General features: G+C 72.8%; 48 protein-coding genes and 1 pseudogene (1 of these 49 cut by a window edge). 24 read left to right on the top strand and 25 right to left on the bottom strand.

All coding sequences use genetic code 11. The features are described from left to right. The 4 genes in view from DV20_RS11885 to DV20_RS11870 are tightly spaced (at most 19 nt apart) and all read left to right on the top strand, a layout consistent with a single transcriptional unit that may run on beyond the window. A protein-coding gene (locus DV20_RS11885; protein ID WP_043779354.1) for an Hsp70 family protein crosses the window boundary here: on the top strand, positions 1-706 show its 3' end. It extends 815 nt beyond the left edge of the window; only the last 706 of its 1,521 coding nucleotides appear in the window; the start codon falls outside the window, past its left edge; the stop codon is at positions 704-706. A gap of 19 nt (positions 707-725) precedes the next feature. Beyond that, positions 726-1,358, top strand: a complete 633-nt coding sequence (locus DV20_RS11880) for a vWA domain-containing protein (RefSeq protein WP_043779353.1) — start codon at positions 726-728, stop codon at positions 1,356-1,358. Next, positions 1,358-1,576: a hypothetical protein gene (locus tag DV20_RS44845; RefSeq protein WP_152603678.1), complete on the top strand. Its 219-nt coding sequence runs from the start codon at positions 1,358-1,360 to the stop codon at positions 1,574-1,576. Before DV20_RS11880 ends, DV20_RS44845 begins: the two co-directional genes overlap by 1 nt. 8 nt (positions 1,577-1,584) lie before the next feature. After that, complete coding sequence (locus DV20_RS11870) at positions 1,585-2,205, top strand: hypothetical protein (RefSeq protein ID WP_043779347.1); 621 nt, start codon at positions 1,585-1,587, stop codon at positions 2,203-2,205. 178 nt (positions 2,206-2,383) lie between these two features. Here the strand turns inward: DV20_RS11870 and DV20_RS11865 are convergent, their stop codons facing one another. The 3 genes from DV20_RS11865 to DV20_RS11855 are packed head-to-tail and all read right to left on the bottom strand — an operon-like array spanning position 2,384 to position 8,418. After that, positions 2,384-3,994 carry an Hsp70 family protein gene (locus tag DV20_RS11865; RefSeq protein WP_043779344.1) on the bottom strand — a complete coding sequence of 537 codons (1,611 nt, stop codon included), beginning with the start codon at positions 3,992-3,994 and terminating at the stop codon, positions 2,384-2,386. 16 nt (positions 3,995-4,010) lie between these two features. Beyond that, complete coding sequence (locus DV20_RS11860) at positions 4,011-7,847, bottom strand: CHAT domain-containing protein (RefSeq protein WP_043779342.1); 3,837 nt, start codon at positions 7,845-7,847, stop codon at positions 4,011-4,013. A 34-nt stretch (positions 7,848-7,881) separates the two neighbouring features. Then, complete coding sequence (locus DV20_RS11855) at positions 7,882-8,418, bottom strand: TetR/AcrR family transcriptional regulator (RefSeq protein ID WP_043779339.1); 537 nt, start codon at positions 8,416-8,418, stop codon at positions 7,882-7,884. A gap of 72 nt (positions 8,419-8,490) precedes the next feature. Between DV20_RS11855 and DV20_RS11850 the strand changes: the two genes are divergently transcribed. The 3 genes from DV20_RS11850 (at position 8,491) to DV20_RS11840 (ending at position 12,103) form a co-directional block, all read left to right on the top strand. Further along, positions 8,491-9,537, top strand: a complete 1,047-nt coding sequence (locus DV20_RS11850; protein ID WP_043779338.1) for an aldo/keto reductase — start codon at positions 8,491-8,493, stop codon at positions 9,535-9,537. A 307-nt stretch (positions 9,538-9,844) separates the two neighbouring features. Next, the gene (locus tag DV20_RS11845; RefSeq protein WP_043779336.1) at positions 9,845-10,354 is read left to right on the top strand and encodes a hypothetical protein; all 510 of its coding nucleotides are present in this window, start codon (positions 9,845-9,847) and stop codon (positions 10,352-10,354) included. A gap of 180 nt (positions 10,355-10,534) precedes the next feature. Next, complete coding sequence (locus DV20_RS11840; RefSeq protein ID WP_043779335.1) at positions 10,535-12,103, top strand: alkaline phosphatase D family protein; 1,569 nt, start codon at positions 10,535-10,537, stop codon at positions 12,101-12,103. 60 nt (positions 12,104-12,163) lie between these two features. Here the strand turns inward: DV20_RS11840 and DV20_RS11835 are convergent, their stop codons facing one another. Then, positions 12,164-13,825 (bottom strand): alpha/beta fold hydrolase, encoded by a 1,662-nt coding sequence (locus DV20_RS11835; RefSeq protein WP_235190794.1) that lies wholly within the window; start codon positions 13,823-13,825, stop codon positions 12,164-12,166. Between the two features lie 215 nt (positions 13,826-14,040). On the opposite strand from DV20_RS11835, the gene DV20_RS43830 reads away from it, so the two are divergent. Continuing rightward, a complete protein-coding gene (locus DV20_RS43830) occupies positions 14,041-14,607 on the top strand; it encodes an RDD family protein (RefSeq protein WP_084093428.1) in 567 nt (188 codons plus the stop codon). On the opposite strand, the gene DV20_RS11825 is transcribed toward DV20_RS43830, so the two are convergent. Together DV20_RS11825 and DV20_RS11820 are read right to left on the bottom strand one after the other, a co-directional pair. Continuing rightward, complete coding sequence (locus tag DV20_RS11825; protein ID WP_167344374.1) at positions 14,488-15,138, bottom strand: response regulator; 651 nt, start codon at positions 15,136-15,138, stop codon at positions 14,488-14,490. The two genes, DV20_RS43830 and DV20_RS11825, sit on opposite strands and share 120 nt — an antisense overlap. Positions 15,139-15,155: 17 nt before the next feature. Continuing rightward, positions 15,156-16,337: a sensor histidine kinase gene (locus DV20_RS11820; protein ID WP_043779492.1), complete on the bottom strand. Its 1,182-nt coding sequence runs from the start codon at positions 16,335-16,337 to the stop codon at positions 15,156-15,158. A 152-nt stretch (positions 16,338-16,489) separates the two neighbouring features. Here DV20_RS11820 and DV20_RS11815 point away from each other — a divergent pair, with 152 nt between their 5' ends. Further along, the gene (locus DV20_RS11815) at positions 16,490-16,936 is read left to right on the top strand and encodes a hypothetical protein (protein WP_043779329.1); all 447 of its coding nucleotides are present in this window, start codon (positions 16,490-16,492) and stop codon (positions 16,934-16,936) included. Between the two features lie 39 nt (positions 16,937-16,975). On the opposite strand, the gene DV20_RS11810 is transcribed toward DV20_RS11815, so the two are convergent. The 8 genes from DV20_RS11810 to DV20_RS11775 all read right to left on the bottom strand — a co-directional run bounded on the left by DV20_RS11810 (position 16,976) and on the right by DV20_RS11775 (position 23,579). Next, on the bottom strand, positions 16,976-17,578 hold the full coding sequence (locus DV20_RS11810; RefSeq protein WP_152603677.1) for a DUF3558 domain-containing protein: 603 nt from the start codon (positions 17,576-17,578) through the stop codon (positions 16,976-16,978). After that, complete coding sequence (locus DV20_RS11805; RefSeq protein ID WP_043779325.1) at positions 17,575-18,303, bottom strand: WXG100 family type VII secretion target; 729 nt, start codon at positions 18,301-18,303, stop codon at positions 17,575-17,577. Before DV20_RS11805 ends, DV20_RS11810 begins: the two co-directional genes overlap by 4 nt. Positions 18,304-18,305: 2 nt before the next feature. Beyond that, positions 18,306-18,671, bottom strand: a complete 366-nt coding sequence (locus tag DV20_RS11800) for a hypothetical protein (protein ID WP_043779324.1) — start codon at positions 18,669-18,671, stop codon at positions 18,306-18,308. Beyond that, positions 18,668-18,973 carry a hypothetical protein gene (locus DV20_RS11795; RefSeq protein WP_043779323.1) on the bottom strand — a complete coding sequence of 102 codons (306 nt, stop codon included), beginning with the start codon at positions 18,971-18,973 and terminating at the stop codon, positions 18,668-18,670. Before DV20_RS11795 ends, DV20_RS11800 begins: the two co-directional genes overlap by 4 nt. Beyond that, the gene (locus DV20_RS11790) at positions 18,970-19,404 is read right to left on the bottom strand and encodes a YbaB/EbfC family nucleoid-associated protein (RefSeq protein ID WP_051735907.1); all 435 of its coding nucleotides are present in this window, start codon (positions 19,402-19,404) and stop codon (positions 18,970-18,972) included. The genes DV20_RS11795 and DV20_RS11790 overlap by 4 nt, the downstream gene beginning before the upstream one ends. A gap of 375 nt (positions 19,405-19,779) precedes the next feature. Beyond that, positions 19,780-20,787 (bottom strand): SMP-30/gluconolactonase/LRE family protein, encoded by a 1,008-nt coding sequence (locus tag DV20_RS11785; RefSeq protein ID WP_043779321.1) that lies wholly within the window; start codon positions 20,785-20,787, stop codon positions 19,780-19,782. Positions 20,788-20,829: 42 nt separating this feature from the next. Then, positions 20,830-22,464: a PQQ-dependent sugar dehydrogenase gene (locus DV20_RS11780; protein WP_043779488.1), complete on the bottom strand. Its 1,635-nt coding sequence runs from the start codon at positions 22,462-22,464 to the stop codon at positions 20,830-20,832. A 146-nt stretch (positions 22,465-22,610) separates the two neighbouring features. Then, a complete protein-coding gene (locus tag DV20_RS11775; RefSeq protein WP_043779319.1) occupies positions 22,611-23,579 on the bottom strand; it encodes a helix-turn-helix transcriptional regulator in 969 nt (322 codons plus the stop codon). A gap of 176 nt (positions 23,580-23,755) precedes the next feature. Here DV20_RS11775 and DV20_RS43040 point away from each other — a divergent pair, with 176 nt between their 5' ends. After that, positions 23,756-27,163 carry a S8 family serine peptidase gene (locus tag DV20_RS43040; RefSeq protein WP_051735906.1) on the top strand — a complete coding sequence of 1,136 codons (3,408 nt, stop codon included), beginning with the start codon at positions 23,756-23,758 and terminating at the stop codon, positions 27,161-27,163. A gap of 443 nt (positions 27,164-27,606) precedes the next feature. Here the strand turns inward: DV20_RS43040 and DV20_RS11760 are convergent, their stop codons facing one another. Together DV20_RS11760 and DV20_RS11755 are read right to left on the bottom strand one after the other, a co-directional pair. Next, positions 27,607-28,533, bottom strand: a complete 927-nt coding sequence (locus tag DV20_RS11760) for an NADP-dependent oxidoreductase (RefSeq protein WP_043779482.1) — start codon at positions 28,531-28,533, stop codon at positions 27,607-27,609. Between the two features lie 20 nt (positions 28,534-28,553). Then, positions 28,554-29,024, bottom strand: a complete 471-nt coding sequence (locus DV20_RS11755) for a hypothetical protein (protein ID WP_043779316.1) — start codon at positions 29,022-29,024, stop codon at positions 28,554-28,556. Positions 29,025-29,113: 89 nt separating this feature from the next. Between DV20_RS11755 and DV20_RS11750 the strand changes: the two genes are divergently transcribed. Continuing rightward, on the top strand, positions 29,114-30,070 hold the full coding sequence (locus DV20_RS11750) for a GlxA family transcriptional regulator (RefSeq protein ID WP_043779315.1): 957 nt from the start codon (positions 29,114-29,116) through the stop codon (positions 30,068-30,070). 297 nt (positions 30,071-30,367) lie between these two features. Here the strand turns inward: DV20_RS11750 and DV20_RS11745 are convergent, their stop codons facing one another. Next, positions 30,368-32,095, bottom strand: coding sequence for a hydrogenase maturation protein (locus tag DV20_RS11745; RefSeq protein ID WP_043779312.1), 1,728 nt, complete (start codon positions 32,093-32,095; stop codon positions 30,368-30,370). Positions 32,096-32,526: 431 nt separating this feature from the next. Between DV20_RS11745 and DV20_RS11740 the strand changes: the two genes are divergently transcribed. Next, complete coding sequence (locus tag DV20_RS11740) at positions 32,527-37,500, top strand: RHS repeat-associated core domain-containing protein (RefSeq protein WP_235190793.1); 4,974 nt, start codon at positions 32,527-32,529, stop codon at positions 37,498-37,500. Between the two features lie 49 nt (positions 37,501-37,549). On the opposite strand, the gene DV20_RS11735 is transcribed toward DV20_RS11740, so the two are convergent. From DV20_RS11735 to DV20_RS46490, 3 genes and pseudogenes are all read right to left on the bottom strand, one after another. Beyond that, positions 37,550-38,308 carry an SDR family oxidoreductase gene (locus tag DV20_RS11735; RefSeq protein WP_043779311.1) on the bottom strand — a complete coding sequence of 253 codons (759 nt, stop codon included), beginning with the start codon at positions 38,306-38,308 and terminating at the stop codon, positions 37,550-37,552. Between the two features lie 30 nt (positions 38,309-38,338). Continuing rightward, positions 38,339-39,385 carry a sigma-70 family RNA polymerase sigma factor gene (locus DV20_RS11730; RefSeq protein WP_043779310.1) on the bottom strand — a complete coding sequence of 349 codons (1,047 nt, stop codon included), beginning with the start codon at positions 39,383-39,385 and terminating at the stop codon, positions 38,339-38,341. 754 nt (positions 39,386-40,139) lie between these two features. Further along, positions 40,140-40,463 (bottom strand): annotated as a pseudogene (locus DV20_RS46490) (LLM class flavin-dependent oxidoreductase); the annotation flags it as partial. Positions 40,464-40,626: 163 nt separating this feature from the next. Here DV20_RS46490 and DV20_RS11720 point away from each other — a divergent pair. After that, complete coding sequence (locus tag DV20_RS11720) at positions 40,627-41,763, top strand: LLM class flavin-dependent oxidoreductase (RefSeq protein WP_043779307.1); 1,137 nt, start codon at positions 40,627-40,629, stop codon at positions 41,761-41,763. 16 nt (positions 41,764-41,779) lie between these two features. Here DV20_RS11720 and DV20_RS11715 read toward each other — a convergent pair whose 3' ends face one another. Together DV20_RS11715 and DV20_RS11710 are read right to left on the bottom strand one after the other, a co-directional pair. After that, complete coding sequence (locus DV20_RS11715) at positions 41,780-43,123, bottom strand: NtaA/DmoA family FMN-dependent monooxygenase (protein WP_043779302.1); 1,344 nt, start codon at positions 43,121-43,123, stop codon at positions 41,780-41,782. 13 nt (positions 43,124-43,136) lie between these two features. Further along, on the bottom strand, positions 43,137-44,342 hold the full coding sequence (locus tag DV20_RS11710; RefSeq protein ID WP_043779298.1) for an LLM class flavin-dependent oxidoreductase: 1,206 nt from the start codon (positions 44,340-44,342) through the stop codon (positions 43,137-43,139). A 410-nt stretch (positions 44,343-44,752) separates the two neighbouring features. On the opposite strand from DV20_RS11710, the gene DV20_RS11705 reads away from it, so the two are divergent. From DV20_RS11705 to DV20_RS11660, 10 genes are all read left to right on the top strand, one after another. Continuing rightward, positions 44,753-45,238 (top strand): GNAT family N-acetyltransferase, encoded by a 486-nt coding sequence (locus DV20_RS11705; RefSeq protein ID WP_043779295.1) that lies wholly within the window; start codon positions 44,753-44,755, stop codon positions 45,236-45,238. Beyond that, complete coding sequence (locus DV20_RS11700; protein ID WP_043779292.1) at positions 45,235-46,101, top strand: amino acid ABC transporter permease; 867 nt, start codon at positions 45,235-45,237, stop codon at positions 46,099-46,101. The genes DV20_RS11705 and DV20_RS11700 overlap by 4 nt, the downstream gene beginning before the upstream one ends. Further along, complete coding sequence (locus DV20_RS11695) at positions 46,098-46,865, top strand: amino acid ABC transporter ATP-binding protein (protein WP_043779289.1); 768 nt, start codon at positions 46,098-46,100, stop codon at positions 46,863-46,865. Before DV20_RS11700 ends, DV20_RS11695 begins: the two co-directional genes overlap by 4 nt. Positions 46,866-46,873: 8 nt before the next feature. Beyond that, positions 46,874-47,809 carry an ABC transporter substrate-binding protein gene (locus DV20_RS11690; RefSeq protein ID WP_043779285.1) on the top strand — a complete coding sequence of 312 codons (936 nt, stop codon included), beginning with the start codon at positions 46,874-46,876 and terminating at the stop codon, positions 47,807-47,809. A 240-nt stretch (positions 47,810-48,049) separates the two neighbouring features. Next, positions 48,050-49,414, top strand: coding sequence for an extracellular catalytic domain type 1 short-chain-length polyhydroxyalkanoate depolymerase (locus DV20_RS11685; RefSeq protein ID WP_043779284.1), 1,365 nt, complete (start codon positions 48,050-48,052; stop codon positions 49,412-49,414). Continuing rightward, positions 49,378-50,742, top strand: a complete 1,365-nt coding sequence (locus DV20_RS11680) for an RICIN domain-containing protein (RefSeq protein WP_235190792.1) — start codon at positions 49,378-49,380, stop codon at positions 50,740-50,742. Before DV20_RS11685 ends, DV20_RS11680 begins: the two co-directional genes overlap by 37 nt. A 126-nt stretch (positions 50,743-50,868) precedes the next feature. Next, positions 50,869-51,582 (top strand): transglycosylase SLT domain-containing protein, encoded by a 714-nt coding sequence (locus DV20_RS11675; RefSeq protein WP_043779282.1) that lies wholly within the window; start codon positions 50,869-50,871, stop codon positions 51,580-51,582. Position 51,583: 1 nt separating this feature from the next. Continuing rightward, a complete protein-coding gene (locus DV20_RS11670) occupies positions 51,584-52,582 on the top strand; it encodes a CHAP domain-containing protein (protein ID WP_043779281.1) in 999 nt (332 codons plus the stop codon). After that, positions 52,579-52,842: a hypothetical protein gene (locus DV20_RS11665; RefSeq protein WP_043779280.1), complete on the top strand. Its 264-nt coding sequence runs from the start codon at positions 52,579-52,581 to the stop codon at positions 52,840-52,842. The genes DV20_RS11670 and DV20_RS11665 overlap by 4 nt, the downstream gene beginning before the upstream one ends. Then, complete coding sequence (locus DV20_RS11660) at positions 52,839-53,384, top strand: hypothetical protein (RefSeq protein WP_043779278.1); 546 nt, start codon at positions 52,839-52,841, stop codon at positions 53,382-53,384. The genes DV20_RS11665 and DV20_RS11660 overlap by 4 nt, the downstream gene beginning before the upstream one ends. A gap of 17 nt (positions 53,385-53,401) precedes the next feature. Here the strand turns inward: DV20_RS11660 and DV20_RS11655 are convergent, their stop codons facing one another. After that, a complete protein-coding gene (locus DV20_RS11655; RefSeq protein ID WP_043779277.1) occupies positions 53,402-54,175 on the bottom strand; it encodes an ESX secretion-associated protein EspG in 774 nt (257 codons plus the stop codon). 48 nt (positions 54,176-54,223) lie between these two features. Between DV20_RS11655 and DV20_RS11650 the strand changes: the two genes are divergently transcribed. Then, positions 54,224-55,009: a helix-turn-helix transcriptional regulator gene (locus DV20_RS11650; protein WP_043779275.1), complete on the top strand. Its 786-nt coding sequence runs from the start codon at positions 54,224-54,226 to the stop codon at positions 55,007-55,009. On the opposite strand, the gene DV20_RS11645 is transcribed toward DV20_RS11650, so the two are convergent. Together DV20_RS11645 and DV20_RS45480 are read right to left on the bottom strand one after the other, a co-directional pair. After that, a complete protein-coding gene (locus tag DV20_RS11645) occupies positions 54,921-55,514 on the bottom strand; it encodes a hypothetical protein (RefSeq protein WP_043779273.1) in 594 nt (197 codons plus the stop codon). The genes DV20_RS11650 and DV20_RS11645 overlap by 89 nt on opposite strands. After that, positions 55,511-56,203, bottom strand: a complete 693-nt coding sequence (locus DV20_RS45480; RefSeq protein WP_043779272.1) for a hypothetical protein — start codon at positions 56,201-56,203, stop codon at positions 55,511-55,513. Before DV20_RS45480 ends, DV20_RS11645 begins: the two co-directional genes overlap by 4 nt. Positions 56,204-56,477 lie beyond the last annotated feature (274 nt).

The following is a 56,477-nucleotide window of genomic DNA, read 5'->3' as shown; positions in this document are numbered from 1 at the left end:
GCTGGAACGGCTCGGCGCCGACCTGGTCGAGCGCACGCTCGCGATCGTCGAGCGGGTGCTGTCCGCCGCCGCGGGCAAGGGGGTCCTCCGCGTCCACGAGGTGGTGCTCGTCGGCGGCTCGAGCCGGATGCCCGCTGTAGCGGCGGCGATCGAGGCCCGGCTGGGCCGGCGGCCCCGGCTCGTGGACCCCGACCACGCCGTCGTCCGCGGGGCGGCGATCCGGGCCGCCGAGCTGGCCGGCCGCGCCCGGGCCCGCCGCGCGACGCGGTCGGTGGTGCCGCGCAGCTTCGGGATCCTGGTCGAGGACAGCCACGACCCGAGCGGCACGCGGCAGGCGGTGGTCCACGTGGTGCACCGCAACGCGCCGCTGCCGGCGACCGCGACGGCCGCGTTCTGCACGGTGGCCGACCACCAGGACGCCGTCCGCGTGCAGGTCTACGAGCAGGCGGGCGAGCTGCCGTCGGCCGAGGTGGCCGACAACCGCCGCGTGCTCGACGGCGAGCTCACCGGCCTGCCGCCGCTGGCGGCCGGTTCCCGCGTCGAAGTCACCCTGCGGGTCGACGAGGACGGGCTGCTCGGCGTCACCGCGAAGGACCCGGAGAGCGGCCGGGTGCTCGAACTCGAGGCGTACATCGACGGTGTGGTCGACGCCGAGTCGACCCGGCGGCTGGCCGGCTCGCTCGGCGCCCTCACCGTCCGGCAGTGACGGTCGGTCAGGAGACGCGATGAGCGAATGGGTCCGCAAGCGGTTCGAGGGCGCCGGCCTGACGCAGTCGCCGCCGGGACCGCACTTCGCGGCCCTGCGGGCGAAGTACCGCTCGACGGTGCTGCTGTGCCTCGACGTCAGCGGCTCGATGGCAGGTCCCCGGCTGACGGAGGCGATCGCGGGCGGCGAGCAGTTCCTGGCCGAGGCCTTCGCGGCCCGCTACGACTGCGGGCTGGTCCTGTGGAACCACGAGATCGCCGAGTACGTACCGCCGGGCGCGTCCCAGGCGGCCCTGACCGACCGCCTCGGCGAGGCGTTCTCGCACGGCGGCACGAACCTGGTGCCGACGCTCGAAGTGGCCGGCCGCGACCTGGCCCCCCTGCCGGGCGACCGGGTGCTGTGCGTCTTCGGCGACGGAGACGTGGGCGACCCCGCGCGGGCGAAGGAGCTGGCCCGCGGCCTGTGCGCGTCGGGCGTCCGGATCATCGTGCGCGGGCTGGGACCGGGAGCGACGTCGGCGTTGTCGGCACTGGCGTGCCCGGGACAGCGGGACGAGCGCCGCCTGATCGCGGACGAGAAGTCGATCCGCACGGGCATCGCGTCGATGGCCACGGGATTGAGCCGAGCCGCGCGGCGGGGAACGGGGGAGTGATGTTGCCGATTCCGCTGCCGCCGCAGTTTCCGTTGCCCACGACGGTCTGGATGTGCCCGCACGAGCACTGCGAGCACCAGGAGCTGGGCTACCCGGACGCGCCGCTCGCCGACGGGGTATGCCCGGAGAAGACGACAGCGGCGCATCCCCGGCGGCGGCTGGTTCTCCGGCCCGGCCGCGAGGCGGGTCCGGCCGGTCGTGGCCTGCGCCGGCCGTAGGAGGGTCGATGACCAAGTTCCTCACGGAATTGCTCAGCCCGTTCGCCGGCCGGCTGCTGGCGGCCGTCTCCCTGGCCTCGACGGTGTTCTGGCTCGTGGGACTGGTGATTCTCTGGCGGTTTCACCCGCAGCCGATGCCGGCCTGCCCGAGCGGTGGCCGCGACCTGTGTGGTGTCCTTTCCGGACACTGGCCTTCGGCGCTGCTGCCCGGCTTGCTGTTCTTCGGTGGCGTGCTCCTCGTCTCGGCGGTCATCCTCTCCTTCCCGCGCTGGACGCTCGGGCTGCTGTGCGGCCGGGGTTGGTGGTGGCGAAGACCGGGCGGAGAATTCCAGCGGATCGCGCGGACCCACCACGCCGGCCGGGCCAAGCGTGGACGGCCGAACCGCGGCCGGTGGTACCCGCAAGGGGTTCCCCACGGCAAGGCCTTCGCCGCACTCGCCCAGCGCGACGACGTTCCCCTCGAATCGACGCGGCTGGCCAATGTCTTCGCTGCCGTGCAGCACCGCATCCGGCTGCGGCACGGACTGCGGGTGGACAGCTGCCAATGGCTGCTGCTGTGCTGGCCGCGCACTGAGCCTACCGGGAGATCTGCCGGGCTTCCGCCGACTATTGCGAGGTGGCCGTGCTGACCAACCGGCCGGCCCTCTACCGCGCCGTGGGTTTCCCGGTGCCGAAGTCCACACTGGACGAGCGGACCGAGGTGACGAGCAGTCCCGTCACCTCGATCGGCGGGAGAAGGTCGACATGGTCCTGCGCTGGCCGGAACCCGGCGGGGACGGCAAGCTCGAATCCTTCTGGTGACCGCCGTCAGCCCTGGACTTCGTGCCGCGCGATGTCCGTGCGGGCCTTCTGGACCGCCGCCGCGTCCATGCCGCCGATCTGGAGGTCGAAGCGGACCTCGGCGCCCGACGCCGGCTCGATCGCGTGGACCGTCAGCGTTCCCGTCTCCGACATGAAGAACGTGACCTCGAACGGGGAGCCCGCCGGGCGGGGTGGGAGGTTGCGCAGGCGGCCGCGGCCGATGCGGACGTTCTCCGACAGCTCCTCCGACTCGAACTCGCCCGCCTGCTCCCAGACCTCGATCTCCACCATCCGCTGCTTGTCGACCGCCACCGCGAACGGGAACGGGCCGGAGTCCGCGGGCAGCGGGGTGTTGGCCGGCAACAGGTGCGCGATCATCTTGCGCGCCCGCAGCGGGTCGGTGAGGGCGAGCGGGTCGCTCGCGTCGACCGCCATCACGCCGAACGCCTTCGGCACCACGCCCGTGACCTTCTTCGTGGCCAGGCTCTCCACCTGGTCGGTGCTCAGCCCGAGCTGGTCGGCGACGCGGTGCGCGGTCGCGCCGTCCTGGACGCGGCGCAGCACGGCGTAGAGGGCCGCGCCCTTCGCGACCGCGACCTCGGGCTCGTGCAGCCGGCCGCGCAGGCCCAGTTTCCGCTCGAGCCGGTCCGCCACGGCCGGCATCTTCGCCATGCCGCCCACCAGGATGACGTCGTCGAACGACGGCACCCCCTGGGCCTTCGCCGTGGCGACGGTCTGCTCGGTGACGTCCACGACGCGGTCCAGCAGGTCCGCGGTGAGCTCCTCCAGCTTCGCCCTGGTCAGTTCGACGCGGGTGACCGCGCCCCCGAACCGCAGCGCCGCCCGGCGGGCTTCGGCGCTGCTCAGGTCCTTCTTCAGCTTTTCGGCGATGGTCGCGAGGTCCTGCAGGAACGCCTCGTCCCGGGTCGGGTCCAGGTCCGGGTGCTCCTCGGTGAAGCAGGACAACAGGTGCGCGCGGACGCGCTGGTCCCAGTCCGCCCCGCCGAGCCGGCCGTCGCCGCCGGTGCACACCGTCCGCACGTCGTCGCCGTCGAGGCGGATGACCGAAGTGTCGAAGGTGCCGCCGCCGAGGTCGCACACGAGCAGGTGGCGGACGCCGGTGCCGGTGTGCAGCGTCTGGTAGTGCAGCGCGGCGGCGACCGGCTCGGGCAGGACGTCGAGCACCCGCAGCCCGGCGATCTTGCCGGCCTGCCGGGTCGCTTCCTTCTGCGCCACCCCGAAGTACGCGGGAACGGTGATCACGACGTCCTCGACCCGCTGCCCGGTGTTCTCCCGCACGGACCGGACCAGCTCCCGCAGGATCAGCGCGCCGACCTCCTCCGGCGAGTAGGTCTGACCGTGGTAGGTCCCGGCGACGTCGCTGACGCCGATCAGCCGTTTCGTCAGCTGGGCGACCAGGTGCGGGGTGAGCACGGCGGCGTGCTTCGCGGAAGTCCCCACGGTGACGCGCTTTCCGGGTTCGAAGTACACCACCGACGGCGTGGTCTCCTCGCCGAGGGAGTTCCGGATGACGACGGCCTTCCCCGCTTCGTCCACCGACGCGATGCACGAATGCGTCGTGCCGAGGTCGATCCCGAACGTCGTCTCCACCGGCATTCCTCCACCTTTCCGGTCACAGGCCCTGGTAGGTGAACGCGGCCCAGGCCCCGATCGTTTCATGGCCGGGCCGCCGCTCCTCCCCGGCCGGCAGCCCGGTGATCCGGCGGGGCAGCCGGCGGCCGGGATCGAGCATCCACAGCTGCGCGGCGCGCAGCGCCGTGGCCGGCTCGGGGTAGCCGGCGTTGAGGTAGTGGTGGAACACCAGCATGAACAACGCGGTCCGGCGGTCTTCGACCGGCCACCGGGTGCCGACCACGCCCGCCGCGCCGCCGGCGAGGAACGCGGTCGCCAGGGTCAGCGCCTCGTCCGGGGAGCTGCCCGTCAGGTCGCTCGCGCAGGCGGCGAGGACGACGAGGGCCCCGGGCCGGCCGGCCGGGCGGGCGGCCGCCTGGCGCAGGATCCGGCGCACGGACAGCGGCGCCCCGCCGGCGAGCTGGAGGTAGGAGTCGATCGGCGGCTCGGTCCGGCGGGCGTGGCAGCTCAGGTGCAGCAGCGACGCACCGGCGGAGTTCGCGCGCGGCAGCCGGTCGAGCACCTGGGCGGGGGTGGGCGGCTCGCCGTCGCCGAAGTCGGCGTCCGGGTAGAAGTTCCGCAGCTCACGGACTTCCTGCCGGCTCCACTCCAGGTCTTCGGCCGCGGCGACGAGCGCGGGCGCCTCGGCCCAGCGGCGCGGTCCCCGCCGGCACGCGTCGACGAACTGCCGGGCGGACGCGGCGTAGGTGATGATCGCGTCCTGGCAGGCGTAGCGGACACCGTCGCCGTCCGCACGCCGCGCGGCGTGCCAGGGCACCCCGCCGAGCCGTCCGACCGGCGCGAGGACCACGCGCGGCACGCCCCGGCGCCCGGACGGGGGGACGGCGCCGAGGATCGGCCCGATCGCGGCCCGCCACGCCCAGCCGGCGAGCGCGGCCGCGGCGTCGTCCCACCGGCGGCGGGCGCGCTCCCCGGTGACGTCGGTGCGGTCGAACCGCTGCAGCGCCCGTTGCGCGCGTTCGAACTGCTCGACCGGCCCGTTGCGGGTGACGGCGAGGTACGGCAGCGGGAGCTCGCGGGCCGGTCCGCGGTCCGGGACGATCAGGGCGTAGCCGGCACCTTCGTCCCTCGGGACGAGGTAGACCAGCGCAGCGGCCCCGGCGCCGCGGAGCGCGGCGGAAATGTCCGCGACGGTGGGTGGGGACAGCAGGCGGCGTTCGGTTTCGGTGCCTTCGACGGCCTGCAGGACTTCGCGGCGCAAGGTGTCGGGGACGCTCATGGCCGCCACCGGGCCGGCGAACGCGGCGGTGGTGGAGTCCTCGCCCGGCTGGGCCGCCCAGCGCTCGGCCAGCTCCGGGTGACCGGCCTCCCGCAGCAGCGCGGCCGTGTCGGCCTCCACGGTCGCCGAGTGCAGCACCATGGCCCGCCCCAGTTCGAGCGCGTGGGCCGCGGCCGGGACGTCGTCCGCGTCGAGGCACCAGCGGGCGACCGTGACGGCTTCGCCCTCGGCGCGCTGCGCGGTGCTGAGCGCGTGCGCCGCGGTGGTCTGAACCAATACGTCCCGCATCCGCGCGCGCAGCCCCTCGAGGCCGGCTTCGACGGCGCGGACGTGGTCGCGGCGCGCGCGGTCCCCGCGGGCGTGGTAGCTCTCGCCGAGCGTGTTGTACAGCGCGGCGGTGTCGCTCAGGCCCGGTTCGCCGAGGGCCAGCAGCCGGGCTTCTTCGAGCCAGACGATCGAGGCGTCGATGTCCTGCGGCCGCCGCCAGTGGGCGTACCGGACCCGCAGCGCGAAACCGAGCGACCCGAGGTGGGCGAGCTGTTGCCCGAGGAACTCCGAGGGCTGCAGGCATTCTTCGGTGAGTAACGCGATCGCGGCGCTGATCCGCGCTTCGTTCCGTTCGGCGATACCGACGCCGAGGTGGGCCATGGCCGCCTCGGACCGCGACCCGAACAGGCTTTCGTCACCGGGCGCCCCGACGGCGTCGGCCGCGGCCCGGAAGGCGTCCAGGGCGGGGCCGCCGGTGGGAAAGCCGGGTTCCTTGCCCGTCAGGGCGCTCCGCAGCATGGTCAGGGCCGGTCGCAGCCGGCTCCAGTCGTAGACCCGCCACTGGTCCGCCGGAATCGAGTCCACGACCTCGTCGAGCTCGTCCAGCAGCTCGTCCAGCTTCCCAGCGGTCAGGCCGGCAGGGGCGGCGAGCGCGCCGATGATGCTCATGATGCGCGCCATCCAGTCCGTCGCCGGGGGTTCGCCGTCCGCCGGGGAGCGGCCCGGTGCCGGTTCACCCATGAAGAGCTGCAGGGCCTCCAGGTCGCCGAGATCGCGCGTGATGAGGTACCGCTGGGCGAGCAGGGCGCCGATCTGCGGGGCCAGCAGGGGGTGCAGTTCGTGCTCCGGTGGCAGCTGGGCCGAGGCCTGCTGGATGCGGGCGATGGCGCTGTTCATCAGCCCCGTGTCGTGGGTGGAGATGGCCAGGACCGCTTCCACCCAGGCCGAGATGAGGGAAAGGATGCCCGCGTCGGACGGCGAGGCCGTCGGCCGGTCCCTGGCCCGCACCAGCACGTCCCGGACGCGGCGCACGCCGGTCATGGACTTTTCCCGGACGGCGTGGTGGACCCCCGCCACCGCGAGGGAGCAGAGGTTGCGGGTCCGGGCCGGGTGGTCGGGCAGTTCGGCCAGCACCCGTTCCAGCTGCGCGATGGTCGACTCCAGGTCCTCTCTGGAGGGCAGCGACAGCAGCGACTGCCGCGACTGCTCCGGTGCGATTTCGCCGATCAGGTTCTGGAGCATCGGTGTCACCGGGTGCCCGGTGAGTCGGCCGAGAGCGTCGAGCATCTCGTCGACGGGGGCCAACGACGCCGGGGCCGTGCCGGTCAGCCGATTGCGCACGACGTCGAGGGCGGCGCCGGTCATCGACAGCACAGCCGAGCTCGCCGAGCCGGGCGCTTCGTCCTGCCGCGCTTCGGCCAGGAACTCGGCCGCCGCCCCGAGCTCGTCGGCGGTCGCGGTGCCGGAAGCCGCGCTCAGTTTCGCCATCGCGCGCATTCCGCCGATGAGCGAGGCCATCGGCCCGGCCGTCGCCTCGGGCGACACCGCGTCCAGGTGCTCCAGTGCCACGCCGAGCCGTTCGCCGACCGCGGCGTGCAGGCCGTCGGACCGGGCGGCCTCGACGGCTTCGGGGCTGAGGGCCGCCGGTCCGGTGCGCAGTTCCCGCGGTAGCGCGGCGCCCAGCGCGAGCTGGGCGAGGAACAGCCGGGCGGCGTCCTTCGCGTTCGTCTCGGCCGCCGGGTCCTCCGTGATCGCCGTAAGCTCGCGCACCGCTTCGGCGTGGTCCTCGGCGTCACCGCCGTCGCCCAGGTACCGGGTCGCCCGCAGCAGGCCGAGCCGGAAGGACGTCAGCCGCTCGAGGTCCGGTCCCGACGCGGCGGCGGCGGGCCTGCCGGTGCTCAGCGCCTCGAGCGCGTCGTCCAGTTCGGCCGCCGACCACGTCCCGTTCCGCAGGATGCGGTGGGACGCGAGCAGGCCGAGGCGCAGGGCGGCGTCCAGGCCGACGGCCTCGTCGACGGGCAGCGTCCGGACCTCCCGGAACGCGGCGATGGCCTGCTCGCGGTGGTGGTCGTCGACCGGTCCGTCCGCGGCCGCCACCGCGTGGTCGAAGAGGTCGAGGTGCGCGAGGCCCTGGAGGTAGCGCACGTGCGCGAACGCGGTCGAGTCGCCTTCTCCGGCGAACACCGCCGCCAGCGTCTCGCCGAGTTCGACGACCTCGTCGAGGGCTTCGCGCGAACCTTCGGTGCTCCGGTCCACGGCGTCGTCGAAGGCCGCGACCCACGCGCCGAACTCCGGATCGGCCTCGCCGTGGCCGTCGTCACCCGTGGTCATCGCCGGGAACTCTACCGACAAGCCGGTGACGACGTCACGACTCGATGATCGCCGTCAGTGCCGCGGTGAAGGGAGCCGGGTCGAGGTCGCCGCGCACGGCGAGTTGCTGGGTGTAGCCGTTGCAGACCGCCACGAACGCTTCGGCGATCCGTTCCGCTTCGGCCGGCTCGTGGCCGGGCAGGAGCGCGGCGACCGCGGCGCGCAGGTCGCCGAGTTGCCGGCGGACGAGGGCGGCGAGCTGCGGGGAGACCGCGGCCTCGGCGTAGATCTGGGCGACCAGCCGGGCGTGGTCCTCTTCGCGGGCCATGGTCCGGACGTGCTCGAGGAACTCGTGCACGGACCCGGCCGTCAGCTCGGCGGGCAGCGCCTGGGTCGCCTGCTCGCAGATGGCGGCGACGATCTGGTCCTTCCCCTTGAAGTACCGGTAGATCGCCCCCACGGAGAGGCCGGAAGCTTCGACGAGGTCGGTCATGGACGTCCGCGCGAACCCGTGGCCGGCGAAGCGGGCGCGGGCCGCGTCGATGATCTGCTGACGTCGCGCGTCGAGGTGGGCTTGGGTGACTCTGGGCATAAAGAACGACCATTCGTTTTATGTGGTACTGTCCACACTGTACCCCACCGCTCGTGCCTCAAGGAGACTCCTGTGCGCTACCAGACCTTCGGACGGCAAAGCGGGTTGCGGGTCTCGGAATACGTCCTGGGCACGGCCAACTTCGGCTCGGCGCCGTCCGCCGCGGGCCTGGTGGGCGCCAAGGCGATCTTCGAAGCGTTCGTCGCGGCCGGTGGCACGACCTTCGACGTGTCGAACATCTACCAGAACGGCGAGGCCGAGACCGTGCTGGGCGATCTCCTCGGCCGGGAGCGCGACGACTTCGTGGTGATCGCGAAGTACACCGGGAGCAGGCAGTCCCGGGTCCGGCCGGGGACCACCGGCAACAGCCGCAAGGTGATGATCCGCTCCCTGGAGGAGAGCCTGCGGCGGTTGAAGACCGGCTACGTGGACGTCTTCATGCCGCACTTCCCCGACGGCGTGACCCCGGTGGCGGAGATCGTGGCCGGCCTCGAGGACCTGATCCGAGCGGGCAAGGTCCGCTACGGCGGGCTGTCGAACTTCCCGGCTTGGCGGGTCGCCGGCGCGGCCGTCAGGTCGGAACTGAGCGGGCGCGCGCCGCTGGTCGGCATCCAGACCGAGTACAGCCTGGCCGAACGCTCCGCGGAGCGGGAACTCATCCCGATGGCTCAGGCCCACGGGCTGGGTGTCGTCGGGTACGGCCCCTTGGCCGGTGGTCTGCTCACCGGGAAGTACCGGCGCGGTGAGCAGGGGCGGCTCAGCGCCCAGGCCGCGGCGGGCGAGGGTGCCGGGCGACGCGCCGCCGTGCTCGACGCGGTCCTCGCCGTCGCCGACGAGGCCGGTACCGGGCCGGTCCAGGTCGCGCTGTCCTGGCTCCGCCATCGCGCCGCACAGGTCCGGACCTCGCTGATCCCCATCGTGGGACCCCGCACGCCCGCCCAGCTGACGGGTTACCTCGACGCACTGAGCGTCGAGCTCGGCCGAGCGCACCACCGGCGGTTGGACGAGGTCAGCGCCGTCCGGCTGGGCACGCCGCACGAGGACGCGGCGGCCGCCCTGGCCCACGGCACCGACGGCGACCGGAGCCTCCTCGACGTTCCCCTCGTTCCCGTGCCGTGACCTTCGAGCCGACCGGCTCGCTCGTCTTTCGATTTCTTCCGGAGCCGGCCCCCGCATATCGTCCCGGAAAGTTTTTCATCGACGCCAACGGGTGGTACTTCGTCAAAAGATCGCTGAGGAAAAGCGTAAAAGAGAAGTACGGGAAAGGGCGCCCTCCTTCGTTGGCCTGGCGTCGGTTCCCGAAATGTGGGTAATTTTGCCGAATCGGTACGGCGTGCGCGGGCGGAGCCTGGTCCGGACGTACCAATTTCCGGGACGTCCGCGGAATTTCGCGGCGGATCACGGAAAGCGCGGTAATGCTTCAGGCATGAGTTCATCGCTTAAACGAGTTTTCGTCGCGGTCGCCGTCGCCGCGTTGTCGGTGGGGGTCGTCGCCCCCGCTCAGGCCGACCCCTACCAGTTGCCGACCATCGACGATCCGGCCCCGGAGGAGCCCGGCACCGGCGGCGGCTCCGGAGGCGGCACGACCGCCGCCTACGTCCTGCAGGGCGTGATTCAGACCGAGGGCACCGAAAGCGACGGGACCGCCCGCCGGATGAAGCTCCGCGGCTACTCGCGCTTCGCCACCCCCGGCAACGACCGGCGCGACGCCGACTACATCAACGTCCAATGCACCGCCACCGCCCAGACCGGCGCTGTCACAGGCGAGTACGACTCCGAAAACGGCGGCGCGCTGGTCGACGTCCACTTCGGGTCGCCCTGGATCCCCAACGGCGCCTTCTTGCGCTCGGTCCACGTCGCCTGCACCCACTACGCCACCAAGAGCGGTGTGGTCTACGAGACCACCAGTGCCGCCGACATCACCATTCCGTACTGACGGCTCCCGGCGACCGGACCCGGCCTGCCCGGGCCCGGCCACCGTCACTCCTTGATCCGAGATGAAGTTCGCCTACCTCATCCGGGTGTACACCGCCGGGCCATCGGGATGTCCCTCTGTAGTCATCCGCCGAACTTAGCGTGTGCGGGCCGTAATCGGTCTTTTCGGAAGAGGTGACACATGGCTGGTTCCTTCGACGCCGCCGCGGGTCCGGCGCCGTCCCGGCGGCAGGTGCTGCTCGCCGGGACCGCCGCGCTCGGCGCCGCCGCGCTGTCCGGCATCCCGGCCGCGGCCGCCGAGGGCGCGGGGCACGCGCCGGTCCGGGCGCCGTTCACGCTGGGGGTCGCGTCGGGCGATCCGCTGCCCGGCGGGGTGGTGCTGTGGACGCGGCTGGCGCCCCGGCCCCTGTCGCCCGACGGGGGTATGCCGTCCCGTCCGGTGCCGGTGAGCTGGCAGGTCGCCGAGGACGAGCGGTTCCACCGGGTGGTGGCGGCCGGTGCCGAGCTGGCTCGCCCCGAGCAGGCGCACGCGGTGCACGTCGAGGTGTCCGGGCTGCGGCCGGGAGCCGAGTACTTCTACCGCTTCCGGACCGGGACCGAGCTGAGCCCGGTGGGCCGGACGAAAACCGCGCCGCGGCCGGGCGCGCGGACCGACCGGTTCGCCTTCGCCTTCGCCAGCTGCCAGAACTACCCGGAAGGATTCTACACGGCCTACCGGCACCTGGCCGAGGAGGACCTCGACCTCGTCGCGTTCCTCGGCGACTACATCTACGAAGGGGGCGCGCAGGGCACGATCGGCCGGGCGCACGCGCCGGCGGCCGAGATCTGGACGCTCGCCGACTACCGCACCCGGCTCGCCCAGTACAAGAGCGACCCGGACCTGCAGGCGGCCCACGCGGCCTTCCCGTGGGCGGTCGTGTTCGACGACCACGAGGTCGAAAACAACTGGGCGGGCGACATCTCCCAGCCCGACACCGAACCCGACCAGGACCCGGCGGTGTTCCGGCAGCGCCGCGCGGCCGCCTTCCAGGCGTACTACGAGCACATGCCGCTGCGACGCGCCCAGCGTCCGTCCGGCCCCGGCATCCGCATCAACCGGCGGCTGACCTTCGGCGACCTGGCCGACGTGCACCTGCTCGACACCCGCCAGTTCCGCGACGACCAGGAGGTGACGCCGGAGGAGCGGCTCGACCCGGCCCGCACGATCCTCGGTTCCGCGCAGCGGGACTGGCTGCTGCGGAACCTGGCCGGCCGCACCGCGCGCTGGAACATCCTGGCCCAGCAGGTGTTCTTCTCGGCCCGCGACTTCACCGCGGGCCCGGAGACGAGCTTCAGCGACGACGCGTGGGACAGCTACCCGGTCGAGCGCGACCTCGTCCGCGACCACCTGGCGAGGGCGAGCAACCCGGTGGTGATCACCGGTGACGTGCACGCGAGCTACGTCGCCGACATCAAGGCCGACTTCACGGACCCGGGCTCGGCGACGGTGGGCACGGAGCTGGTGGGCACCTCGATCACCTCGGGCGGCGACGGCGTCGAGCAGAACGCCGGCGATGCCGTGCAGCTGCGGGAGAACCCGCACATCAAGTTCGTCAACCGCAAGCGCGGCTACGTCCGCAACGTCGTGACCCGGACCGAGTGGACGGCCGACTACCGCGTCGTCGACTACGTTTCGCGGCCCGGTGCGCCGGTCACGACCCGGGCGAGCTTCGTCATCGCCGACGGGGAAGGCGGCGCCACCCCGAGGTAGGACCCGAGGTCGCCGGCCCGCCGCACCGCTCCGACGCGGTGAGGCGGGCCGGAGCCGCGGTCAGCGCTTCCGGTTGAGCGTGCTGATCTCGTCCTGCACCCGCGCCGGCAACGCCGTCACGCCGCGGAAGGACTGCGCCCGGACAGACTGGGCCGCGCTCCGCACCGGCCCGGCCACCGGGTACACCTGCTCCTCGCCGGGCAACGGGACACCGGGGCAGGTCGTCGAGCGGGGGCGGGAGTTCTTGACCAGGAAGACGTTCACCAGGCCGTCGACGCACGGGTTGCCGCCCAGCGCGTACTGGCCGTGGAACGGCGAATCGTCCACCGACACCAGTGGCACGCCCGCCGAACGCGCCCCGGACGTCGCCTGCTCGTAGCCGGTCTGGGGGTCGAACTCGCCTTGCACCACAAGGATGTTCGCCGCCGCCTCGGCCGGGATCCGCGGCGGGAGCTCGTGCTGGGGCTTGTCCGACCAGAAGGCGCACGGCTCAGTCAGGCCGTAGGCCCAGCCGAAGAGCGGGTAGGACGGGCCCTGCCGGTCGCTGAGGCGCTTGTACCAGGCCGCCGAACGCGTGGGCTGGTCGCCGCACGCCACCGCGTAGCGGGTTCCGGACGTCTGCCGGTAGTCCGGGGCGAGGCTCGACGCGGCCACCCGATCGGTCGTCAGCTCGGCCGCCGGGACGCCGAACGCCGTCCGGGACACCGCGTCGAGGTCGCCGGCCAGCGCCGCCGGGGCCGGGGCCGTCGTGCCGTCGAGGGCCTGGGCGCCGAGGAGGAAGATCAGCGCGCCGAGGGCCCACCGGAACGCGCTGCCGTTGCCGACGAAAATGCTGTCGTAGGTGTCCGGCGCGAGGCCGTGCGTGCCGTAGTAGGCGCGGACCCGCTCCCACTTCGCCTTGACCTCGGCGGGCGTCCCGCCCAGCTGGGCCGGGGCGTTCCGGGCCAGCCACGGCAGGTAGACGTCGTCGAACTGGCGCTGGTCGATGACGGGGAACGCCTCGAAGTCGGCCTGCAGCCTGCCTTCGAAGTCGACGCTGGAGTCGAGCACGGTCTTGCCGGTGTGGCCGGGGAACAGCGACGCGTACTTGGCGCCGAGCCAGGTGCCGTAGGAGTAGCCGAGGTAGTTCAGCTTCTCGTCGCCGAGCAGGACGCGGATCAGATCCATGTCGTGGGCGGTCTGCCAGGTGGTGACGTAGGGCGCGAGCGCGTCGCTTTGGCACGCCTCGGCGACGGCACGGGGTGTCTGCTGGTGGGCCGCGATGCTCGCCGCGGAGCGGTCCCGGGCGTCGAGCGGGCCCTGCGGCAGCCGTCCGACCGGCACCTGGCACTGGAAGCCGCGGTCGTCGGTGCCCGCGTGCCCGGTGCCGCGCGGGTCCATGCCGACGAAGTCGTAGAGCTGGTTCACCGACGGCTGCAGCGCGGCGAGCTGCCCCGCGAGCGGCGTGCCCTGGCCGCCGGGCCCGCCGGGGTTGAGCAGGATCGCGCCGCGCCGCTCGCCGGTCGCGGCGACGCGGCTGATCGACACCTCGAGCTCCGGCCCCGCGGCCGGGTCGGCCCAGTCCCGCGGAACCGTGACCCGCGCGCACTGCGCGGGTTTCTCGTCCGCCGCCGGCTCGAACGGGCAGCCGCCCCAGGTCAGCTGCTGCGTCGTGTACGGGGTGAGCGGATCGGCGGCCGCGGCGGGCACCGCCGCCGCGAAAAGGGCGGCCGTCGCGGCCACCACTCCTGCCCTTGCCGTCCTTGCTGTCCGTCCTGTCCGTGCTGTCCGGGAGAGGCGCACCGGGGGTCCTTCCGTCGGCGGGTGGGTGCGCCCGAGCCTGGCCCGCCGGCGCCCGCCGGTGATCAGCCCGCGGGACGATCTCGCGGCGTCCGCCTCGGCCCCGGGTATGAGACACCCGGCGCGCGCCCGGCCGCGGCGGCCGCGATCATGGGTCCATGACCGGTTCCCGGCCGGGGCTCGGCGTCGTCGGCCGCCGCCTCGCACAGTTCCTGCTCGACGAAATGCTCGTCTTCGTGCCGATGCTGCTGCTCGCGATCGCGGTGGTCTGGCTGTTCCACCCGGACGGCGTGGGGTTGCTGACGTTCCTCAAGGTCGTCTTCTACGCCATGCTGGCCTTGGACCTCGTGGGCCAGTGGTTCGTCAACGCGTGGTGGCCGTACCGGCACGGCGGGCAGACCCCCGCCATGCGCCGGCTCCGCCTGCGGGTCGTGACGCTCGACGGCGGCCACCCGTCACTGGGGGCGTTCCTCCTGCGGGAGCTGCTGATGGTGGTCGACGGGTTCGCGTGGGGCCTGGCCGGGCTCACCGTGATGCTGTGCAACCGGCGGCGGCAGCGGTTCGGCGACATCGTGGCGGGCACGGTCGTCGTGCGGGTCCCGCGGTCAGCGGACCAGGCCGCTCTCCCACGCCCAGATGGCGATTTCGGTGCGGTTGCGGGCCCCCAGCTTGCGCTTGGCCGCGCCGATGTGGGTTTTGACGGTGGGCAGCGAAACCACCAGTGAGCGGCAGATCTCCTCGTTCGTCTCCCCGCGCGCCACGGCCTTCACGACGTCGAGTTCGCGCGGGGTGAGCGGGTGTTCCGGTGCGGTGGCGCGCCGGGGCGCGCGGCGCGCGTAGTGCGCCAGCAGCCGGGTGGTGATCGCGGGGGAGACCAGCCCCTCGCCGTGGGCGGCCGCGTGCACCGCCTCGACGAGCAGGTTCGGCCCGGCGTCCTTGAGCAGGAATCCGCACGCCCCGGCCCGCAGCGCCGCGTGCACGTTTTCGTCCAGCCCGAACGTCGTCACCATGACCACGTGCAGCGGCTCCGGGACGTCCGGGCCCGCCAGCAGTTCGGTCGCCCGCAGCCCATCCACGCCCGGCATCCGGATGTCCATCAGCGTGACGTCCGGGCGCAGCCGCCGGGCCAGCCGCACCGCCTCGTCGCCGTCGGCGGCCTCGCCGACGACCTCGATGTCCGGCTCGCCTTCGAGGATCAGCCGGAACCCCGCGCGGACCATCGCCTGGTCGTCGGCGATCAGCACTCGCGTCGGCACCCGGTCTCCCCTCGCCTTCAGCCCGGTTCGAGCGGCAGCCGCGCGGCGACGCGCCAGCGCCGGCCTTCCGCCGGACCCGTCTGCACCGTACCGCCCACCGCCGCCACCCGCTCCGCCATGCCCAGCAGGCCGTAGCCGTCCCGGCGGGCCGGCCGCGCGGCGCCGTCGTTCACCACCTCGACCCGCAGCTGGCCCGGCGGTTCGTGCCGGACGAGCACCCGGACGTCGGTGGCGTCGGGCGCGTGCCGCCGGACGTTGGTGAGGGACTCGGTGAGCAGCCGGTGCGCAGTGGTGACGATCTCCGGCGCGACGGCCAGCTCGGCGAGGCCGGGCCCGACGTCGAGGTGGATCCGGTCGTCGTCGGGAACCGCGCGGTCGACGGCGGTGACGAGGTCGGCCGGCGGGACGAAGAGGTCTTCCTCACCGGTCCGCAGGGCGCCGACCAGCCGGCGCATCGCGGACAGCGCCGTCGCGCCCGCGGTTTCAAGCTCGGCGAACGTCGCGGTGTCGCCGCCGGTGCGCTCGGCGACCCGGTGCGCGGCCTGGACCCGCACGACGATGCCGGTGATCTGGTGGGCGACGAGGTCGTGCAGCTCCCGGGCCAGCCGGAGCCGCTCGGCGGTGCGGAGCTCGAGGATCTCCACGCGGTGGCGGACGTCGGCGTCGCGGAGCACCAGGCCGCCGGCCAGCGCGCCGCCCCAGGCCAGCGCGGCGCCGGCGGCGTAGAGCCCCGCCGGGTTTTCGGTGCCGTAGCGCAGGAACGGGGCCAGCGTGGCGGCGGCGCCGCCCAGCACGGCCAGCACGGTGGCCGCTTTCGGCGCGAGGCGGTGGCAGCAGGCGCCGACCATCAGGGCGAGCGCGAGGGTCTCGGCCGCACCGGGCTGCGGCGGGAGCCGCGCACCCGTCGTGGCGAGCGCCGCGGCGACCGCCGTCCCGAGCAGCGACAACCCGGAGACGGCGGCAGCCAGGACGGCGATGTGGCCGGGGAACCGGCGGCGCAGCACGGCCAGCAGCGCCACGACCGGGCCGACGCCCGGCGCGAACTCGACGGCGATGGCGGCGAGCTGCCCTTGACCGGGACCGGCCCGGGCCGCGAGCACCGTGTCGAGCACCACCAGCACGCCGAGCACGGCCGCCTCGGCCACGAGCGGGCCACGGCGGCCGGTCCACGGGATCCGCGAAGGGCCGGGGAAGGTCACCCGCCGATCGTGCCGCACCGCGGGCGTCCGCGCCGCCGATCTCGTACCGGGGTAGGAGACCACGACGGGAAGTTCGTACCGGCGGACGATCTTGGGCATCGCGGACGGCGGAAGACTCACCGGTGACGGACAAGGGGAAACGGAGGTTCGTGATGCGGGAGGCTGACGCGACGGCCGGGGCGCGGCCGGTCGAAGGCGAGATCGAGGGCCTGCCGGGCTGGTACTTCGTGCTCGCCGGGCTGCTGGTCGCGAGCAACGACCTCAGCAGCCAGTTCAGCGACCGGTATTCCTGGGTCGCGCTGCTGCCGCTCGTGCTCGTGGCGGTGCACCTGGTGCTGTGGTTCACGATGCTGTCGCGGCGGCGGCGCTACCTCCGCGCGGTGTGGCGCAGCAAGCAGGCCCTCGCGCTCGTCGCCGTGCTCTTCGCGGTGCGCCTGCTCCTGCAGGTGGGGCTCACGAAGCTGACCGACGAAACCACACCGCTGCACAGCTACCGGCACCTCGTCATCGGCCTGGTGATGCTCGTCCTGACCACCGGCGGGGCGTGGTTCGACCAATGGCTCGTCCTGCGCGTGGTGAACCGGGACGCGAAAGGCTGACCCCGCTGGTCGCCCAGCACGGGTTTCTGGGGGCCGGTGTTACCGCAGGTTGCCGATCACGAACTCCGCCATCTTGGCGACGCCGCCGCAGCGGTCGGTGTCCCAGTAGCTCCCGGGGAGGTCCTTGCCCTCGATCTCGAAGGTCAGCATCTGCTCGGCGGTCACCTCGACCGAGATCGAGCACTCCGCCGTCGACCCGAACTGGTGGTAGACGACGGCGGGAAGACCGCTGATCGACGTCTCGGTCCACGGTTCCAGTTCGCCGCTCTTCTTCAGCGGGGACGTCGAGAGTTCGGTGAGGGTTTTCGGGCTCTGGACGGGCTTCAAGGCCGCCATCAGCGCACCGGGCGGATTCATCCAGGTGCACCCGAACGCGGGCAGGGTGGTCCGCCTGGTTGCGCGGATCCCGTCGGGCGGATCGGCGACCACGGCCGCCGCCTGCTCCTTGGTCAGCAGACCGCACGGGTCGGAGTCGAATTTCGCCAGGTCGACGGGCGTGGGGACCTGATCCAGTGGCAGCGCGGCGCCGGTCTGCGCCGGGGTGGGCGGCTGGGAGAGAAGCCGTTGCGACTTGGGCGACCCGCAGCCCGCCAGCAAACTTACCGACAGGAGCGTCGCGCAGGCGATCACGGGTGCCCTCATGCCGGCGCCGCCGACGGGTCGATCCGCCACTGCCGTTGGTCGTTGATACCGGAGTTGCCGGGCATCGGAGGCATGTCCGGGAAATTGGTGTTGCCCTGTACCAGGGCGATCGCCTGCGTGCGGTACTTGCCCAAGGTTTCGAAGGTCTGCCCGAACAAGTCGCTGACCGATTTGACGAGGTCGAACAACGCGTCCGCGACCGTGTCGACCACCTCCTTCGAGGTGATGACGTCGAGGATGGGGATCTCGGCCGTCGCGATCGCGATGATCGTCTTGTAGCCGACCTTGCCCAGTTCGACGGCGCAGTTGCCGATGAACTCGATCGCTTTGGCGTAGGTGTCGATGATGCAGCCGGCGATCTCGGAGAGGATCCCGGACATGCTCGCCACGACTTCCTGCTGTCCTTCGAGAGCCTTGCCGACCAGTTCGGCGTATCCGGTGAACTGGTCCGCACCGCGGCCGCTCCACGTGCCGGCCACGGCGAGGGCGGCTTGGGCGACGTCGTCGCCGGCGTCACTGAGGTCCTTCTTCTGCGCGAAGTCCATCGCCATGGACTGGACCTGCAGCGCGTTGCCGAGCAGCCGGTTGCGAACGTCGCCCAGGAGTCGCAAGACGTTGTCATGGCCGAAGATCTCCGCGATTTGGCGGATTCTCGCGTCGGCGTCCTCGGGGTAGGGCTGCGGCTGCGCCCGAAGATCGGGTGGGGCGGCCGGTGGTGTCGTCATGATCAGTTTTGCCCCTTCTCCTGATCGCGCAGCCGCCTGAAGTCCGCTTCGTCCTGGGTCTCGTAGTAGTCGGCGGCCTTGTCGAGCGCTTCGGCGAGCCGTTCCAGCTGCATCGCGCCCTTGTCCGTTTTATCTCGTATGTGGGCGACCGTTGCGTTGAAGATGTCCACCACGTTCGCCTGGACACCGAGCATCCCGACGTCGTCGTCGCGCAGGACGATGTGCGCTAGGCCGTCATCGGCGAACTTGGCGATCTTGTCGCGGGCGGCGAAGATGCCGTCGGTGGCTTTGCGCAAGGCTTCGGGATAGACCTCGAAACCCGAGCCCGCCGCGGCGTTGCCGAACGGGTTGAAGTTGCCGGTGCTCATCGGGTCTCCCTTGCCGCATTCTCGACCAGGCTTTTGCGTCGTGCCGCGGCCGCGGATTCGGCGTTGGTGATCGCCCGCAGGACGTGTCCGGCGAGGCTGGTGCCGGTCTGCCCGGCAACCGCGTTGCGCGCGAGGTCGACCGAAACGAGACCGCCCAGGCCGTCGACGGTGACCGTGCCGAGGCCGGCGGCAATGTCGAGCACCAGGGGCAGGCTTTCCCCGGTCTTCGCCGCCTGCTCGACCGCGGCGACGCGCGCGTCGATTTCCTTCGCGAGGTGGTAAAGCCGTTCTTCGCTGTTCACCAGCGACCGCCTTCGGCTTCGGGTTCCTCGTCGGTGAGGAAGTCGAGTTCCGCGAAGTTCTCCTCGTCTTCCGGCGCGGGATCGCGCCGGGCCGGTGCTGCTGACGGGACGGGCGGCGCAGCCGGGCCGGGGACGGGCAGCGACGGCGGTCGTTTGCCGAACAGCGCGTTCACGTGCGGCAGCGACGACGCCCGCGCGGCGGTGCGGGCGTTGCGGACGGCTTCGACGATGCTCAGCCCGAGCGTGCGGATGTGAGCGCCGTGGAGTGCTCGGTCGTCAATCCGGAGGTCGAGAAGTTTTTCTTGGCCTGTCACGATCGCGGTCACCAGTTGGTCGCCCGAACGCGCGCTGTGCCGGGTCGCAGCCAGTCGAGCGTCGAGTTCGCCGGCCTGCTGCTGCATCTGCCGCAGGTCGCGGTGCCGTGCGGTCATGACGGCGCCACCGAGTTGCGCATGCTGTTCCCCTACTCCAGGTCCTGCCGAGATGACAGAACGTGCCCGGCGTGCACCCTACTGCGAGTGCGCGGCGGCGCAAGGGGGAACCGCGGAAGGAGCGGCGCAAGTCACGTCAATGATCGCGTCCGCAGACCGCCGCAAATCGGACGTTGTCGTCCGAACTCCGCAGCGCTGGGGAATTCGGGTGCCTGCGGACGCTGCACAGTCGGTTTCCCGCGCCGAGTCCGGTGCTCACCCGGCCCCGGCGGCGCTGACGCCGCCAGGGCTGGTCTGAGCGCGTCGCGTCCGACTTTCTCCTCGATGCGTTGAGAGAGCCGGGGGCAGCCGCTCATGCAGGACCGTACGGGTCGGTCAGTAGGGGTTGCCGGGCACGTTGAGGCGGGTCTCGTAGAGGCCGAACCCGCCGGAGACGCCGGACGTGATGTACAGGGTTCGCCCGTCCGGGCCGCCGAAGGCCGCGTTGGTGGTGTTGCGGCCGGCCGAAATCGTGCCGAGCTCGGTGCCCGACGGCGAGAAGACGTGGATGAGCCCCTCGTCGTAGGACGCCCAGTACAGGTTGCCCGCGCAGTCGATGGTCGCGCCGTCGGGACTGCGCATGCTCGCGAACTTCGTGCGGTTGCCGGTGGTTCCGTCGGGGGCGACGGTGTACTTCATGATCGCGTTCGCGCCGGTGGCCCCGACGTAGAGCGTCTTGCCGTCGGGGGAGAGGACGACGCCGTTCGGCTGGGGCAGGGTGTCGTCGACGAGGCTGACCACGCCGTCGCGGACGCGGAAGACGCTGGTGCGGCCGCCCTGCTCGTCGGCGCGGTTGCCGCGCTGGTAGTTCGGGTCGGAGAAGTAGGTGGTGCCGTCGCGGCCGGTGGTCAGGTCGTTCGGGGAGTTGAACGCGTGACCCTGGTAGCCGGCCGCGACGGTCGTGCGGCTGCGGTCGGTCAGGCTGTAGGCGGACACGGTGCGGTTGTCGTGGGTGGCGGCGAGCACCTGCGTGCCGTCGGCGGAGATCGCCAGTCCGTTGCTGCCGGAGGCGGCGATGAACGTCTCGAAGGTGGCCGGCGGCGTGTACCGGAGGATGGCTGACGGCTGGACCCCCTGCGGCCCGGTGGCGTTCTGCATGTTCGACAGCAGCAGGGTGCCCGTTCGCCGGTCCCAGGTGGGCCCCTCGAGGAAGTTGAACCCGCTGCGGACGAGCCGGGCCGCCACCGTCCGGCTCGGCAGCGGCGGACCGTAGGTCCCGTCCGAGGGGCACGGCGAAGCCGTGGTGGTACCGGACGCCGCGGGCGTCACCCCGGCCGCGATGACGATCGCCGCCGCCGTCACCGTCCACAGGCGACGGTTGCGTGGTGTCCTGCGGTGAGCCATGCCGGCTCTCCTTCCGTGAGGGGACCGCCCGCGGCCCGGGGTTCACTGCCCGAGCGCGACCTTGAGGATGCTTTCGTTGCTGTTGTTCGCGACGCTGTCCTTGTCGCCGTAGTTGCTGGTGGTCAGCCACAGACCGCCGTCGGCGGACGGTTCCACCGTGCGCAGCCGCCCGTACGTGCCGTTGAGGTACTGCTGCACGCCGGTCAGGCTGTCGCCGGAAATCGTGGCCCGGTACAGCCGTGCTCCGCGCAGGCAGGCGATGTACAGGGCGTCGCGGACCACGGCGATGCCGCTGCACGAACCTTCGGCGACGGGGTAGGTGCGCTTGGGCGCGATGAAGCCGGCTTCGGCGCAGCTTCCCGTGGTGCCCTCGCAGCGCGGCCAGCCGTAGTTGCCGCCGCGGACGATCAGGTTGGTCTCGTCCATGACGTTGTTGCCGAATTCCTGTTCCCACAGCCGGCCCTGGGAGTCGAAGGCCAGGCCCTGCGGGTTGCGGTGGCCGTAGCTCCACACCGCGGTGCCGAACGGGTTGTCCGACGGAATGGTGCCGTCGCGGTTGATGCGCAGGACCTTGCCGGCGAGGTTGGCGAGGTCCTGGGCCCATTCGCCGTTCTGGCCGTCGCCGGTCGAGATGTAGAGCTTGCCGTCGGGCCCGAAGCGCAGCCGGCCGCCGTTGTGGTACTTGTTGCGCGGGATGCCGGTGAGCAGCACCTGCGGGGTGCCGCTGAGCACGCCGCCGGTGTAGCGCACGCGCACCACCCGGTTGTCGGTCGTGGTGGTGTGCATGACGTACAGCCACGGGTCGGCCGCGAAGTCGGTGGCCACGGCGAGGCCGAGGACCCCGCCCTCGCCGTCGGTTCCCGCGACGCCGGGCATCCGTCCGGCCACGGTCTTCGCGCCGGTGGCCGGGTCGAGGCGGACGATCTCGAAGGCGTCGCGGCGACCGAAGAGCACCTGTCCGTCGGGCAGGGTGGTCAGGCCCCACGGCAGGTCCGTTTCGGTGGTGACCTTGGTGACCGAGCACACCGCGGTGGCGCAGGAGCCGCCCGTGGTCACCGCGACCGCCGTGCTCGCGGCCGAGCGGTTGGCCTGCGCGTCGCGCGCCCGCACCTGGTACCGGTAGCGCGTGTTCGCGGCCAGGCCGCTGTCGGTGAACGACGTCGTGCCCGCGCCGCTGGTCGAGCCGACCTGGGTGCCGTTGCGGAGCACCTCGTAGCCCGTGACGCCGACGTTGTCGGTGGCCGGGCGCCAGCGCACGGTGACCGTGGTGCCCGACGCGGTCGCGGTCACGCCGGTGGGGGTGGAGGGCGGCTCGGTGTCGGACTGGCACTGGGGCACCGCGACGGTGACCGTGGAGCTGGCCTGGGAGACGTTGCCCGCGGCGTCGCGGGCGTTGACGTACAGGCCCCAGGTGGCGCCCGGCGCGACGGTCAGCCGGGCCGACAATGCCGTGCCCGGCACCGAGGTCATGAGCTGCCCGTCGTGGTAGATGTCGTAGAAGGCCACTCCGACGTTGTCGGACGACGCCGACCACGAGAACGTCACCGCGGTGCACGACAGGTCCGAGGTGCGCGGCGCGGCCGGCGCGGTCGGTGGCGTGGTGTCGGCGGCGGCGGTGGCCGACGCGCCCGGGGACGGAAGCACGACACCCAGGCCCAGCAGCGCCACGGTGGTCACCACCCGGAGGCCCGGGCGTTTTCTGCTCGGAGTAACGCGCATGGTGTTCCTCTCTCAGGGACGCGAAGCCACTGGGAGCGCTCCCAGGCACCGTAGCGCAAAGGGTTTGCCGCGGACAAGACCGGTGAGCGGATTTCCAACCACGCTCAGATCCAACCACGCCGGGTGGCTTCCATCGCGATCTGGAACCGCGTCCGGGCGCCGGTCCGCTGCATCAGCTTGGTGACGTGGCGCTGCACCGTCCGCTCGCTCCAGCCGAGCGCCCGCCCCACGGCCTTGTCGGTCACCCCGGAGGCCAGCAGGGCCAGCAGCTTCGACTCGTCCGCGGACAGCTCGCCGGGATCGGCGGCGCCGAACCGGACCGGCACGCTGCGGGTCCACACCGACTCGAACAGCGCGATCAGCGCGTCCAGCAGCGGTGACGGGTGGATGAGGTACGACGCGGTGAGCGCGGGATCGCCCGGGCGCATCAGCGGGATGATCGCGAGCCGGTCGTCGGCGATCGCCAGCTTCATCGGGACGTCGCCGGCGATCCTGGCCTGTTCGCCGTGCCGCACTCCCAGCTCGATGTCGTCGAGCAGGCCGGGCAGCTCGACGGCGCTCTTGTCGTAGACCACCCGGTACCTGACCCCGCGCTCCAGCAGCGCGAGCTCGACGTGGTTCGGCTCGCCGTGCCCTTGCGGGGCCGCGTACGGCGGCCGGTCGAAGCCGCGCATCTGCACCCGGATGTCCTGCTGCATCCGCGTCCAGCGGTCGTTGACCTCGTCCCGCCCGGAGATCACCTCGACCAGCTCGCCCGGGTGCGCGAACCGCGTGCTCGCGCGGTAGGTCTCCATCAGCGTGCCGATGTGGCGGCGCGTGTCGCGCAGCGCGGCCTCGCGCTCGCGCAGGACCGCCTCGATGGCCCGGTCGGGCGGGACGACCACGTACCGGGTCGGACGTCCGGCGGAGCGCGTCGCCAGGCCGGCCTCGACGAGCGCCTGCAGCGCCCGCCGGGTCGCGGGCAGGGAGCGGTGCGTGTCCTGGGCGAGCTCGGGGGCGGTCGCCTGGGTGCGCCGGACGATGGCGTTGTAGGTCGCTTCGTCCGCGCCGCTCACCCCGATCGGCTCCAGCACGGTCGTCCCCCTCCCTCGTGTCGGGTTTCCGACACCTGACCGGAATCCGCCGCCTCGGTGAGCTTGTCACGCGGTGATCATTCCTGCACCGTTTGGAAGTCGACGGCGCGCAACCTCACACGGGGCGCGCCGTCTCGTTTGTCCGCCGCGACCTGACGGAACGAAGGAGTCTCCCCATGTCCCTGTCCGCCTTGCGGACCCGAGGCCGGCACCTGGTGCTCGCGGTGCTCGTCACCGCCGGCTCCCTCGGAGCCGTGCCGGTGGCGGCCGCCGCCGATCCGCCGCCCGCGGCCGCCCACGCGAAGATCGCCCGAGAACTGCGCGACCGGATGGCCGGTGCCCGAACCGGTCCGGATGCGAAGTTCGAGGCGGTCGTCGTCCTGAAGGACCGCGGCCTGCGGCCGTCGGCCCCGCAGGCCGCGCGCAAGACGCTCACGGACTCGGCCACGGCCATGCAGGCCCCGGTCGTGGACCTCGTCGGAGCCCGCCGGGACCATGTCGTGAAGACGTTCTGGCTCAAGAACATGGTGCTCGTCCGCGCCACCCCGGACACCCTCGACGCGGTCGCCGCGCTGCCGCTCGTCGACCGCGTCATCCCCAACTTCACCCTGCGCTCGCCGACCGAACCCCGGAAGGCGCGGCAGGCCGCGGCGGACCCCGCGGTGGCCTGGGGCGTGCGGAAGATCGGCGCGGACGAGGTCCAGCGCGACGGGGGCACCGGCGCCGGGGTGCGGGTGGCGATCCTCGACACCGGCATCGACACGCGGCACCCGGACCTCGCGGGCAAGCTCGTCAGCGCCGACCCGGCGAACCCGGAGCACCCCGGTGGCTGGCTCGAGTTCGCCGCCGACGGCTCCCCGGTCCACTCGACCCCGCACGACAGCTCCTACCACGGCACCCACGTGGCGGGCACCATCGCGGGCGGGCACAGCTCGGGCACGCAGATCGGCGTCGCCCCCGGCGCGGAGCTGATGGCGGGGCTCGTCATCCCGGGCGGCACCGGCACCCTCGCCCAGGTGGTCGCCGGGATGCAGTGGGCGATCGCGCCCTACGACGCCGACGGCAAGCCGGCGGGCGAGCCCGCGGACGTCGTGAGCATGTCGCTCGGCGAGGAGGGCTACAGCAGCGAGATGGTCGAGCCCGCCCGCAACATCTACCTGGCGGGCGCGTTCCCGGCCTTCGCCATCGGCAACGAGTGCGTCGCGGGCGGTTCGGCGGCGCCCGGCAACGTCTTCGAGGCGACCGGCGTCGGCGCGACCGACGACGGCGACAACGTGCCGGACTTCTCGTGCGGCGGGGTCGTGCGGAAGAAGGACTGGGCCGACGCCCCGGCGAACTGGCCGGACAGCTACGTCGTGCCGGACCTGTCCGCGCCCGGCGTCGACGTCCTGTCGTCGCTGCCCGGCGGTGAATACGGTCTGCTGAGCGGCACGTCGATGGCGACCCCGCACGTCTCCGGCACGGTGGCGCTGATGCTGCAGGCGAATCCGCGCCTCACCCCCGACGAGACGCTGGACATCCTGACGGGGACGGCGTTCTTCGACAACCGCTACGGCGCGCGGCCGAACACCCGCTTCGGCGCGGGCCGGATCGACGCGGCCGCCGCCGTCGCCGAGGCCCGCCTCGCGAGCGGCATCACCGGGACGGTGACCGCGGAGAAGTCCCGGGATCCGTTGCCGGACACGACCATCACGGTGGCCTCGACCGGCCGGTCGTATGAGAGTGACGCCGGAGGGCACTTCAAGATCCGCGTGCCCGCGGGCACCTACGACCTGACGCTGTCCCGGTTCGGGTACCACGACCAGCGCGTGCGGGCCGTGGTGACCGGCGGGAAGCTGACGGATCTGCGGGTCGCGCTGAAGCCGACACCGCGGGGCGTCATCACCGGCCGCGTCACCTACGGGCCGACGGGCTCGACCGTGCCCGGCGCGACGGTGCGGGTGGCCGACGTGCTCGACGAACTGACCGCCGTCTCGGACGGAACCGGCCGCTACACCATCAAGGACGTACCGGAGGGCACCTACCGGGTGACCGCTTCGGCGGCGGGGATCTCGGCCGCGAACCCGCGGCAGGCCACCGTGCGCTGGTGGTGGCCCGCCACGGCCGATTTCGCGCTGCCGCGGCCTCCGTCGACGCAGCGGGCCTCGGTGACCCGCGACGGCGGCCAGATCCACGCCGAAACCTTCTGGCCCGCGATGAGCGGCGACGGCGGCGTGATCGCGTTCGCGAGCATGTCCTCGGAGATCGCGCCCGGGGAGGCGAACGACGACATGGACATCTTCGCCAGGGACACCCGCACCGGCGTGATCGAACGGATCTCGGCCGCGGCCGACGGCGCCGGGGCGGACGCGTGGGCGATCAGCCCGACGATCAGCCCGGACGGGCGGTACGTCGGATTCCTCAGCGGCGCGGCCAACCTCGTGCCCGGCGACGTCAACGGGGTGCCCGACTCGTTCGCGCGCGACCGGCGGACGGGCGCGACCGAGCTGATCTCGGTGTCCTCCGACGAGCGGCAGGCCGACGGCCTGTCCGGGCAGCCGGTCTTCAGCGCCGACGGCCGGTACGCGGTGTTCCTCAGCCAGGCCGCGAACCTGGTGCCGGAGGACACGAACGGCAGGCAGGACGTCTTCCTGCGCGACCGGGTGGCCGGGACGACCGAACGCGTCTCGGTGGGGTCCGCCGGCGTGCAGGCGGACGGGGACTCGCTGGAGCCGAGCGTCAGCGCCGACGGCCGGTTCGTCGCGTTCGAGAGCGGGGCGGAGAACCTGGTGCCCGGCACCGGCAACGACCACCGGGACGTCTTCGTGCGTGACCGGCGGACCGGGACGACGGAGATCATCCCGGCGCCGGCCGGGGTGGAGGTGACCCAGCCGTCGATCAGCGCGGACGGCCGGATGGTGGCCTACGCGAGCAGCGGCCCCGGCGCGCCGTCGCAGGTCTCCGTGTACGACCGGCAAACCCGCACGAGCACGCTGGTGTCGCAGGCGGCGAGCGGGACCGGCGGCGCGGACGCGTACACGGCGAGCCCGAGGATCAGCGGCGACGGGAACTTCGTCGCGTTCTTCAGCTTCGCCGCCAACCTCGTTCCGGGCGACGACGGCACGTCGGACGTGTTCGTGCGCGACCTGCGGGCGCGGACCACGGCCAAGGTGTCCGGCGGGCTGGGCGGCGGGCTCGGCGACGCCTACAGCGACTTCCCGTCGATCAGCACCGACGGCAAGTACATCGCGTTCGAAAGCGAGGCGGCCAACCTGGTCGAGGACGACACGAACGGCTACTCGGACATCTTCGTCCACGACCGGGCACCCGGGCCCCAGGCGCGGTTCGCGGTGGCGGACCTGCACACCGAGGGCGGCCACGGCCGGGCGCCGGTGCGGATCACCGCGTCGGTGAAGGACGTCGGCGAGGTCGACGGCACGTACCAGGCCCTGCTGTGGATCGACGGCGCGATCGCCGGCGAGCGGGCGGTGGTCGTGCGGAAGGACCAGACCACCCGGGTCTCGTTCGAGGTGCGCGACCTGCCACGCGGACCCCACACGGTGCGGCTCGGGCCGCTCTCCGGGTCGGTGACCGTGGGCCGATGAGGGGAGGAGCCGGGAGCGCGGCGCCGCGCTCCCGGCTCCGTCCGCCGCCGGATCGGCGGGGCTGGTGCCGGGTTGGCGGGGTTGGCGCCGGAGACCGGCGCGGGGTCGGCGGGGTTGGTGCCGGGTTGGCGGGGCTGTCGCCGGAGACCGGCGCGGGGTCGGCGGGGTTGGTGCCGGAAGCCGGCGCCGGGTCGGCAGGGCTGGTGCCGGGTCGGCGGGGCGGGCACCCGGGAACGGGCGCCGGATCGGTGGGCGGGTGCCGGATTGGCGGGGCTGTCGCCGGAAACCGGCGCCGGGTCGGCGGGGTTGGTGCCGGTCGGCGGGGTTGGCGCTGGAAACCGGCGCCGGGTCGGCGGGCGGGCGCCGGATCGGTGGGGCCAGCTCTGTCCGCCGGTGCCGGGTGGGCGGGGCTGGCGCCGGAAACCGGCGCCGTCCACGGACCCTCACCCGGAAGTGTCCGCGACACGGATGATGGTCTTGCCGGGCGCGCCCCGGCGGGCGGTGAACGCGGCGGCCGCCTCGGCGAGCGGCGCCACCGTCCCGACCAGGGGACGCAGGCGCCCGGCCCGTACGCGCCGCGCGAGGTCGGCCAGCCGGTCGCGGTCGGGTTCGACGACGAAGAAGATCGCTCGCCCGTCCTTCGGCCGCACCGCCGGGGGCGCGGCGACGGTGACGAGGGTGCCGCCCGGGCGGACCAGGGCCGCCGACCGCTCGAGGACCTCGCCGCCGAAGACGTCGAGCACCACGTCCGCCTCGGCGGCCTGCGCCCAGTCGCCGCTGTCGAGGGCGAAGAACTCGTCCGCGCCGAGGCCGAGCACGAGGTCGCGGTGCTCGGCCCGGCCGGTGGCGAGCACGCGGGCGCCCGCCTCGCGGGAGAGCTGGACGGCGAGGGAGCCGACCCCGCCCGCGGCGCCGTGGACCAGGACGGTCTGGCCGGTCGTGAGTCCCGCGTGGTCGAACAGGGCTTGCCAGGCGGTCAGCCCGGAGATGGGCAGCGCGGCGGCCACGGTGTGGTCGATGTCCGCCGCGAGCGGGGCGAGGTTGCGGGCCTCCACCGCGGTGTATTCGGCCAGCGTCCCGTCGCGGGTCCAGTCGGTCAGCCCGAAGACCCGCTGGCCCACGGTGAGCCCGGTGGTGCCGTAGCCGAGCTCGGCCACGGTGCCCGACAGCTCGTGCCCGGGGACGCTGGGGGTCCGGTCGCGGCCCGCGCGGTCGGTCCAGGTGGCCGGCCAGTCCAGCTCGCCCGGGGTGAACCCCGCGGCGTGCACCCGCACGACGACGTCGTTTTCGGCGGCGTGGGGGTGCGGCAGCTCGGTGAGGGTGAGGCCGCCGACGCCCGCGGCCCGGTCGGAGACGGTGATCGCTCGCATGCTCGGATCCTTTCCGGACATCAGCTCGGCCACGGCGAGCCCGTGATGCGCTCGACGGTCGTCGTGCGCCGGAAGCCGGGGACGAAGTGTTCGAGGTAGTCCGAGTTGACGGTGCCGTTCGTGGTGCCGGGGCGGTGGCGGAGCCCGTCGACGCTGGTGCGCAGGAACTCCGTCTTGAAGTTCCCGCGCGGGTGGGCGGCGACGATTGCGGCCACCCGGTCGCCGTCCAGTTCGCCGAGGCCGAAGCCGAGGACGTCGGTCAGGACGCCGAAGTGGGTCACCGCGGTTTCCGGGGCCATCCGGCCGGGGATGCCCGGCGTCGTGTGCAGCGCGATCGCGGTCCAGACGGTGCCGGCCGCGGTGGCCGGGAAACCGCGCTCGAGCAGGAACTTGCGCGCGTGGTCGGCGCCGTCGACCTCGAACCGCTGCTCGGTCGCCTCGGCGACCGCCGCCGTTTCGGGGATCTCCAGCCCGGCGATGATTTCCGGCATGTCTCCATGCTGCGTCCCGGGGCCCGGGCGCCGCCGCCTTCATCCGGCCGGGAACCCCTCGGATCCGGACGCTGTGCCAGCATGGACCGGTGTCCGATCATCGCGTCGTGTTCCTCGTCTACGACGGGGTGACGCTGCTCGACCTCGCGGGGCCCGCGGAGGTTTTCAAGGAGGCCAACCGGTTCGGCGCCGGTTACCGGATCGTGCTGCTGTCACCCGACGGTGCCGGCGTCACCTCGAGCCTCGGGGTCCGGATCGCGGTCGACGGCGCCGTCACCGGGGAGCCGGCTCCCGGCACGTACCTGGTGGCCGGTTCGGACGTCTACCCGCGCACCCGCGTCCCCGCCGGCCTGGCGGAGGCCGCGCGGATCCCGGCGGCGACGGCCGGCCGGGTCGCGTCGATCTGCACGGGGGCGTTCGTCCTCGCCGCCGCGGGCCTGCTCGACGGCAAGCGCGTGACCACGCACTGGCAGGTCGCGCACGAGCTCGCCGCCCGCTGCCCGACCTGCCGCGTCGAGCCCGACGCGATCTACGTCCGCGACGGCCGCACGTACACCTCGGCCGGGGTGACGGCCGGCATCGACCTGGCGCTCGCCCTCGTCGAGGAGGACCACGGGGCCGCCCTGGCGCGCGACGTCGCCCGCGCCCTGGTGGTGTACATGCAGCGCGCGGGCGGCCAGTCGCAGTTCTCGGCGCCGCTGCGGGGATCGCCGCCCCGTTCGCCGGCCGTGCGCACGATCACCGACCGGGTGACCGCGAACCCCGACGGCGATCACTCGCTCGGGGAACTCGCCAGGCACCTCAACGTGAGCACCCGGCACCTCACCCGGCTCTTCCACGACGAGCTGGCCACGACGCCGGCCCGCTACGTCGAAAGCATCCGGTTCGACCTGGCCAGGGCGCTGCTCGACCAAGGGCACACCGCCACGCGGGCCGCGACCCTCGCCGGGTTCCCCAGCTACGAAAGCATGCGCCGCGTGTTCGCCAGGAAGCTGTCGATCAGCCCGGCCGCCTACCAGCGCCGGTTCGGCACCGCCCGCCGGTGACCACCGCGCCCGCTGGCGCGGTACCGCCCGGCTGGTGGTGCGGGGCGAGCCCCGCCCGGCCGTGGCCGGATCCGGCCGGGCTCACCTCGCCTGTGGGGCCGTGACCGGCACGCGGGTCGGGGATCCGGCTGCCCGGGGTGCGGGCACGGCGAGCGGGTCCGGTGGGGTGACGCCGGTGGGCTGGTGGGTGAGGAACGCGTGCCTGGCTCCGGTGACCACCGCGCCGGCCGGCGCGGTACCGGCCCGGCCGGTGGTGCGGGGCGAGCCCCGCCCGGTCGTGGCCGGATCCGGCCGGCGTCACCCCGCTTGTGGGGCCGTTACCGGCACGCGGGTCGGGGATCCGGCTGCCCGGGGTGCGGGCACGGCGAATGGGTCCGGCGGGGTGACGCCGGTGGGCTGGTGGGTGAGGAACGCGTGCCTGGCTGCGGCAAAACCGTGGCGGTCGTCGAAGATGTCGGCGCTCATCTCGGCGAGTTCGCGGACGCGGTAGGTCTCCAGGGGCCGGTTCCGCTCGTCGGCGGCCCGGGTGGCGCGCTTGCGCTCGAGGAGCGCGCGAGCTCGCGGACCGCCGGCCAGCCCGGCGGCGTAGTCGAGCGCGGTCGCGGTGAACGACGCCCGGTCGCTCGCCGCGAGCCGGTCCACCAAGCCGAGCTCGGCCGCTTCGCTCGCGCTGATCGGCTCGCAGCGGGTGGTCAGCTGCTGGGCCTGCGCCTCGCCGACCCGGCGGGGGAGCACGTAGGTCCAGTATTCGGAGCCGTAGAGGCCCATGGTCCGGTAGTGCGGGTTGAGCATCACCCCGTCCCGGGCGATCACCTTGTCCGCGCCCAGCGCCAGCATCACGCCGCCGGCGCCCGCGTTGCCGGCGAGCGCCGCGACGACGAGCTGGCCGGTGCAGGTGATGATCTCCCGGCAGACGTCGTCGATCGCGGTGATGTTGCGCCACGCTTCCGCCGCGGGGTCCGGGTGGGCCTCGATGACGCCCAGGTGCAGGCCGTGGGAGAACACCTCGCCACCGGCCAGGACCACGACCTCGGTGTCCTGCGCCACCGCGTGGCGGATCGCCGCGAGCAGCCGGCGGCAGTGCGTGGTGGACATCGCGCCGTTGTAGAAGTCGAAGCTCACCAGCCCGACTTCGCCGGTCCGGCGGTAGCCGATCTCCCCGGAACCCGGAGCCTCCGCGGTCTGCGGCGGCACGGGAGCACCCGCGAGGGCGAGAACGGCCGGCAGCTTGACCGGGACGCCGGAGGTGGTGTCCAGCCGCCGGGCGTGTCCGATCCACAGCGCGCCGTCGCCGGTGCGGACCAGCACGGCGCCGTGCCGGCGCGCCGCGATCGTGCCGGGCTCGCCCGGCGACGCGGTACCGGGATGGGCGTCGAACACCGCGACCGGCACACCGGCCAGCGTGGTGTGCACCCCGGGCCTGCCGTCCGCGGCCCGGATGCGGCGCAGGATGTGCGCGGCGGGCTCGTCCCACGAGAAGCGGCGGTCGGCTTGGCGCACCAGGGGACGGGACCGGCCGGTGACGCCGGGCCGGTGGTAGCGCAGCGATTGCGGCGTGAACCCGGGGGTGGCCGCCTTGCGCACCACCTCGTCGATCAGGCTCACCGCGGCGTCGGCCACCTCGGCGTTGTAGAGGGTGCTCTTGCGCGGCGGCTCGGTGGGCATCCGGAACAGCCGTGAGCCCCAGATCGGCCCCGCGTCCAGATCCCCGGTCGCCTGCAGGGCGGTCACGCCCCAGCGGGGCTCGGCGTCCATGATCGCCCAGTCCAGCGCGGACGGTCCGCGGTCGCCCGGCGGCCCGGGGTGGATGATGATCGTGCGATGACGCCGCCACACGGATTCGGGCACCCGGTGGCGCAGAAACGGGCAGATGATCAACTCCGGATCGATGTCCGAAACGGCGTCGGCGATGGCCGCCGAATCAGGCGCCGTCCGCACGGAGACTTCGTGACCGCGGGCGCGCAGACCGGTCCAGGCGCGCTGACTGAGTCCGTTGAACGCGGTGCACAGCAACAGGATCTTCACCGGGTCTCCACTCAAACAGCCGTCGAGAATGGTGGTCGGAATGCCGGATCTTCGAGGGGCGATCGGATGACCGTCCGACGGTACCCGATTCGCCTCCCGACGCGACGCGGCCAATGGTGTCGGCGTATTCGGCCGACCGGGGCCGCGCGGACACGGAGCGCACCTGCCCGTTGACCGGGCCTTTCTGGCGAATTGTGCTTTCGCTCGAAATAAACCGCTGAACCGAAGGTGTCGAGATTCTCTTCGCGCGGGGAAGCCGCAGAGCCGGCGAGTCCGAGGACCCTGCGGGCGGCGTACCCCCACGCAGGCTTCCGAGGGCACGTCCGGCGGTCCCTTCGGGCAGGCGAACGCGAACCGTGTGTGATGACACCCGGGTGGTGTGTTTACATGGCGGCTTCGGGGTCACCGCGGGTGACTGAGGCGGGGGACGGATGAGCAACCCACTGGTCGCGCAGACCAAGGACTCGACGACGGCGTACTCGGGGGTTTCGCTCCTGGAATCGGCGGCCGACCTGAAGTCCGCCATCGAAAGCGGCGACTGGGCGTCGGTGGCGATGGGGGCCGTGGGCACCGCGCTGGACGCCCTGTCGATGGCGATGGACCCGTTCGGGGCGATCCTGGCCGCCGGGGTCGGGTGGCTGATGGAGCACGTCGGGCCGCTCAAGGAGGCGCTCAACGGGCTGACCGGCAACCCCGACGAGATCACCGCGCAGTCGGAGACCTGGAAGAACATCGCCACCGAGCTGGGCAGCGTCGGCGAGGACCTGACCGCCATGGTCAAGGCCGACACGGCGTCCTGGACCGGCCTCGGCGGCGACTCCTACCGCCAGCGGGCCCAGGACACGGTCACCCTGCTGGAAACCGCCCAAAAGGGCTGTGAAGGCGCTTCCAGCGGGGTGAAGACCGCCGGTGAGGTCGTCGCCGCGGTGCGGGCGCTGGTGCGCGACATCATCGCGGAGCTGATCGGGCACCTGATCAGCTGGGCGCTGCAGGTCGTGTTCACCCTCGGCATCGGCCTGACCTGGGTGGTGCCGCAGGTCATCACCGCGGTCGCGAAGACCGCGTCGAAGATCGCGGACCTGGTGAAACGGCTGGTGAAGGCGCTGCAGGCGCTGATCCCGCTGCTCAAGCGCGCCGGAGACCTCTTCTCGGACGCCGCGAAGGCCCTGCGCAACATCAAGCCGGGCAAGGCCGCGCCGCCGCCGAAGCACGGGGACATCAACGGCAACCCCAAGGACCTCGGCGGGCCCAAGGGCAAGGGCGGGGACGACTCCACCACGGCCGCGGGCGACCACTCGCCGCCCAAGCACGACCCGCCGAAGAACGACCCGCCGCCCGCGAAGAACGACCCGCCCAAGAACGACCCGCCGCCGCCCTCGCGCGGCCTCGACAACCCGCCGGGCGGCGACTCGACCAAGTCCGCCGGCGCCAAGGGCTCCGAGGGGTCGAAGGGGCCGGGCCGGAACACCTCCGAGACCAAGGAACCGGGCTGCAAGGAAGGCAGCGGCGACCCGATCGACGTCCAGACCGGGGACGTCCTGGTCACCGAGAGCGACCTGGTCGTGCCCGGTCCGCTGGGGCAGCTCATCGTCCGCAACCACGTTTCGTCCTACCGGGCCGGGCGTTGGTTCGGGACCTCCTGGGCGTCGCTGGTCGACGAGCGGCTGACCGTCGCGCAGGGGACCGTCACCTACTACAGCGCCGACGCGATGATCCTGCGGTTCCCGGTGCCCGCGCCGGGCGCGACGGCGACCACCTCGCACGGTCCGCTGCGCCGGCTGTACGGGCAGGGCGCCGAATACGTCCTGGAAGATCCCACGCGGGGCACCCTGCGCCGGTTCGTCCCGGCCGAAGGCGACCCGGATCTCTTCCTGCTCAAGGAGATCCGCTCCGAAAACGGCGGCTACACCGAGCTGGACCACGACGCCGACGGCGCGCCGGCGCTGCTCGTGCACTCCGGTGGCGCCCGGATCGCCTTCGACGTCGACGGCGGCCGGATCCGCGCCGTCCGGGCGCTGTCCGAAACGGGGGACGTCCTCGTCGCTCGGTACGACTACGACGAGCACGGGCACCTCAGCCTGCGCGCCAACTCCTCGCCGCGGCCCGCCCGCTACACCCACGACGCCGAAGGCCGGATCACCGGCTGGACCGACCACGTCGGCGCCTGGTACCGCTACGTCTACGACCAGCACGGCCGCTGCGTGCGGGGCGTCGGCGACCAGGGTTACCTCGACGCCGCGCTCGCCTACGCCGACCGGCGCACCACCGTGACCGACTCCTTCGGCAAGCAGACGGTGTACGAGTTCGACGAGGACGGCAACACGATCGCGCGGACCGACCGGCTCGGCGGCGTGACCCGCAGCGAGTGGGGGCCGCGCGACGTGCTGCTGTCCCGCACCGACCCGCTCGGCCGGCGCACCGGGTTCGAGCACGACGCCCACGGCCGGCTCGTCGCCGTGCTGCGGGCCGACGGCTCGCGGGTGGTGATCGCCGAGCGGAGCGACACCGAGCTGGTGATCGAGGTGGCCGAGGGCGACCGGGTCTTCCGCCGCCGCTACGCGGCCCCGAACCTGCCGGACCCTTACACCGACCCGCTCGGCGTGAGCGCGGACCAGCACCTCGAGCGCGCCGGCGACACCGGGCCCGAGCCGGGCTTCGCCGTTCCCCGCGTCGAGGCCGACCTGTTCGGCCGGCCGCGGGCGATCGAGCACGCCGGCGGCCGGACCGCGTACGCGTGGACGGTCGAAGGGTCTCTGCGGGAGGTCCGCGCCGCGAACGGGACCCGGCGGCAGTGGACGTTCGACGGCGAGAGCGCGGAGACGTCCCGCACCGACGAGCTGGGCCGGGTGCAGCGCACCGAAAACGGCCCGATGGGCACGATCGCCGCCACGATCGACGCCACCGGTGCGCGCACCACCCACCGCTACGACACGGAGCTGCGGCTGGTCGCCGTGATCAATCCGGCCGGCCAGACCTGGCACTACACCTACGACGCCGAAGAGCGGCTGCTCTCCCAGACGGACTTCGCCGGCCGGGTCACCCGGTGCGAGTACGACGCCGCGGGACAGCGGGTGCGGCTCACCGGCCCGGCCGGGGAACCCGCGGAATTCCGGTACGACGCGCTGGGCAACGTGACCGAGCGGATCAGCCCGGCCGGCACCGAGACCTACCGCTACGACCCGGTCGGGCGGCTCGTGCACGCCACCGGGCCGGACGGCGTGCTCGAGCTGGCCCACGACGGCGAGGGCCGCCTCACGAAGCAGACGACCGCGGCCGGCACCACGACGTTCGGCTATCCCCACGGGGAAAAGACCCGGCGCACTCCGTCCGGAGTGGACGTCCACTGGGGACAGACCCCGGACGGGGCCGAGGTGCTGCGGGTCGCCGGGACCGAGCTGACCCTGCACCTCGACGCCGCCGGCCGCACGCTCGGCCTTTCCGCCGGGGCGAACCCGTTGCTGCGGCAGGAGTTCGACGTGGCGGGCCGGCTCGCCGCGCAGCACACCCCGGCCGGGGCGACGCGGTACCACCGGCGCCCGGACGGCAGCGTCGCCCACCGGGAGGACCCGGGCGGGGGAGCGCGGTACGAGTTCGACGCCGCCGGCCGCGTCACCGCCGTCCTGCACCCCGGCGGAGCCGAGCGCTACGCCTACGACGTGCTCGGCAACCTGGTCTCCTCCTCGCCGGGCACCGGTCCCGAGGCGGGCCCGCGCCAGTACGCCGGGGGTGTGCTCGCCGCGGCGGGTGCGGTGCGGTACGCCCACGACGCGCAGGGCCGGCTGGTCCGGCGGACCCTGCCCGCGCCGGACGGGACGGCACTGACCTGGACGTTCGGCTGGGACGCCCACGACCACCTGGTCGCGGTGCGCACGCCGGACGGCACCCGGTGGCGCTACCGCTACGACGCGCTGGACCGGCGGATCGCCAAGGAACGGCTGGACACCGCGGGCGCGGTCGCCGAACGGGTCGACTTCGCCTGGGACGGCACGAACCTCGTCGAGGCCCGGCACACCGCCGGTGGCGTGCCGGTGGAGACCCTGACCTGGATCCACCACCCCGACGAGGACCGGGTGGTGGCGCAGGCGCGCACCCGGCCCGACGGGCGGGTCGAGGTGTCCGCCGTGATCACCGACGAGGTCGGCACTCCGACCGAGCTGGTCAGCCCGGACCACGGCACGGTCAGCCCGGTGCGGACGAGCCTGTGGGGCCTGACCGCGGCCGGTGTCCGCCCGCCGACACCGCTGCGGTTCCCGGGGCAGTACCTCGACGCGGAGACCGGCCTGCACTTCAACGTCTTCCGCTACTACGACCCGGCCAACGCCCGCTACATCTCGCCGGACCCGCTCGGCCTGACCCCGGCGTTGAACCCCGAGACCTACGTCGAGGACCCGTTCGTCGCGGCCGACCCGCTCGGCCTGACGAGGAACAACGGCAAGGTCGTCAACTACGCCGACGACCCGACCGCGTTCCTCGACGACGACGCCACCTTCGAGGCGCCGGCCCCGTGCAAGAAGGGCTCGAAGAAGCGCCCGAACCCCAACCCCGGCGCCGGCAACGGCGCCGCCGGGGCGGGCTCCGGCACCAAGAAGCCCCGGACCGGCCGGTACGACCCGCCGATCACCGGCGACGCCAACAAGCCGCACGGCGATTCCGGCCGCACGGTGATGGAAGGCGGCGGGAAGTCGGGCACCGGCTCGATCGACGGCTCCGGCAAGGGCAAGTACCCCGGCGGGACCACGCCGGCGGGCAACCACCTCACCGACGTCAACGACCTGAACGCGACCAAGCACGCGAACTACGACCCGCGCCTGCAGGCCGAGCTCGACAAGCTCCGCAACCCCAACGACAAGAACGGGTACAAGCCCGACACCGACGAGGGTTACTTCATCAAGGGGCACCTGAAGAACAACGACCTCGGCGGCTCCGGCACCGCGGACAACATGACCACGCTGTCCCGCAAGGCGAACTCCCAGATGTCGGGCAACTTCGAGAACAAGCTCAAACAGGCCGACATCCGGATCGGCCAGTTCAAGGACAGCGTCAACAACATGAGCGACACGGCGTTGCAGCGGAAGATGAGCGAGTGGGGCATCAACTCGACACCGGCGGAGTTCCGCAAGCAGGCCAACGACCTCAGGGTGGACTACTCGGTCACGGCCAGTGACAACGTCAAGTGGAAGGACGCCGCCAACCCGGCCGAACAAGGCATCCGCGACCACGTCAAGCTCGACGCCGAGTACAAGGGCTTGACCTCCGACGTGCAGAAGTTCATCCAGCACAACAAGGAGGACAACTTCCTGCCGGAGTTCCCGCCGAAGGGAACGAAGCTGGACACGATCAGCGGCGCGTTCGACCCCCCGATCAAATGGGGCTCTAACCGGCCGATGCCCAACCTCGGCGAATAGCCGGGCCGCTCCCCGGCGGCGACGCCGGGGAGCGGCCTTGGTCCGGGAGTCAGGCGGGCGAGGTGACGAGCGCGGCCATCTGCTTCTCCACGCTCTTGGGCGAGGACCGGAACTGCCCGCCGAACGCCACCGCGAACGGGTCCGGGAAGACGTCCTCCTCGCCGGCCTCGATCCCGTCGAGGATCGCGTGGGCGACGGCCGGGGCGGGTGTCTTGGTGAACGCGGCCGGCAGGTCCTTCGTCATGTCGGTGTCGACGGGCCCCGGGTAGACGCCGTGCACCGACACCCCCCGTCCGGCCAGTGACGCCCGCGACGCCTGGGTCAACGAGTGCTGCGCGGCCTTCGAGGCGCTGTAGGTGGGCTGGAGCGGCACGTTGGTCAGGCCGGCGGCCGACCCGATGTAGACGAGCGTTCCGCGGTGGCGCACCAGCGTGTCCCGGAACGCGTGCAGCATGCGCAGCGCGCCGAAGTAGTTGACTTCCATCTCCCGCCGGGCCACCTCGACGATCGCCTCGTCGGCGAGGTCCGTCGGCTCGAACGCACCGGCGTTGTTGACCAGCACGTCGACGTCGGTGGCGGTCCGCGCGACGGCCGCGACCTGTTCGGCGTCGGTCACGTCGAGCCGCAGCGGGACGACACGTTCTCCGTGCCGTTCCCGCAACGCCTCGACGGTCTGCACGTCCCGTGCCGTGGCGTAGACCTTCTTCGCGCCGCGCTCCAGCAACGCTTCCGTGACGGCGCGTCCGATGCCGCGGTTGGCTCCGGTCACCAGGGCGACCGATCCTTCGAACCGGGTGGATTCCTGCATTTCGTTCTCCTGTGGGTGATTCGGGCAAAGTCAGGCGTCGTGGGTGCCGTGCTGGTCCCGGTCCTCGCGCGTCGGTGCGGGAAGCGAGCGGGGCAGGCCGAACGCGGGGAGCACGCCGCTGTCGAAGCGGGTGAGGGCGCGGATGCGGTCGCCGGCGAGGGTCAGGACGACCAGCCCGGCACCGTGGCGGATCCCGGTCGGGGCGCGCAGGTAGGTGCCCAGCGCCGGCTGGCCGTTCGCGCGCGTCGGGACGAAGTCGTAGCCCCAGGCGGGGTTCAGCATGGTGGTGTAGAAGCGTTCGACAGCCGCCCGGCCGTGGTACTCGAGGGGAACCGGCGGCATGGACACGCGGACGTCGTCGGTCAGCAGGGCCAGGAGGGCTTGGAGGTCGTACGACGAGTACGCGCGGACGAACTTCGCCACCAGCTCCTGCTCGGCCGGTGACCCGGGTGACGGAGCGGGTTCCCGGCCTCCGTCCGGCGGCCGGCGCGGCAACCCGCCGCGGGCGCGTTTCAACGCGCTGGTGATCGATTCCACGGTCGTGCCGAGCAGGTCCGCGACTTCCTTGGCGCGGTAGCCGAGCACGTCCCGCAGGATCAGCACCGCGAGCTGCCGGGGCGGCAGCGTCTGGAGCGCGGTCACGAACGCCAGCGAAATGGCCTCGAGCTGTTCGTACCGGACCGCCGGGCCGGGCGGCGCGCCCAGTCCGCCGTCGAGCAGCGCGTCCGGGTAGGGCTCGAGCCAGGCGACCTCACCGAGCCGGCTCGGCTCCGGCAGCTCGGTGCCGGGAACGTCCCAGTCCACCGCCGGACGGCGGCTCGCCGAGCGCAGCACGTCGAGGCACCGGTTGGTGGCGATGCGGTACAGCCACGTGCGGACGGACGCCCGCTCCTCGAACGCCCCGACGTGCTGCCACGCCGACAGCAGCGTGTCCTGAAGCGCGTCCTCGGCGTCCTGGAAAGACCCCAGCATCCGGTAGCAGTGCACGTGGAGCTCACGGCGATACGGTCCGATCAGCTCACGAAACGCTTCACCGTCCCCGGCACGAGCCCTCCCCAGCAGCTCCGCAGCAGCCATGCCCACTGTCGTGTCCCTCTTCCTCGTCGCGGCGTTCGCAGTACTGACGCCGGCGACGGCCGGAAGTGGGCGGTCCGTGACGATTTTGTTTCCCCGTCGCCGCGGCTGCGGCAGGTGTTCGGCGCGGCGGCCCCGGCAACCGGGCCACCCTGTTCCCGGCCCTGACCTGCGGTGACGCGCAGCCATCGGTCAGCGGTTCCAGTGTTCGGCGAGCAGTTCGTAGGACCGCACGCGGTCGGTGTGCGCATGGGTGATGGTCGTGATGACGAGCTCGTCCGCGCCGGTCGCCTCCTGCAGCTGCCGCAGACGCCAGGTGCCGCGCGGTGGCGTCGTCGGCGACGACCACGTCCGCGGACACCGCGACGTGCGGGCGGGGGAGTTCGTCCGAGGGCTGGAACGCCTGCCGGTAGGCGTCGACGGCTTCGAGCACGCTGGACGGGCTGACGTGGTAGTTGGCGGCGAACCGCAGGATTCAGATCTGGGGCCGGGCGCCTTCGCCGGGCACGGCGTGGGCTTCCAGCCCGTCGGCGGCGCGGTAGGTGCCGTAGAGCAGGGCGAGGATGTCGTCGACCTGCTCACCGTAGTCGGGGGACTCGGCGCCGGGTTGCTGCAGCAGCGCGAACGTCAGGCCGAGGCGGGGTGACCGGGCGAGGCCGCTGAAGTCGGGTTTCGCCGGGATGGGCAGGCCGTTGGCCGCCGGGGCGGGCGCCGGTCGCGGGGCCGCCGCCGCGTATTCGCGGACCAGCTGCTTGCCGCTGCGGCCGAGCCCGAGGTCGAGCCGCCCGGGATGCAGTGCTTCGAGGAGACCGAATTCTTCGACCACCGCCAAGGGCGTGCGGTGGGCGAGCTGGACGCCCGCGGAGCCGAGCCGGATCCGGTCGGTGGCCCCGGCCACGAGGGCGATCAGGACCGGCGGGGACGCCCCGGCCACGCCGGGGTTGAGGTGGTGTTCGGCGAACCAGTAGCGGTGGTAGCCGAAGCGTTCGGCCTGCCGGGCGAGGTCGACGGTGTTGCGGACCGCTTCGGCCACACCGGATCCGGAACTGACCGGGACGAGGTCGAGCACCGACAGGGGGATGTCAGCCACGGGCGTTCCTCCTGTCCGGTCCGGGTGTCCGATCGCGATTGTGGGTCGTGAGCGCCGCGGCGGGGAAGGATGCCCGCCGGGTGGAACGACTTGACGGCACGAGGCCCACCGGCGGCACGATGATCGGGTTCCACCGAGCGGACGGAGCCGCGCGATGAGATTCCAGGTCCTGGACATCCTGCCCCACTTGACGAATCCGGTGACCGGTCGCCGGATCCGCCCCGACGAGCGCTTCGCCCAAGCGCTCACGTCGGCGCGCTACGCGGAGGAATTCGGGTTCGACGCCGTCGCGCTCGGCGAACGGCACGCGGGGCAGTTCCTGAGCAGCGGCGTCACCGTGCTGCTCGGCGCGATCGCCGCGACGACGAGCCGGGTGCGGATCCAGACCGGGGTCTCGGTCCTGTCGATCCACGATCCGCTGCGGGTGGCCGAGGACTACGCCACGGTCGACCAGCTCTCCCGCGGACGGCTGGAACTGGTGATCGGCAAGGGCAACGAACTGCGTCAGCTGCCGATGTTCGGCATCGGCGACGGCGACCAGTGGGACGCGCTCGCGGAAAAGTACGAGCTGCTGAGGCGGCTCTGGCGGGAAGAGGACCTCGACTGGGAAGGCCGGTTCCGCGGTCCGCTGCACGGGGTCACCAGCCTGCCGCGTCCGTTCGCGGGCGCGCCGCGGATCTGGCACGGCTCGGCGACCACGCTGACCTCGGCCGAGCTGGCGGCGAAGTGGGGTGACCCGTTGTTCTCGGCCAACGCCCTCCAGCCACGGGACCGGTACACCGTGCTCATCGAGCACTACCGCAAGCACCACGCCGAACACGGCCACGACCCGCGGTTCGCCTTCGTCGGCGCCGGTGCCGGGTTCCTGTACCTGGCCGACACCACGCAGGAAGCGCGCGAGGCGTTCGGCCCGACCTACGAGAAGATCGTCGAGTTCTTCAACCAGCCGGGGAACCACACGCCGGGCAACCCGATGGAGTTCCCGACGGTCGACGACGCCATCGCGCGCGGCCCGGTACTGGTCGGCAGCCCACAGCAGATCGCCGAGAAGATCCTGTGGTGGCACGAAGCCTACGGGCACGACCTGCAGTCGTTCAGTCTGCCCACGATGATCCCGCACGAGCAGCAGCTGGACATGCTCGAACGCTTCGCCGCCGAAGTCGTGCCGGTGGTGCGCGCCGCCGCGCCCACGGCACTGTGGACCGACCAGGACCCCTACGGCGGCCGCCCCGCCGTCCACGGACGCACCACGGCCGACGCGGCGGCCACCATCGAACGAGCGGCGCTGTGACTGTCCGAAGCGGACCCTAGCCCCGGGGCGCCTCGATCCCGAGGTGCTCACGCAGGGTCGAGCCGGTGTACTCCGTCCGGAACGAGCCGCGCTCCTGCAGCAGGGGCACCACCGTGTCGGCGAACTCGTCGAGGCCGCCGGGGGTGACGTGCGGGACCAGGATGAAGCCGTCGCTCGCGTCGGCTTGGACCAGGTCGTCGATCGCCGCCGCCACCGTGGCCGGGGAGCCGATGAACGTCTGCCTGCCGGTGACCTCGATGATCAGGTCGCGGGTGGACAGGTTCTTCGCCTCCGCCAGCTGCCGCCATTCGCGGGCCGTGGCCACGGGGTCGCGGTACATCCGGACGCTGGCGCGGCCGGGGGCGATCGTGGAGCCGTCGACCACCGGGTCCGTCGCGGGCAGCGGGCCTTCGGGGTCGTGGCCGGACAGGTCGGTGTTCCAGACCTGTTCGAGGAACTTGATCGCCGTCTGCCCGCTGACCTGCTGCCGCCGCACGACGTGGGCGCGCTCGTGGGCGTCGGCGTCGGTGTCGCCGAGGACGAACGTCGCCGCCGGCAGGATCACCAGCTGCTCCGGCGTGCGGCCGTACTTCGCCAGGCGGCCCTTGACGTCGGAGTAGAACGCCTGCCCGGCTTCGAGGGTGCCGTAGCGGCTGAAGATCGCGTCGGCGGTGGCCGCGGCGAACTCGCGGCCCTCGTCGGAGTCACCCGCCTGGATGATCACCGGACGGCCCTGGGGACTGCGCGGCACCGGGAACCGGCCCTCGATGTCGAAGTGCGCGTCGTGGTGGGCGAAGGCACCCGCTTCCGAGTCGCGCAGGAACACGCCGGTCCCGGCGTCGGCGGCGAGCTCGTCGCCGCGCCAGGAGTCGAACAGCTCCCACGCGGTGCGCAGGAACGTCTCGGCGCGCTCGTAGCGCTGGTCCTGGGGCAGGAACCCGCCGCGGCGGAAGTTCTCGCCGGTGAAGGCGTCCCACGACGTGACGACGTTCCACGCGGCGCGCCCGGCCGAAAGGTGGTCCAGCGAGGCGAACTGGCGGGCCACCTCGAACGGCTCGTTGAACGTCGAGTTGATCGTGCCGGCCAGTCCGAGCCGCTCGGTGACCGCGGCCAGCGCGGACAGCACGGTGAAGGTGTCCGGACGGCCGACGACGTCGAGGTCGTAGATCTGCCCGTTCTGCTCGCGCAGCCGCAGGCCCTCGGCGAGGAAGAAGAAGTCGAACTTCGCGCGCTCGGCGGTCTGCGCGAGCCTGACGAAGGAGCTGAATTCGATGTGGCTGCCGGCTTCGGGGTCGCTCCACACGGTCGTGTTGTTGACGCCGGGGAAGTGCGCCGCGAGGTGGATCTGCTTGCGGGTCATCTCGGGGGCCTCCTCAGACGGCGGCGTAGCGGTTGGCGGGCCGGGAAAGGCCGAGCAGGCCCCGCAGGGTGCTCGCCTCGTATTCGGTGCGGAACAGCCCGCGGGCCCTCAGCTCCGGGGCCAGGCCGCGGGTGATGGCGATCAGGTCGTGCGGGACCGCGCCGGGCCGCAGGCGGAAGCCGGAGAGCCCGGCTTGCTGCCAGTCGAGCAGCAGGTCGGCGAGGCCGGCCGGGGTACCGGTGAAGACGTACGCGTCGGAGGTGTACTCCGCGCCGAACCGGTCGTCGAGGCGGGCCTTGCGGTCGGCGGCGGCCTGCTCGGTCTCGTCGAGGAACACCACGACGTCGCCGAAGACGTGCAGGGTTTCGCCGCCGCGGCCCGCCTTCTCCTGCTCCTCGCGCACCGCGGAGACGATCTCGCCGGCCTGCGCGCGGTCGAAGGGCGTCACGTAGACGACGTCGGCGGCGCGGGCGGCGAGCCGGTAGGGAATCGCGGCGTGGGCCAGCGAGCTGACCGGCGGCTGGCCCTGGGGCGGGCGCGGGGTGATCGACGGGCCCTTGACCGAGAACCAGCGTCCCTCGAAGTCGATGTAGTGCAGCTTCTCGCGGTCGACGAAGCGGCCGGTGGCGACGTCGCGGATCTCGGCGTCGTCCTCCCAGCTGTCCCACAGCCGCCGCAGCACCTCGACGTAGTCCGCGGCCTCGTCGAACAGGTCGGCGAGCGGGCTGGGCCGGTCCGGTTCGGCCGAGTCCTCCAGCCGGAACTCGCCGAACCGGCGGCGGCCGAAGTGCCGGTTGTCGGCGGCCCGGCCGGCGACCTGGACGCGGACCCCGGCCCGGCCGGTGCTGACGTAGTCGAGCGTGGCGATCGCCTTGGACAGGTGGAACGGCTCGGTGTGGGTGACCACGGCGGTCGGCACCAGCCCGATGTGCGAGGTGAGCGGGGCGACGCGGGCGGCGACCAGCACGGCGTCGAGCCGGCCCTGGACGATGTCGGTGCGCTCGCCCGGCTGGTCGAGGTAGCTGACGGTCTGCAGGGCCAGGGAGTCTTCGATGGTGACGAAGTCCAGCTTGCCCGACTCGGCCTCCCGGACCAGCTCGGTCCAGTAGCCGGCGGTGAGCAGCTCACGCGGCCGTGCGTCCGGTTCGCGCCACGCGGCGGGGTGCCACCCCGCCCCGTCCAGCGCGACGGCGATCCGCGGTCCGGTTCCTGAAGCCATCCGGGCTGTCCCTTCTCCTCGGCCGACGTCCGTAGTGTGCGCCGGATTCCGCGCCTCGGGCGCGACCGGCCAACTGCTGGGACGCCGGGAATAAAACGCGGGTCACCCGTGCACGACCGGGCCGGCGCCGGACCGGCCGGAGCCGCGAGCGACGACGCGGGGCGATCGTCGACTCCATGTCCCGGGTCACGGCACGCCGGTGTACGCACCCCGCACGATGACGGCCTCGATCAGCTACGTGGGCCACGGAATCGCCCCCGCGGAGGCGTGTGCTTCCAGGATCTGGAACTCGCGGCGGGCTCGTTGACCCGGGCCGGTCCGGGTTCCTAAAGTCGGGGATGTCAGCGGAAAAGCGTCCCGTGCCCGGACGCCTTCCTCCCCATTTCCCCTTTTCCGGAGCAGGTATTCCCATGCCCGAATCCGTCTGGGTCGCCCAGTCTGATCCGCGGGTCCGGCCGTTGCTCGACGACCTGGCCCGCGAATACGCGACGCGATACCGCCGCGCGCTCGTCGACGAGCACCACAAGCTCCGGGAATACCCCGCCGAGCATTTCTCCCCGCCCGAGGGTGGTCTGCTGCTGCTCCTGCACGGCGGCCAGGCCGTCGCCGGCGGCGCGTTCCAGCGCTACGACGGCGAAACCGCCGAGCTCAAACGGATCTGGACGCACCGCGCGCACCGCGGCCGGGGGCTGGCGCGCCGCGTCGTCGCCGAGCTGGAGGCCGAAGCCGCGAGCCGCGGGTACACGCGGATCCACCTGACCACGGGCCCGAACCAGCCCGAGGCGCGTGGGCTCTACCTGGCCACCGGCTACACCCCGCACTTCGACGTCGACGCCGTCCCCAGGACGCGGTTGTCGTTCTCGAAAGCGCTTCCTGCCGCGGTGGGCGCGAGATGACCAGCGATCTCGGCACCCGGCCCGCGCCCGCCGCGGCCCCGGAGGAGGCACTGAAGATCGTGCCGGCCCGGCATCCGCTGACCTGGATCGCCGCCGTGGTCGTGGCGGTGCTGGTGGCGATGGCCGGGCACGCGCTGGTGACCAACAAGGCGTTCGACTGGCCGACGTTCGCGCGGTTCGTCTTCCAGAAATCGATCCTGGAAGCGGTCGCGCTGACCCTGGAGCTGACGGCGTTCGGCGTGGTCGCCGGATTCCTCCTCGGGACCGTTCTGGCCTTGATGCGCATTTCCCGCAACCCGTTGCTGCGCGCGGTGAGCTGGACCTACACGTGGATCTTCCGGTCGGTCCCGCTCATCCTGCAGCTGCTGTTCTGGTACAACCTGGCGATCCTGTACAACGAGATCTCCTTCGGGATCCCGTTCGGGCCGTCGTTCGTCTCCGTGGGCACGATGAGCCTCATCCCGCCGTTCCTGGCCGCCGGTCTCGGGCTCGCCCTGCACCAGGGGGCCTACGCCGCGGAGATCGTGCGCGCCGGGTTCCTTTCGGTCGACGCGGGGCAGCACGAAGCCGCCGCGGCGCTGGGCATCCCGGCCGGGCGGCAGTTCCGGAGGATCGTGCTGCCGCAGGCGATGCGCACGATCGTGCCCACCGCGGCCAACGAGATCGTCGGCCTGCTGAAGTCGACGTCGGTGGTCTACGTGATGGCCCTGCCCGAGCTGTTCTACCAGGTCCAGGTGATCTACACGCGCAGCGGCCGCGTGATCCCGCTGCTGCTCGTCGCCACCGCCTGGTACCTCGCGTTGACCACGGTGCTCTCGGTCGTGCAGTACTACACCGAACGCCGCCTGGGGCGTGGCGCATGAGCGGGGAGTACATGGTGGACGTCCGGGGCGTGCACAAGAGCTTCGGCGCGCTGACCGTCCTCGACGGTGTCGATCTCCAGGTCCGGCACGGGGAAGTGACCGTCCTCCTGGGACCGTCCGGGTCCGGGAAGTCGACCTTGCTGCGGCTGATCAACCACCTCGAACGCGCCGACCGCGGCTTCATCAGCGTCGGTGGCGAGCTGATGGGGTACCGCCGGGCCGGCGACCGCCTGCACGAGCTCAAGGAACGCGAAATCCTCAAGCAGCGCACGAAGATCGGGTTCGTCTTCCAGAACTTCAACCTGTTCGGGCACCTGACCGTGCTGGAGAACGTCGTCGAGGCGCCGATCTCCGCGCAACGCCGGTCGCGCGCCGAAGCCGAAACCAAGGCCCGCGAGCTGCTCGCGCGCGTCGGGCTCGCGGAGAAGGCCGGGGAGTACCCGCGGCGGCTGTCCGGCGGCCAGCAGCAGCGCGTCGCGATCGCGCGGGCGCTGGCCCTCGAACCGGACGTCCTGCTCTTCGACGAACCCACCTCCGCCCTCGACCCCGAGCTGGTCGGCGAGGTCCTGGAAGTGATCCGCGACCTGGCGAAGGCGGGCACGACCATGGTCGTCGTCACCCATGAGCTGGGCTTCGCGCGCGAAGTCGCCGACGCCGTCGTCTTCCTGGACGAAGGCCGCGTGGTCGAACAGGGCACCCCCGCCGAAGTCCTCGACCACCCCCGTCACGCCCGCACCCGGGCCTTTGTGGAGAAAGTACTTTGAGGAGAACGATGAGACTGCGCACGCTCCTGCTCGCTTCGGTGTTCGCGCTCGCCGCGTGCGGCAGCCCGGAAGCCGCCACGGCTCCGGCGGACCGGCCGGGCGGGGTGAACATCACCGCGAACCAGAACCGCGTCCGGGCGCAGAAGGTGGACGCGATCGCCGCGCTCGTGCCCGCGGACATCCGGGCCCGCGGCAGCCTGGTCGCCGGGACCACCGGCAACGGCACGCCGCCGCTGTCGTTCCGCGCGGACGACGACAAGACGGTCATCGGCGTCGAGCCCGACCTGGCGCAGCTGGTCGCCGACGTGCTCGGGCTGAAGCTCGACCTGCGGGCGTCGTCGTGGGAGAACCTGTTCCTCTCGGTCGAGAACCGGCAGTTCGACGCCGGGTTCTCCAACATCACCGTGACCGAGGAGCGCAAGGACAAGTACGACTTCGCCACCTACCGCAGGGACACCATCGCGTTCGAGGTGAAGAACGAGAAGAACATCGTGGTGAAGGAGCCCAAGGACATCGCCGGCCTGACCGTCGGGATCGGCGCCGGGACGAACCAGGAGCAGATCCTGCTGCGGTGGGACCAGCAGAACAAGGCGGCCGGGCTGGCCCCGGTGAAGTTCCAGTACTACCAGGTGACCTCCGACTACTACCTCGCGCTGCAGTCCGGCCGCATCGACGTCTACGTCGGCCCGAACCCGACCGCGGCCTACCACGTCGCCGTGGACGGCAGGACGAAGATCGTCGGCACGGTTTCGGGCGGCGGCACCATCCCCGCGGACATCGCCGCGATGACGAAGAAGGACAGCGGCCTGGTGAAGGCGCTGCAGCAGGCGCTGGAGACGGTGATCGGGAACGGGCAGTACGCCGAGGTCCTCAAGCGCTGGAACCTGACTTCGGAGGCGCTGCCCGCGTCCGAGGTGAACCCCCAGGGCCTGCCCCGCAAGTGAACCCGCCCAGCGGCGGGTGCGGGTCGTCGCGGTGGGCCCGGGCGTGGGGTTCCGTCGCGCGTAAGTTTCACCGGCGCTCGGGCGATCATTGACCTCGTCGGCGGCCGCTCTTATCGTGAGTCCTGTCTTCGGTTGACGACCGGACGCATTCACGGCACGCACTTGCCGCATTTCCCGAACCATGAGGCCGCTTCCGCGGTCTGTCGAGCAGCGAATCCGGCGACGAAGGCGGAGAAAATGATGAAACGGGTGATCCGCGGCCTGCTGGCGGTGGTCCTGATGCTGCCGCTGACCGTCACCGTGGCCTTCCTGACCGCCGGTTCCGCCGCGGCCGCCACCTTGACCAGGGTCACCGACTTCGGCGCCAATCCCACCAACCTCGGCATGTACGTGTACGTGCCCGACACGGTGGCGGCGAAACCGGCGCTGCTCGTGCTGGTCCACTACTGCAGCGGCTCGGCGGGCGCGATCTTCAACGGCAACGGCCACGACTTCGTGACCGCGGCCGACCGGTACGGCTACGTCATCGTCGTGCCGGAAGCCACCCGTGACGGGCACTGCTTCGACGTGTCGACCAAGGCGGGCCTCACCCGCGGCGGCGGCAGCGACTCCACCGGCATCATGTCGATGGTGGGCTGGGCCCGGCAGCGCTACAACGTGGACCCGGGCCGCATCGTGGTCAGCGGCTTCTCCTCGGGGGCCATGATGACCAACGTCCTGGCCGCGGAGTACCCGGACGTCTTCTCCGCCGGGTCCGCGTTCTCCGGCGTGCCCGCCGGGTGCTTCGCGACCACGGACGGCTCGCTGTGGAACAGCCAGTGCTCCGGCGGGAACGTCGTCAAGACGGCGCAGCAGTGGGTCGACCAGGCCCACGCCATGTACCCCGGGTACACCGGCGCCTACCCGAGGATGCAGCTGTGGCACGGGGACCAGGACACCACCCTGGCCTACCGCAACTTCGGCGAAGAGATCAAGCAGTGGACCGGCCTGCACTCGCTGAGCCAGACGCCGTCCTTCACCGACCACCCGCAGGCGTCTTGGACGCGGACCCGCTACGGCGACATCGGCACGCACGCCACCGTGGAAGGCGTCGTCGTCGCGGGCACCGGGCACACCCTGCCGCAGGCCGGGATGCTCGCGTACGCCATCTCCTTCCTCGGCCTCGACAACGGCGGCGGAAGCGGAACCCGCACCGGTCCGGTGCGCTCGGTGGCCGCCCAGCGGTGTCTCGACGTACCGGGCCGGTCGACGACGCAGGGCACCCGGCTGCAGCTCTGGGACTGCCACGGCGGGACGAACCAGACGTGGACCGCCACCGCCGCCGCCGAGCTGACCGTCTACTCCGGCGACACACTGCGCTGCCTCGACGCCGAGGGCGGCGCCACCAGCCCGGGCACGGCGGTGATCATCTGGGCGTGCCACGGCGGGACCAACCAGAAGTGGCGGAGCAACGCCGACGGCACCGTGACCGGGACGCAGTCCGGGCTCTGCCTGGAGACCGCGGCCGGCTCGACCGCCAACGGGACCGCCGTGCGGCTGGGCACGTGCAGCGGCGGCGAGAACCAGAAGTGGACCGGCCCGGCTTCGGCCACGGCCGCGCGGTGACCACGGCCGCCCGCCGGCCGGCCCCGCGCGAGAAGGAGGACACGACGATGTGGCCACGTTTCCGGCGCCGCGGCACGGTGCTCCTGGCCGCGCTCGGCGTCGCGCTCGGGCTGACGGCCGCCGCGCCGGCGTCGGCCGCCGACAACCCCTACCAGCGGGGACCGGATCCCACGCCCACCAGCATCGCGGCCGACCGCGGCACGTTCGCCACGGCGCAGACGACCGTGCCCCGGGGCAACGGGTTCGGCGGCGGGGTCGTGTACTACCCCACGGACACGGCCGCCGGGACCTTCGGGGCCATCGCGATCGCGCCGGGCTACGGCACGGAGTGGCGGTGGTACGCGTGGCTGGGCCCGCGGCTGGCCTCCTTCGGGTTCGTCGTGGTCGGCATCGAGACGAACAGCCTCGACGACTACGCCGACGCCCGGGCGGACCAGCTGCTCGCCGCGCTGGACTGGCTGGTGACGAGCAGCCCGGTGCGCGACCGGGTCGACCGGAACCGGCTGGCGGTGGGCGGTCACTCGATGGGCGGCGGTGGCGCGCTGGTCGCGGGAACCCGGCGGCCTTCGTTGCTGACCGCCGTCGGCATGGCGCCGTACGTGCCCAACGGGAACCTGTCCGGCATCAAGATCCCGACGGTGCTGTTCGGCGGTCAGACCGACACCACGGTGACCCCGTCGTACCTGGCGAGCGCCTACGCGACCATCCCGGCGTCGACCCCGCGCGCCTACCCCGAGATCGCCGGCGAGGGCCACGGCTTCCCGGCCGGAGGCGGCGGCGGGAACTCCGGCGCGTTCGCCCGGGTGATGATGGTCTGGCTGAAGGTGTTCATGGACGCCGACACCCGCTATTCGTCGTTCCTGTGCCCGTCCCTGTCGGACTCGAGGGGAATCTCGAAGTACCAGGCGAGCTGCCCGCTCGGCCCGGGCGGGACGACCCCGCCCGCGGAAACGTTCCGGCTGGTCAACGCCAACGCCGGCCGATGCGTGGACGTCCCGGGCCGGTCCCAGTCGAACGGCACGCAGGTGGCGCTGTGGGACTGCAACGGCGGGGACAACCAGCGCTGGAAGGCCACGGACGGCAAGCAGCTTCAGGTCTACGGCAGCAAGTGCCTCGGCGCGGACGGTACTTCCCCGGGAGCGAAGGCGATCATCGGCGACTGCACGGGTGGACCGGCCCAGCAGTGGAACACCAACGCCGACGGCACGGTCACGAGTGTCCCGAGCGGACTGTGCCTGGACGCCTCCGGCGCCGGAACGGGCAACGGCACCCCGGTCATCGTGTGGACCTGCAACCACGGCGCCAACCAGCAGTGGAACCGGACCTGACGGCCGAGGTCCGGCCTCGCCCCGCCGGGGTACAGCCCGGGATCCGCGCGCCCGCGTGTGCACCCGGGTTGTCCCTGCGTGCAGCACGCCTACCGGAACCGTCACCCGGCCCGGCAAGGTCGAACCATGACGAAGCTGAGCGCCGAGCAGATCGCCCGGCACGCCTACGCGGCCGGGTTCCGCGGCCAGGGCCTCACCACCGCCGTCGCCGTCGCGCTGGCCGAGTCCGGTGGGCGGACGACCGCGCACAACGCCACGCCGCCGGACGAGTCCTACGGTCTCTGGCAGATCAACATGCTGGGCGCGCTCGGCCCGGAACGGCGACGGCAGTACCACCTGAAGTCCGACGACCAGCTGTTCGACCCGGACACCAACGCGCGGGTCGCGAACCGCATCTCGGGTGACGGTCACGACTTCACGCCCTGGTCGACGTACACGAACGGCGCCTACAAGCACCACCTCGCCGCCGCGCGCGAGGCCGCCCGAGACGTCACGAAGCACCACGGGAGCGGTGGTGCGAGCCCGGGGGGCGCCCCGCTGCGGGTGGACGACGCGGTGCTGCACTCCTACGTCCACCGGACCCGGCACGTCGCCGACGCGCTGGGCGCCGCGACCGGGCAGCTGCGGGACGTCCGCGAGATCGCTCGCGACAGCTTCGGGAAGATCGGTGCGGAGTCGGGGTTCGCCGACGCGCTGGCCGGGTTCGGGCTGGCGCTGCAGCGGCAGGTGAAGGGCGTCGGCGCGCATGCCGACGGGCTCGCGTCGGCGGCCGGTAAAGCCGCGAAGTCCTATCGCGACCACGAGACGGCCACCGCCGCGGCGCTGAACGGGAAGGGCTGAAATGGACACCGCCGCGCTCGCGCGCTCCTTCGCGCGGGACCTCGTCGCGCACCGCAACAAACTCGCCGGGAAGGCCGAAGACGCCGTCCGCGCCGAATACGCGCTGCACCAGGTCGCGCGGGCGCTGGACGCCCAGCACGACGCCTACCACCGGGAAAGCGCCACGGTCCTCGAACACTGGCACGGCCGCGGTGCCGACGGCTTCCGCCACAACAGCGCGAAGCTGACGAAGGAGCTGCGGATCACCGGCGCGGCCGGCGCGGCGGCGGAGAAGGTCGTCGCGCACGTGGCGTCTACAGTGGACAGCGGGCACACCGCCGTGCAGCGGCTGGTCGACGAGTACACCGCCCAGGCCAAGCAGGTTCTCGACGCCGGGGTCGCGGCCGGGACGCAGGCGGCGCTGATGCGGGCCGTCGGGCACGCCGCCGATCTGGCGCCGCGGTACACCCGGCAGTCGGCGTCGACCCTGCGGCACGTCGACGCGGAGCTCAAGGCGGCGGCGGAGAAACTGCATAAGCTGCGCAAGGAACTGACCCATGACGGGGTGGTGGACAAGACAGCGCGCGCGAAGGCGGTTTCGGGGCGGGGCAAGGAGATCGTCCATGCGGCGCGGAAGGAACTGGGCACGCGCGAGAACCCGCCGGGCAGCAACCGGAACCCGTACGGCCCGACCGCCGCGTGGTGCTCGTCGTTCGCGACGGCCATGTGGCGCAAGGCCGGCGTGAAGATCCCGATCCTGCCCTTCAGCGGCGACGTCTACCACTGGGGCGAGCGCAACGGGCACGCCTACGGCAAGCACTCGTTGCACGAAGCGAAGCCGGGGGACGTGCTGATCTTCGGCACCGGCCCGCAGAACACGTCGACGAGCACGCACATCGGCATCGTCGAGAAGGTCGAAGGGAACCAGGTCACGATGATCGAGGGCAACTCCGGGGACGCCGTCCGCCGGAACACGCACCCGCTTTCGGCGTCGACGTTCTACGGAGGGGTCCACCCGTGATCACCGGAAAAGCCGCCGACCGGACGGTCGCCGTGGAGGTCGCGCCCGGTGGGGCGCTGCGGGAGCTGACCCTGGAAGCCGCGGCGCTGCGGCTGGAGCCGGACGAGCTGGCGCGCCGCATCCTGCTGCTGACGGCGGCCGCGTCGGCCCGGGCCACGGCTTCCTTGTGGCACACCCAGGACGGTGCCGGGGCCCTCGGCCTGCCGGAGCCGGGCGAAGCCGCGGAGGAGACCACACCGGACAGCTGGCGGGCACAGTGACCAAGACGGCTGTGGAGCTGGCCGACGACGCGTTCGCGGCCCCGGACCCGGGATACGGCGCCCGGCTGGCGGCGATCCGCGCCGCCGCGGCGGCTGACGGCGTGTCGGTGGTGGTCGATCTGCACGGAGCGCTGGTGGACCTGCGGTTCGACCGGTGGGCACTGAACAGGCCATCGGGGGAGCTGGCCGGCCTGATCCGGCGGCTGGCCGCGGAGGCGGGTGCGGATGCCCTGCGACAGGGCGGCGACCTGCTGGGCGAACTGCTGGGTGGCTTGCTGCCGGACGGGCTCGAGCCGATGGCGCGATCGGGCGGCGAACTGCTGGGCGGCTTGCTGCCGGACGAGCCTCAGCCGGCCGCGCGATCGGCCCGCCCGCGCCGCCCGCCGGAGCCCGACGAGACCGAGCCGGTGGCGCGATCGGGCCGCGAATTGCTGGGTGGTTTGCTGCCGGACGAGCCTCAGCCGGCCGCGCGATCGGCTCGTCCGCGCCGCCCGCCGGAGCCCGACGAGGCCTCCCTGGTCCCGGCGACCTGGGCGACCTGATCCCGGCGGCAGGCTGCTCAGCGGACGTCGTCCACCAAGCGCGCCAGGCGGTCGGCGAGCCAGGCGCCGTCGGCGGGGGTCACCGTCACCCACGGCTCGCCGCCCCCGTCCTCCGGGGTCACCGCGTACCGACCGGCCGCCGTGTCGAACCAGGCCAGCACCGGGCTGCGGCCCGCCGGGCCGGTCGCCGCCAGCTGGCCGGCCGCGTACCGCTCCGCCGTCACCAGCGTCGCCAGCGGACGCACCGCGCGGCCGGTGATCCCGGCCGTGCTCAGCGCCCGCTCGAACGCGTCGTACCCCTTGCGCGCGTACGCGTCCATCGCCGCCGAATACGCCGCACGCGGCAGCCGCAGCTGGTCGCCCGGGCCCGCCTCGGCCTCGCCCACCATCCGGGCCACCGCGGGGACCAGGCCGTCCGGGCGGACCGGCTCCAGCACCAGGTCGCGGTCGTCCAGCACGGCGAGCACGCCGGCGCCGTCCCGCGCCGCCGCGAGCAGCCGCCACGGCGCTTCGCCCAGCACCAGCCCGTCGACGCTCAGCGACGGCGAGCCCAGCAGCCCGACCAGGTCCGCCAGGTCCGGGTCGACGTCGTCGCCGTCGGTGAAGCCCGCCTCGGCGAGACCGGCGAACACCTGGACGCCCAGGTCGTCGCGCTCGGCGTGCGTCGCGCCGTGCGACGGCACGTCGAACGGGTACGGCGGCGGCCCGCCGGGCCCCAGGTCCTCCCAGAGGAGATCGAATTCCAGATGCGACAGGATCACTCCCGCCGCCGTCGCGGTGCGCCGCGCCATGGTCCCCCTTCCCGTGCCGGACGGCCGGCGTCCGGCACGATGGTGCCGATGGCCGAGCCGCAGTCGATGGACGTCCCCGCGAGCGGGTACCTCGTCGTCCGCGCGTCCGGGGCGGCGGCCGCGCGGGCCGCGATCCTCGGCGGCCGCGGCGACCCCGAGGACGTCCAGCTGCTGCTGCGCTGTCCCGTCCCGCGGGCGGTCGCCGAGTCCGGCGCGAAGCTGACCTTCGCCGACGCGACGCTGCACCTGCAGCCGTCCGGCGTCGTGATGCTGACCGTCGCGGCGGCGAAGCTGTCGATCTCCTTCGCCGAGCTGCGGCCGCTGATGTTCAAGCCGGTCGAGGTCGACGCGCCGCTGCGCGGCCTCTTCGCGAGCGCGGTGGCGCACGTCGTGGCGGCCGGACCGCGGCTCGACCCGCACGGGCTCGCCCACCACCTGCTGGGGCTGGCCGAACTGGTGCTGCGGAGCGCGCTGCGCGTCGAACTCGACCGCGTCGACGCGCTCGCGACCCGGCGGCGCGAAGCCCTCGAGTACATGCGCGCCCACCTCGGCGAGCAGTCGCTCACCGCGGACAAGATCGCCGAAGCGCTGTACATCTCGCGTCGGCGGCTGTACCAGCTGTTCGACGACGGCCAAGGCGTGTCGGAACGGCTGAAGGGTCTGCGGGTCGAGCGCGCGAAGGCGTTGCTGGCCGACCCGGCGAAGGCGGGCCGCGGAATCGCGGAAATCGCGCGGGACTGCGGGTTCACCAGCGCCCCGCACTTCTCGCGGACGTTCCGCCAGTCGACCGGCCGGACCCCGCGCGAGTTCCGGGAGCGGGCGCTGCGGGGGTGAGGTCGACGCCGGCGACGAGCGTCCCGGCCAGCCCGGCGACCTCCAGCCAGCCGCGGCCGCCGGGGGAGTGCAGGGTGAACACGGCCGCGCGCGGCCGGTCCGGGTCGAGCACGACGGCCTGCAGCTGCGCGCCGGACAGGTCGATCCGCTCGACGATCACCACGGGGTAGCCGCGGCTGGTGTGCGCCTCGCTGACTTCGCGGATACCGGGGGTGTGGTCGGCGAGGTAGTACCCGAGGTGGGCGGCCTCGCCGGGGTCGTCGACCGGGACGACGCCGGCGATGAGCAGGGCGGGATCGGCGTCGCGGTGCTCGACGAGGGCCAGCAGCCCGGCCCGTTGCTCGTGGGCGATCTCCGCGCACTGGACGGCGGCGGCTTCCAGGCCGAGATCGCGGGCGGCGTCGGGACCGCGCAGGCGGGCCATCAGCGCGTGCAGCTCGGCGGTGGTGCGCTCGACCGAGTCCAGGTTCACCGGGGTGATCCCCGGAACGGCGGGCAGTTTCACCGGCCACCCAGCGCCGCGGCGAACGCGCCGACGGCCCCCGGCGGCGGCGTGACCGGCACGACGGGAGTCTTCGCGACGGTGACGCCGAGCTCGCGCCCGACGGCCGAGAAGGTCTCGAGGTGGCTGCTGAGGCCGGCGAAGCCGGATGCGTCCGGCCGAGGGGCGCCGTCGCCGAGGGCGCGCAGCCGCTCGGCGACGCGGGTGGCTTCGGCGCTGTGGGCGCGCTCGAGATCGCGGGCTTCGGCGAGGACGCGGTCGAGGTCGTCTTGGCGGGCCACGAGCCGGGCACGCGCGGCGACGAGGTTCGGCTGGGTGCCGGGAGAGAACTGGACTTCGGTTTCGGCTTGCTCGACGTCATCACGCGCGGCGGTGACGGCTCGGCGGGCGGCGCCGGCCCGGCGGTCGAGGTCCTCGGCCCGGCGGCGGTGGGCGAGGAGGGTGCCGGCCCAGTCTTCGAGTATTCGGGCGGCGGCCCGGAGGGCTTCGCGGGTGGCGGAAAGACCGGCGGCGGCTCGTGCGGCGCGGTGCGCGAGCGCTTGCGCGGACCGTCCGGCCCACCCGGGGATCGTGCCGGGGGAGGGGATGTCCCCCAGCCGGGCCGCGGCGACGGCGTACTGGCGGGCGGCTTCGGCCACCGCGTCGGGGCTGCCGGGGACCGGGTCGAAGCCGAGGCCGCGGAACTCAGCCATGGGCGCGGCCCGGGCGGCTGGGGGCGGGGTGGTCGGGCTGGGGTGTCGGTGCGGCGGCGGTGCGGCCTGGTCGGGTGGGGGCGGGGTGGTTGGGCTGGGGCGTCGGGCCGGCGATGGCGCGGCCCGGTCGGCCGGAGGTCGGGCGGTTGGGCGTGTGCGTCGGTGCGGCGATGGCGCGGCCTGGTCGGGCGGGGGTGGGGCGGTCGGGCTCGGGTGTCGGTGCGGCGGTGGCGCGGCCTGGTCGGGCGGGGGCGGGGTGGCTGAGCCCGGGCGT

The organism is Amycolatopsis rifamycinica (genome assembly GCF_000695625.1).
GTDB lineage: Bacteria > Actinomycetota > Actinomycetes > Mycobacteriales > Pseudonocardiaceae > Amycolatopsis > Amycolatopsis rifamycinica.
This window is presented reverse-complemented; position numbering and strand designations above follow the sequence as displayed.

What these genes read in the sequence shown, in the direction of transcription:
- DV20_RS11880 (WP_043779353.1), top strand. Translation starts at nt 726, where the DNA reads ATGAGCGAATGGGTCCGCAAGCGGTTCGAGGGCGCCGGCCTGACGCAG.
- DV20_RS44845 (WP_152603678.1), top strand. Translation starts at nt 1,358, where the DNA reads ATGTTGCCGATTCCGCTGCCGCCGCAGTTTCCGTTGCCCACGACGGTC.
- DV20_RS11870 (WP_043779347.1), top strand. Translation starts at nt 1,585, where the DNA reads ATGACCAAGTTCCTCACGGAATTGCTCAGCCCGTTCGCCGGCCGGCTG.
- DV20_RS11865 (WP_043779344.1), bottom strand. Translation starts at nt 3,994, where the DNA reads ATGCCGGTGGAGACGACGTTCGGGATCGACCTCGGCACGACGCATTCG.
- DV20_RS11860 (WP_043779342.1), bottom strand. Translation starts at nt 7,847, where the DNA reads ATGACCACGGGTGACGACGGCCACGGCGAGGCCGATCCGGAGTTCGGC.
- DV20_RS11855 (WP_043779339.1), bottom strand. Translation starts at nt 8,418, where the DNA reads ATGCCCAGAGTCACCCAAGCCCACCTCGACGCGCGACGTCAGCAGATC.
- DV20_RS11845 (WP_043779336.1), top strand. Translation starts at nt 9,845, where the DNA reads ATGAGTTCATCGCTTAAACGAGTTTTCGTCGCGGTCGCCGTCGCCGCG.
- DV20_RS11840 (WP_043779335.1), top strand. Translation starts at nt 10,535, where the DNA reads ATGGCTGGTTCCTTCGACGCCGCCGCGGGTCCGGCGCCGTCCCGGCGG.
- DV20_RS43830 (WP_084093428.1), top strand. Translation starts at nt 14,041, where the DNA reads ATGACCGGTTCCCGGCCGGGGCTCGGCGTCGTCGGCCGCCGCCTCGCA.
- DV20_RS11815 (WP_043779329.1), top strand. Translation starts at nt 16,490, where the DNA reads ATGCGGGAGGCTGACGCGACGGCCGGGGCGCGGCCGGTCGAAGGCGAG.
- DV20_RS11810 (WP_152603677.1), bottom strand. Translation starts at nt 17,578, where the DNA reads ATGAGGGCACCCGTGATCGCCTGCGCGACGCTCCTGTCGGTAAGTTTG.
- DV20_RS11805 (WP_043779325.1), bottom strand. Translation starts at nt 18,303, where the DNA reads ATGACGACACCACCGGCCGCCCCACCCGATCTTCGGGCGCAGCCGCAG.
- DV20_RS11800 (WP_043779324.1), bottom strand. Translation starts at nt 18,671, where the DNA reads ATGAGCACCGGCAACTTCAACCCGTTCGGCAACGCCGCGGCGGGCTCG.
- DV20_RS11790 (WP_051735907.1), bottom strand. Translation starts at nt 19,404, where the DNA reads ATGACCGCACGGCACCGCGACCTGCGGCAGATGCAGCAGCAGGCCGGC.
- DV20_RS11785 (WP_043779321.1), bottom strand. Translation starts at nt 20,787, where the DNA reads ATGGCTCACCGCAGGACACCACGCAACCGTCGCCTGTGGACGGTGACG.
- DV20_RS43040 (WP_051735906.1), top strand. Translation starts at nt 23,756, where the DNA reads ATGTCCCTGTCCGCCTTGCGGACCCGAGGCCGGCACCTGGTGCTCGCG.
- DV20_RS11760 (WP_043779482.1), bottom strand. Translation starts at nt 28,533, where the DNA reads ATGCGAGCGATCACCGTCTCCGACCGGGCCGCGGGCGTCGGCGGCCTC.
- DV20_RS11755 (WP_043779316.1), bottom strand. Translation starts at nt 29,024, where the DNA reads ATGCCGGAAATCATCGCCGGGCTGGAGATCCCCGAAACGGCGGCGGTC.
- DV20_RS11740 (WP_235190793.1), top strand. Translation starts at nt 32,527, where the DNA reads ATGAGCAACCCACTGGTCGCGCAGACCAAGGACTCGACGACGGCGTAC.
- DV20_RS11735 (WP_043779311.1), bottom strand. Translation starts at nt 38,308, where the DNA reads ATGCAGGAATCCACCCGGTTCGAAGGATCGGTCGCCCTGGTGACCGGA.
- DV20_RS11730 (WP_043779310.1), bottom strand. Translation starts at nt 39,385, where the DNA reads ATGGCTGCTGCGGAGCTGCTGGGGAGGGCTCGTGCCGGGGACGGTGAA.
- DV20_RS11720 (WP_043779307.1), top strand. Translation starts at nt 40,627, where the DNA reads ATGAGATTCCAGGTCCTGGACATCCTGCCCCACTTGACGAATCCGGTG.
- DV20_RS11715 (WP_043779302.1), bottom strand. Translation starts at nt 43,123, where the DNA reads ATGACCCGCAAGCAGATCCACCTCGCGGCGCACTTCCCCGGCGTCAAC.
- DV20_RS11710 (WP_043779298.1), bottom strand. Translation starts at nt 44,342, where the DNA reads ATGGCTTCAGGAACCGGACCGCGGATCGCCGTCGCGCTGGACGGGGCG.
- DV20_RS11705 (WP_043779295.1), top strand. Translation starts at nt 44,753, where the DNA reads ATGCCCGAATCCGTCTGGGTCGCCCAGTCTGATCCGCGGGTCCGGCCG.
- DV20_RS11700 (WP_043779292.1), top strand. Translation starts at nt 45,235, where the DNA reads ATGACCAGCGATCTCGGCACCCGGCCCGCGCCCGCCGCGGCCCCGGAG.
- DV20_RS11695 (WP_043779289.1), top strand. Translation starts at nt 46,098, where the DNA reads ATGAGCGGGGAGTACATGGTGGACGTCCGGGGCGTGCACAAGAGCTTC.
- DV20_RS11690 (WP_043779285.1), top strand. Translation starts at nt 46,874, where the DNA reads ATGAGACTGCGCACGCTCCTGCTCGCTTCGGTGTTCGCGCTCGCCGCG.
- DV20_RS11685 (WP_043779284.1), top strand. Translation starts at nt 48,050, where the DNA reads ATGAAACGGGTGATCCGCGGCCTGCTGGCGGTGGTCCTGATGCTGCCG.
- DV20_RS11675 (WP_043779282.1), top strand. Translation starts at nt 50,869, where the DNA reads ATGACGAAGCTGAGCGCCGAGCAGATCGCCCGGCACGCCTACGCGGCC.
- DV20_RS11670 (WP_043779281.1), top strand. Translation starts at nt 51,584, where the DNA reads ATGGACACCGCCGCGCTCGCGCGCTCCTTCGCGCGGGACCTCGTCGCG.
- DV20_RS11655 (WP_043779277.1), bottom strand. Translation starts at nt 54,175, where the DNA reads ATGGCGCGGCGCACCGCGACGGCGGCGGGAGTGATCCTGTCGCATCTG.
- DV20_RS11650 (WP_043779275.1), top strand. Translation starts at nt 54,224, where the DNA reads ATGGCCGAGCCGCAGTCGATGGACGTCCCCGCGAGCGGGTACCTCGTC.
- DV20_RS45480 (WP_043779272.1), bottom strand. Translation starts at nt 56,203, where the DNA reads ATGGCTGAGTTCCGCGGCCTCGGCTTCGACCCGGTCCCCGGCAGCCCC.